Raw genomic sequence first — 57671 nt, 5'->3', positions numbered from 1 at the left:
GCTCATCCCACTGTTTGTCGCTGATCGTCGGCCGATCCAGCGTGTAGTAGTTGTGATTGTGCTCCGCAATGAGGTCTATCAGCTCGCGCATTCTCGCAAGCTTCATCGGCTCGATATTAGATCCCGGTTCCATCGCAGTCGTCATAGACGTTCTCCCTCTCTCGTTCAAATTACTTATACCTTCGTAATCGGTGCAAAGCTTGCAAGCAGCTTCTTCAGTCCGACCGGAGCCGGGAATGCGATTTGAAGCTCCTTGTCATTGCCGGTACCCCGGACGGAAACAATCGTGCCGATGCCCCACTTACCGTGCGATACTTTATCGCCGGCCACAAACTCGCCGCCTGCTCCCGCCCCTGCCGCTGCGCCTGATGCCGCGCGCGCCGCATCCATGGGCGAGGTAACCCGAACGCCGCTGCTGTTACTGCCCGTTCCGGACAGCGATCCCGAGCGCGCTGCCGGGGATGGCGCACCGCTGCGGAATCCAAAGCCAGTTGAACCCGAAGCTCCGGCGCCGCTTGCGCCAAAACCACCGGTACCTCGGCTTCCCGAGCCAAACCCGATGCCGCCGCCTGCCGGACGGCCGCGTCCGGTTGCCGACGCATCCGTCTTCAGTTCATCCGGAACCTCCCTAAGGAATCGCGAAGGCATATTCGCATTCGTCCGACCAAACAGCGTGCGCATCCGCGCGCTTGTCAGATAAAGCTGCTTCTCCGCACGCGTGATCCCAACGTAGGCAAGCCTGCGCTCCTCTTCCAGCTCTTCGTTATCATTCATTGCCCGACTGTGAGGAAATACACCTTCCTCCATGCCGATAATGAATACGATCGGGAATTCAAGTCCCTTGGCGCTATGCATCGTCATCAGCACGACAGCATCCTTCACGCCGCCTTCCGGCTCGTCTTTATCCATGGAGTCGATATCTGCTATAAGGGCAAGATCCGTTAGGAAGGACACCAATGATTTGTCTTCATTACGCTTCTCAAAGTCCTGCGTCACAGAGAGAAACTCGTCGATATTCTCCAGGCGCGCTTTCGACTCCAGTGTATTCTCACGATGCAGCTCCTCACGGTAGCCGCTAAGTTCCAACACCTTCTCCGTCAACTCTGTCACGGACAAGTATTCGACCATACGCGTTAAGTTATCAATAATATCGCGGAATTCCGCAAGCGCCGTTCGAGCACGCCCTGTCAGGTCAAGCCAGTCCAACTGCTCCAGCAGCGCAAAGACCGAGATCCCGCGCAGGCCCGCTTCGTCGAACAGCTTCGCCACTGTCGTATCGCCGATTCCCCGCTTTGGAACATTCACAATCCGTTGGAAGCAGATATCGTCATCCGGGTTCGAAACAAGCCGCAAGTACGCGAGCAGGTCTTTGATCTCTTTGCGATCATAGAACTTTACGCCGCCGACGATTTGATACGGAATATCGGATTTAATGAGCGTTTCCTCGATTACCCGCGATTGCGCGTTCGTCCGGTAAAGAATCGCATGATCGCCAAACTTCCGACCGCCGCCCACATGTTTGCGAATGGCTCCTGTCACGAAATATCCTTCATCATGCTCCGTATCTGCTTGGTAAACGGTAATCGCTTCACCCTCGCCTTGATCCGTCCACAGCTTCTTCGGCTTCCGGCTGCTGTTAAGCTTAATAACGGCATTGGCTGCGTTCAAGATATTCGCGGTGGAACGATAGTTCTGCTCCAGCATGATCGTTTGCGCTTCCGGATAGTCTTCCTCGAAGTTCAAAATATTCGTAATATCCGCGCCGCGCCACCGGTAGATCGATTGATCGCTATCCCCTACGACGCAAATATTGTGATGTTTGTCGGCCAGCATTTTGCACAGCATGTATTGCGCTCTGTTCGTATCCTGATACTCATCGACATGAATGTAGCGGAATTTGTTCTGGTAGAACGCAAGAACATCCGGCTCGTCCTTGAACAATTGGATGGTCTTCATGATGAGATCGTCGAAGTCCAGCGAGTTGTTGCTCTTCAGACGCTTCTGATAAGCGGTATACACCTTAGAGACGATGCCGTCAAAATAATCCCCGATCTTCAGCTCGAACTGCTCCGGAGAAATCAGCTCATTCTTCGCCCCGCCAAGTGCAGCCTGCACACTCTTCGGCTCGACTTTCTTCGTATCGATATTAAGGTCCTTCATACAGTTGCGGATGACCGACAGCTGGTCGGCGGAATCCAAGATAGAGAAGCTGTTCGTAAAACCGATTCGGTTAATGTCTCTGCGCAAAATACGCACACACATCGAGTGGAAGGTCGATACCCAAATATCTTGACCGGCATTACCGACCAGCGCACTTACGCGCTGCTGCATTTCTCGTGATGCTTTATTGGTAAAGGTAATCGCCAGGATGCTCCATGGCGCTACTCGCTTCTTCTCGATTAAATAAGCAATACGGTGCGTAAGCACGCGCGTCTTGCCGCTTCCCGCTCCTGCCATGATGAGCAGCGGCCCGTCTGTTGCTTGCACAGCTGCACGCTGAGGCGCGTTCAGTTTCTGAACAGCCTGGTCGATGCTGAATTCGTTTAACATAGAGAAAATAAACCCCTTTGTTCGCATTTGTTCGCCTTACTTCAGTCTAGACAACCGCCATGACGGTGTCAATTACAACCGGGCAGATTGCAATCATTTTCCTGCAAATAAAAACGGCCTCCGAAATGACGATCCGCGTGTTCATTCATCAGCCGATTCGTTTCGAAGCCGTTCTTGTTCACTTTCGCTATCCTTTGCATTACTTGGGCAGTTCCACAGCTAACACGGCCTCCACCGTTGAGAGCGCCGCCTCCAGATCATCGTAGATGACATTGCCGACGATAACCGTATGCGCTGCCGCTGCCGCCTGTCTTGCTTTTGCCGCATCATCAATGCCGCCGCCATAGAACAGCCTTGCTCCCGTCACGAGCCGAAGGGCCCGCTTCACAAGCTCCATGTCGCCGAACTTGCCGCTGTACTCCATATAAATCACCGGCAAATGCATCAGACGATCTGCCATATAAATGTGAGCAGCCACCGTCTCGGAGTCAAGCGCTGCCCGAGCCCCTGTAAGCTTCGCCGCTTGAGCTTCCTCGTTCAAGATCAGATACCCCTCTGCCGAGGTGTTCTCCCAGGGGATGAAAGCCCCGAATTTACGCAACGCCTGTATTTGTCTGCCTGCGAGCCACTCCGCCTTATCGGTATTCAGCACAAGCGGAATGAAATAATGGTCAAATCCCGGCACGGCTGCCTCTTCATTCGACACCTCAAGCGCACAGGGCACCTCATACCGGCGAATCCGCGACATCAGATCAACTGTATTGTCAAACGTAACACCGCTTGATCCGCCCACGATGATAGCGTCGGTTCCGGACATGCAGATGGCATCGAGCCGCTCATCGCTGATTTCACGTTCCGGATCCAGCTTAAATACATGCCGCCATTCGTTATAAATTGCCGATTGCAGTTCCATGTTGCCCTCCGCCTAATCTAGATATCCTGCCATCCTTAAGCCAGACTACAGCTCAAGCGCCTCAATTCGCTGCATAACGGCAAATTCATTGGGATAAATCATCATAAACTCCGTTAATCCTACCATGCGGAACAGCTTCTCGTAATGGGGCGTAATGCCCCATGCGAAAGTATGCACGCCGGCTTTGCTGCCCATCCGGGCGAGCCGGATCAGTACAGCCATCCCGCCGCTGTTAATATAATCGACTTTCGTCAGATCCAGCGCCAGAAAACGGATGCTTCGGCCGAGCTCCGACTCTTGTTCGAAACCCGCGATCAGCCTCCCCTCGGCCGCCTTGCTCAAATCGCCTTCCAACTTCAGTACCATCCCGCTTGGGAATTTCCGCGTTTCAATTTGCAATGGTTGTTCGCTCATCTTCTCAAGCCTCCTCGTCCAGGTCATCCGTTATCCGCTAGAAGCCGTTTGTAATTTTCTCATAAAATAAAGCTCTGTATAAAATCCACGCTCATCCCGGCCTGTCGTCCAATAATCAGCCAACGAATCAATCATAACCAGTCCCCAGCCTCTTGGGTCCTCCGATTCCAGCTTCTTGCGCATCTCCGCTTCATCCCGGGAGAGCCTTGGATAATAGCCGCCGCCTTCATCATAAATACGGCAAACGGACAGCATGCCGCCGATTTGGGCGATGACGGTAACGTATGTATTCGGCTGCAGCTTGTTGCCATGTTCAATCGCATTGATCATCGCTTCGCACACGGCGCTCTGGACATCCTCTTTAATCCCGCATTCCGGCCATCTCTCTTGAATCCAATCTCCCAGCTTCAAGGCGATAATCCGCTCCTCGCCAAGCTTGCTGCGCAAGGACCACTCGCGCGTCATAAACGGATTGTCAAACGCAGCCGCCACGTCACCGTAATCGCCCCGCGGAAGATCCAATTTATCCAGCGCGCTGCGATATTCGCCCGCAAGCTCCAGAACGACGACGGTGCGATCGTCTTGACCCGGTCCGCATGCCTGATCGACACGCGAAAGCCACTCATCCACGACGGCAGACAAATCGCCATCCGATTCCCAAGTGGCAATCTCCGCTTCCAGTCCTTCGAAGCTGTACATTTTGCCGGTTCGGTCGATCGCCTCAATTAATCCATCCGTATAAAGCAGGAATCGATCCCCGTCCTTCAGCTGTAACTCTTTCTCCTCGTAGACCGCCTCAGGGTCAATCCCGATCGGAAGCGAACTGCACTCAATCGCGGTGAACTGCCCGTCCTTGGCAATGATGTATGGAGACAGATGTCCCGCGCTGGCATATTGCACCTTATTATTAGTTAAATCGATAACGCCTACACCGATGGAAACACAGCCTTCTTCCCCCATCGCTTCACATAGCTGCCGATTCATGCGGGCAAGCACTTCCGAAGGGCTGCCGTTTCTCCGAATTTCAGAGCGGAACACGAGCAGCTGCGCCGACATAATAAGTGCCGCGGGCAAGCCTTTGCCTGACACATCGCCGATCATGACTGCAAACCGGCTCGGGCCAAGCGACACCACATCGAAGAAATCCCCGCCAACCTCGCGATACGATTGGCAGCGTGCTGTAATATGATAAGCGCCTATCGTTAGATTTCCGGGCGGAAGGAGCTTCTGTTGCACATTGTAAGCCATTTTCAATTCCCGCTCCAGTGATTCATATTCCCGATTAATCCGATTCTGCAGCTCGCTGTATGCCACCGCAAGCTCTCCGGCCTCATCATGAACAACAGGCGCTGTATGGGCATGCCGGATATCCGTTCCGCCGACAAGCCCCCGAATATCCCGTATCAGGCCTCTCAGCTCCTGCCTAAATTGCATCGTCACATAACTGAACAAACTTAAGCCGATTAGGAAATAAAACAAGGCAATCAGTCCGAATTTGTAGGGCTCCATCGATTCATGCGGCCTTGCTGTCACTATGGCCAGCTGAAACAGACTCAGAATCGTCACCAGAAACGTGCAAGTGTACGTAATAACAAGCGGCTGCGAAACCGACGCCCGTCCGTCAAAGCTGCCGGAAAGCGGCTGGAGCTTCATCATATAAGGGCGAAACAGCCGACGCACGGAAGTGAAGAGCAGGAGCGCCACCGTCATGATGAGACTTTGCTCCCCCGCCATAATGCCGGTCAATTGCAGCCAATCGATGTATTCGTCTTTGTCTTCATCATTCCACACCTGGATAATATCTGCCAAATGAAAGCTTGCCGAGATCAACAATCCGAGCAGCAGCACACTGACCAAAAGCTCATACGGCATCCGGTACAAACGAATGAGAGCCGTACTCGTCAAACCGTTGTCCCGTTGTATCCCCCTCACCGTGGAAGATGACGCATCTTCCCGGAGCTCCCTTATGACCGGCTGCAGCCGCCATGCCGACGCACAAACAAGAAGGACCGCAAGCATAACCGCCCCAATCACGTTCACGATAAACGGAAAAGGGAACATCGCTTCGAAGTGAGAGACCAACATGGTTTCCGCACGCAAAATCATTAAACTGAGCACAAGCGCGATGACATAAATGAGCAGCAGCCGATTAAGCAGCGAGCGTCCCGCATAGGAAGGCCGATTCTTATTCTTTGTCGTCGTCAATTCCATAGCAGGCTCCTAACCTCTTCAAGCGGTTCACTGCCCAGTTCCTCTTTGCAAACGCGCTCTAAGCGGCGGTACCAGCCGATCGCTTCGATTCTCCGATCTCCGCGCAAGCAAAGCCGAATCATGGCCTCGTACGCTTCTTCCTGTTCGGGCCGCAGCGCAATCCATTCGGCTAAGCACTGCTCCACTCTTGCCTCGTCATGCAATTCACCGTAATAGCCGGCTATTCGCTTAATCATATTCGTCTGCCGATCCAAGAGCTGCTCCCTGACTCGCTCAAGCCATTCGGCATAGGGAAGCTCCGTTCCAAGCAGGCCGTAGAGAGGCAATGCTTTGTCATATAAGCGGCAAGCCTCTTCGCGGTCATCCATCCAGAGCTGGTCGCCGACACGAGAGAGCGTCAGATAGCTTTCCACATCGATGGCTTCAAAGGTTAACTCCGTGATGCCTACGACGCCGCGTTTGGCATACACAAGATCTTCCGGCATGCCGAGCTCTTTCAAGGAGGAGCGTAAGTCGTGAAGGGTGACATAAAGCTGATTGGAGCGTTTAGCGGGATCGCCTTCACCGAAAACCCGTTCAATGACCTGCTCTCTATTCGCCTTGTAACCCGGTTGAAGCAATAAATAGACGAATAATTCTCCGGCTTTGCGCCGCTTCCATATCGGTTCAGCCAGTTTGCCTTCCGGCGTGCTGAAGCTGATCCCGTCAATGAGCTGCACCCGCCACTTTGCCGTTGCCGTTTCAGCGGCATGCTCCTTATCGTTGACATGATCGTTGTCGCTTGCAGGCAGTGGCTCTGCGCTCTGCTGCATGTCGTCTTTTATAAGCAGCCCGGCCCCCAACTGCTGATCCAACTCGGTTAGCTGCTGTTGTTGAATTTGTTCTTGCGCGAAGAACGTGATCGTGTGCGCTTCCACATTCGCCTGTTCTTGCATGGACTGCTTAAGCTCTGCTGCCAATCGGTCAATCGCAGGCGTGGAGACTAGTTTACGCAGCCGATCCAGCTTCGGATAGAATTGTTCCGCTTGAGCAAGCTGTCCCTCTTGAAGCAGCCGTCTCAATCGGGCTCCGCTGGCGAAGATCGTGTTTTCGATATCCTCCGTCAAATCTGCAGGCAGGTTCTCGTCCGGCTGCTGCATCAGAATGGCTTTGCTCAAATAAGCGAAACGTTCCGGAAGCATCGCACACAGCTCCGCGGCCGGCTCCTTGCTCGTCAGCAAATGTACCAGCACCGCACCCGACGTGTTGTTCGCCATATGGCGCTTGAGCCAATGCAGCCATAGCTGCCAATCGGGATGCTCCTTCTCGAGCGGATCAAACAACAGCCGATCGAGCAGCACAAACCCCATCCATATCGGCTTGCCTTCTTCTCTGAAGCGCTCGGCGGACATAATAAACAGACGCTGCGCCATTTCATAATTCGCAGAGCCGTTGGCTGCCGCATGGGCCAGTGCCCACGGTACAAACCCGCTGCAATTCTCCGGGTTCCGTTCCCACTCCTGTGCCAGCAATGCCATTACGGGCTTGGACTCCTGCTTATCGCCTACCTGCTCATACAATAGACCCAGCATCGCCATCATCGTCAGCATCGAGGAATCATCCGCTTGCGCGGCAAAACCCCGAAGCGCCGCTTCCAGTCTTTGCTTGGTTTCGATTAGTCGTCCCCGAAGCAAACCGTCCTCGCATTCAGCGCGAAGCAGCAGCGGCGATTTCATTCTTATATCAGCCGGAATAGCCAACAATTGCGTAATAGCGGGCATTTGGCCATCCAGAATCGTCTGTTCCGCCTTCAATACTTCCATGAGCCAACCGTCCTGGTTGCTCTTCACCTTGTTAGGTTGTTTCATTGGTTATCCTCACCAAGCCCATCTTATTCTCGAGTTCCGACAGGTACAAATGACATATCGGCACGAAATATACACAACATGAATTAATGCTACTATTCGCCCCCCAATCCCGAAAACCTCCCTGACTGTCGAAATATGAAAGAAATTTGTAAGGGAAGAGTAGGAAATAAAGACTATATAAGAAAAGAGAGGCCGCCATATAGCTGCCCCTCTGCGTATTTATTTGACCAGCTGACCTCTTGTAACGCCGAGCTGATTAATGGCTTTCAAGCTGCGCCATACTTGCGTACCGCCAATTCGTCCTGCGATGGCGTCGCTGTACAGCTCAATAACCTCATCCACTTTGTCAGCGGTCTCTTCCAGAAACTCGATCCGGAAAGAGGCTACGCCAAGATCACCAAATTGTTTGATGTATTCCGCGCCTGACTGCTCGATGGCGTTATAGACCGTATTCCGGCAGCCTTCATCGACGCGAACCGGATGAGACATCCCGATTCGATCTTGCAGCGACACGCGGCGATCTTCGCACGGTCTGCCGCAGTTGGTGAAATCCGTGCCTTCGCTGAGGAACGTACAGTACACGCAATGCTCCGTATGGAACATCGGCAGATGCTGATGGATCACGACTTCCATGCGCGACGTATCGCTGTTGCGAAGCAAATCGAACATTTGCTGTACGTTCAAGTCATAGGACGGAGTTACCAAGCTGCAGCCGGCATCGAAGAACAGATCCGCTGCTTTATGATTCGCGATATTCAGCGAGAAGTCCCCGATCAACGTCGGGAACGGCTCATTCGGCTTGGAAGCGCGTGCCCGCAAATAGTAATACAGCGCACCCGTATTCCGTACCAGCACGGCATCCGGCTTCAGCTTCAAAATATTCGCATGGTAGCCGTTCTCGTTCGGCATATGAATCCGCGGCGTCACCAGCCCGATCGGCTTGCCCGCGCTCCGCGCAAGTTCCATCGCAGCCGGAAGCTGCTTGATGAACTCGAAATCGGCATAAACCATGCCGACTTTCTCGGAGCGAACCGCAGCTTCAAGCTGCGGCAAGCTGCGGCAGAGCACCGTCAGCTTTGCCCCGGCGCCGCGGCCTGCGGCCGCAAGCTCGCCACCGGCGCCGGCGCTGCCTGCGCTCGCGCCGCGGCTGCGCACGTCGTCGTAAACCTCGACGGCGCGCTTCACATACACGGGCGGCTTCGGCCGCTCGCCCGCCAAAGCCTCGGCCGCTTCGCGGCGCATCCGGTTCAGCTCGCGCATCGGCACGATGAGGTCGCCTTGCAGGTCGACCTCCAGCGCCTCGAGCTGATAAACCGTGCCGCCAAGGCGGCCCAATTGCTCTTCGAGCAGCGCTTGGTCCATCGGACGTTTCTCCGCGTGCTCAAGCAGAAGCTCGGAGGCAATTTCAACCGTATTGCCCTTCTCGACATCCGTCCACCACGTGCGAAGCGGCTGTCCGAGCTCGCCGGTCACTTTCACATGCAGCGGGAATACGCGGTAAGGCTTCTCGGTTTCATACGAAGCACGAAGACGTTTGTCCAGCGCGGGATCGTTTGTTTTCCAAACCCGATCGCCTACATGAACCTTGCGCAGGTCGATATCATTACGCCCCGGCACCAGTTCAATCACTGTGCCTTCTTGTGCTTCGCCTTCGAACTTCGTGCCTTGTCTGCGCAAATCGTAGACACGGCCGCCCTCTTCCTTCTTCGTCGGATCCCCGGCGTCGAATACAATCCCGTCGCCGCGTTTAAGCGGCGCTTCGATCCGGCAGACAACCGCATCGCGAAGCACCCGCTCCACGCGTCCCAGATAGACCCCGCGGCTCTTCGGGAATGTGCCTTCCACGAGCTTCTTGTTGTTGGTGCCGGTCAAGAAGCCATGCGTAAACCCGCGCGAGAAGCTCTGCTGCAGCTCGCGCAGATCTTCCTTCGAAGGAGCAGAACGATCCCCATCGAAATATTTATCAATCGCCTTGCGGTATTTGCTTACCACGTTGGCTACATATTCAGGGCTTTTGAGACGACCTTCGATTTTGAAAGACGCGACTCCCGCTTCGATCAGTTCCGGTACAAGCTCAACAGCTGCAAGATCTTTCGGAGAAAGCAGATAAGTAACATCGCCCATCAGCTTCTGCTCGCCGTCTACCATCAGATCGTACGGAAGCCGGCAAGCTTGCGCGCATTCACCGCGGTTGGCCGAACGGCCGCCCCACATCTCCGAGGTCAAACATTGACCGGAGTACGATACACATAGAGCACCATGAACAAACACTTCCATTGGAAGTTTCGCTTGTTCGCCGATCGTCTTGATTTGCTTTAAATTATTCTCGCGGCCAAGCACGACGCGTTCGATATCGAACGGTTTCGTGAACTCTACCGCTTCCGGAGACGTAATCGTCATCTGCGTCGAGCCGTGAATCGGGAAATCCGGCGACAGCTCGCGAATGAGCTTCACCAGTCCGAGATCCTGCACGATAACCGCATCCACGCCCGCATCGATACAAGCTTCAATCAACTGCTTCGCGCTGTTAAGCTCTTCTTCAAACACCAATATATTAAAGGTCAGAAATCCTTTAACGCCATAGCTATGCAGGAAGGCCATAATCTCCGGAAGCTCGTCCGTATGAAAATTGTTCGCCCGCGCGCGCGCATTGAATTTCTCTACGCCAAAAAAAACAGCGTCGGCTCCATTTGCCACAGCTGCCCTCATACAATCCCAATCGCCGGCCGGTGCCAGCAGTTCGACATCTTGCCGCTTGATCATTACCATCTTGACTTCCGCCATCCTTATCTATCAATCACTTATTTGTTTTAAGTGTACCAGAGCTTTGGCCTAAACAAAAGCGACCCCCCGACGCAAAAGCCGCTCCCCTCCGAAATATTTCCGGTTGGAAGCGGTGCGCGGCGTGTACGATTCTTTAATTTTTGAATGCGAAGGAGTTAATAACTTCCTCAAGTTTACTGCGATTGATCTCGGTGTCACTTGCTTGCATGATGACATAAGACAGGACATAGGTGAAGCCGTCTTTCTCTATCACATAGTAAACACCTGTTTGAGGCGAATCCGATTTCGTGAAATCCACAACAATTTTCTTGGCAGACAGCCCATTGCCGAGTGTCGCCGTCGTGTTGGTGCGCAGTTGGGCACCAAGTTTCACCATATCGGCATCTGTAGAGTAAAACTGCTGCGCAGATGAGGCATAATCGGAAGCAGAGAAATCCGTTAGGATATTAATTTCGAATATGCCGTATGGAATGGAATAGAGAATATCTTCTTTCTCAAAATCCTTCTGATCGCTTTTCCAGCTCTGCGGCAGCTTGATGGAATAACCGTACTTCTTGCTTGTTTTCTGAACCGTCAGTTTCTCCAGCTCTTCGGAATCCTCTAATTCGCTGAAGTTCTTCTCGATATAATTGGTATCGATATTAATGGAGCCCACGATTTTACGATATAACGCATCCCCTGCTGAGGCATCTTCATTCCAGGAATAATAATTGATCTCATATTTATGGGAACCCGCAACCAAGAGAACATCATGAACTTTTTTCCAATTTTTCTTGTCGAGGGTGTACTCAAAGCTCAACACTTGTGCAATCCCATCGGCCAATACAATGGTTGATTCATTGATGTTCCGCAGATACTCGGGCTGGAATTCCTCTTGCAGATCCTCATGAATTCGTTTCAGCCACGCCTGAGCCGTGTCTCCTGCACTCAAAGAACTAACCTCGAAACTCAAAAATCCTTCTTCGCTTTGGAACGTAGGTGTCGCAGCTTCCGTATCGCGATGCCAGTCTACCGGCAGTGCGACCGACAACCCGTAATCCTTATCGATGGCCGTCATATAACCGTCTTTTACCTTGGTAATGTCTTTCAGGCTAACGTCATTTGCTGCGAAAGAGGGTTTGAAACTGTTCAAGAGATCTTGATAGGCATCCAGCTTATCACGGGAATCGGCTTTAACGCCTACCGCAAAAAAGTAAATGCGATTTCCAACTTGAACCGCGCGGTTATCAAAGTACCACCCGTTGCGTTCTTTACTGATGATTCGTTCGACGCTTAAATCCCCAAGCGTGAGCGTTTTCTTCTCAACGGCAAACTCATCCTCAGCGAAGTATCCAATAATATGATCGCGAAGTTCTTCGCGGGTATAGGCCTGATCCACGTCATCCACAAATACGCTGACGCGACGGTCATCCTGTGCGGAAGCCCACTGTGTTGCGCTGCCGTTATCGGATTGATAACTAAGCACCAAATCCGAAGGATAGTTCATCGTCCAGCCATAATAGCTGTCGCCTACCTTCGTTTTGCCTGCATCCGAGTTAATACCGCCGGTGTTTGAGCCCGTTGATGTGCCGGAAGCGTTGGCTTTAACGCCGTTAATCGTGATTTGGTTGCCGCTCAGCGTCAGCTTGGCGCCAAATGCAGATACGATGACGCGAAGCGGAACCATCGTAACGCCGTTCACGATTTTCGGCTCTGCCGTCAAGGTTACCGGTGCACCGTTAACCTTGACGATTTTGCTGCCGATGGTCAGGACAACCTTTGTAGAATTATAAGAGAGCGTAATGATTTTATTGTTCTCCAGCTTTAAGCCGGCTCCGAAAGCTTTAGTAATGACACTTAGCGGAACCATCGTCGTACCGTTCAGCTTGAACGGCTTCTGAATGGCAGACGTGCTGCCGTTAACGGATAATGTCGGGCTTCCGATCGCCAGCTTGATGACCAGCGCCTCTGCTGCCGCTCCTGCGGTGATCGGCATAAGTGCGAATAACATACAAGCCGTAATGAGGATTGCCAGCAATTTCTTCTTCATAGTAAGTGAAGTCTCCCTTATAAGGTGGTAGGTATTATTTGGCTTCAGTCAGCGTTATTTTCTTCGTAATAAGGTCGCCTTCCGACTGGATCATGATTTCGATCTGCTGTCCCGGCAAATAACCTTTGAGCAGTTCGTTAACCTCAACTATTGAAGCCACTTGCTTGCCGCCCACGGAATAGATCTGATCGCCGGGGTGAAGATTTCCCTTCTTGGCACCCTCGCTCCAGACCGATTCGATTTCAAGCGGTTCGGTTGTCGGCAAGCCGACAATGGCCGACCAGCTTTCCTGAAGCTCAACGCCAAGCGATGGCCGCTTCACTTTACCGTATTTAAAGAACTGATTGACTACATAACGCACGGTATCCGTCGGAATGGAGAAGCCCAGGCTTTCGACGCCATCGCTGACAAATTTAAGCGAATTAATGCCGATTACCTCGCCCTTCGCGTTTACAAGCGGTCCGCCGCTATTGCCGGGATTGATCGCCGCGTCGGTTTGAAGCAGCTTGTAGTAGGACGCAATGGAACGATTCATTCCACTCAGAATGCCGGTTGTTGCGGTATTTCGAAGCGAGAACGATACAGGCGTGCCGATCGCGATTACAGGCTCCCCTACTTCGAGTTGAAGAGGCACCGAAGCGAAGGTCGCCGGTTTCAGCTTCGTGGCATTGATTTTGACAAGAGCCAAGTCGCTCGTCTCATCGATGTTGACCCGCTTGCCCGCATACTGCTTGCCATCTGCAGTAACGACGACGATATTCTTCATATCCTTCACGACATGGGCATTCGTCACAATCCAGCCATCCGCCTTCCAGATGACGCCTGTTCCATGCGCTAATGCAAATCGATTAGAATCGCCAATTTCCGTCGGCTTCCCGATGATGCCAACAACGGACGGGGAAACTTTCTTGATGACATCGGGTATCTGCGATTTAGGCGTGTACGCATAGCTGTGTGTCTTCGAATCATAGACTCCGGTACCGCCGAGCGCTTGTGTCATCGCACTCGCCTTAACATAAACCTCTCCATTAATGATCTTCGCATCTAGTGCGGTGGTCGTGGAGCCTCCTGCTGCAATTGCGGTACCGGTCGTTAACAATGCTCCTGCCGTTATCACGGCAAATGCCAATCGCCACCCTCTTCGTCCCATCTGATTCCTCCTACTTTCTCGCTGCTAGTACTTTAGTATGAACTCTAGTAACACTAGCATGATTCTACTATATTTAACCAAAACTAACAATTAGGGGAATATGCTTTGCAAGAAGTCAGTTTTTGTCCACTTACTATGCTTTTTTGGCATTGCAGACGTTGAATCTTAACCTTGCCTTCTGCCCATGCTATAATAAGTAATGCCATTCGCAATACATATCCATTTGGGAGGTAACTATACACGTATGAAACTCGGCGTATTCTCTGTCCTATTCGCACAGAAATCATTTGAAGATGCTTTGGACTACATCGCATCGAAGGGCTTGGATGCTATTGAAATCGGCACCGGCGGCTACCCAGGCAACGCACACTGCGATCCTGACACTCTGCTTGCTGACGAAAGCAAACTCAAAGCATTCAAAGATGCGATTGCTTCCCGCGGCTTGACGATCAGCGCACTGAGCTGCCATGCAAACCCGCTTCACCCGCAAAAAGCGATCGCAAGCGAGCATGATGCTGTCATCCGCAAAACGATCGTACTTGCTAACAAGCTTGGCGTTTCTGTTGTAAACACATTCTCCGGCTGCCCTGGCGACCATGAGGATGCAAAATATCCGAACTGGCCGGTTGCACCATGGCCAAACGATTTCCAAGACATCTTGAAATGGCAGTGGGAAGAGAAAGTCATCCCTTACTGGAGCGAGATCGCGAAGCTAGCTACAGAAAACAACGTCAAAATCGGTTTGGAGCTGCACGGCGGCTTCTCCGTTCACAGTCCTGCAACGCTGCTTCGCCTGCGTGAAGCTTGCGGCGATGCAATCGGCGCTAACCTTGACCCGAGCCACATGTGGTGGCAAGGAATCGATCCGGTACAAGCGATCCATATTCTTGGACGTGCCGGCGCGATCCACCACTTCCATGCGAAGGATACGACGATCGACACGAACAACGTGAACAAGCACGGCGTAACGGACATGCAGTCTTATGCACTGATGCTTGACCGCGCTTGGCAGTTCCGCACAGTGGGTTACGGTCATGATATGAAAGTATGGGCTGATATCATCAGCGCACTACGTCTTGTTGGCTACGACTACGTTGTCAGCATCGAGCACGAAGACGGCCTGATGTCCGTTGACGAAGGCTTCACGAAAGCTGTTCAAAACCTGCAATCCATCCTCATCAAAGAGCCGCTTGGCGAGATGTGGTGGGTTTAATCCATACCGAAGAAACGCCGGCCTTTATGGCCGGCGTTTTTTTGGTTTTACGAGTTAAGTGTTGAATTTGAGCACAAAAAAAGCCGCTCGGCCTTCTTGCACACGGTGCGCAAGAGCCGAAGCGGCTTATATCGGTACGGCTGCCATCCATTACTGCAGCCAGACTTTGAAAATCATAACGTAGTTCGCGAACAGGAATACGAGCAACGATACGGTTGTAAATCCGATTGCGAATACATTTTTCTTCGGGCGAGCCATGAGCAAACGAACCCAGCCGATGAAAATAACGATTGTAAATAACAGCATCATAATATCCATTGGATCGAACTTTGAGATTGTCGCTGTAGCGTTCTCAGCAAGAAACATTGGTGAAGACCTCCTTATTTTCGCACGTAGCCTATATTACTTATGTTAGCCTCATCACGAACTCGATGCAAGCCACAAACGAGAATCGTAACAAGTTTGTCACCATTCATAGAAGTAAAGTATCATGAACGGAAATACTTTCTTATATTTTGCCGATGGTGCATTCATTATAATCAGAGCCTTTGTTACTTATAAATAATCCTTATAGTTGTCCTTTTGCTTCTCATTGTCGCATGGTTTGAATTATGTTACCATTCATAATAGTAATTTCATACGGAAATCGTCGGATTTTCGGACCCTTTAGAGCAGATCAAACCGAGCATAACATTCCTAGGAGGAACGAAGCAATGGCATATGAAGCCGTATGGATGAATGACCCTTCCAAATTAAATAAATTTGAGTTTATTAAAATGGAAAAAGACGGTCTGGATGTAATTCGTACCATCATCGACAAGTATTCGAAGGAAGGATATGCTTCCATTCCCGAAGACGATATGAACCGTTTCAAATGGGCCGGCGTTTATGAGCAGAAGCCCCGTGAAGGCTATTTCATGATGCGTATCCGGATCAATACCGGTATTATTACATCCGCACAAGCACGTGCAATTGCTTCCATCGGCCGCGATTACGGTCGTGATCTCATCGACGTCACTACACGCCAAGCGATTCAATATCACTGGCTTAAAGTCGAAGATCTGCCTGATATCTTTAACCGCCTTGAAGCAGTGGGCTTGTACTCCTACGAAGCGTGCGGCGACTGCCCGCGTACAATCGTTGGAAACCCGCTTGCCGGAATCGATCCGGATGAGCTGATGGATACTCGTGAGCTTGTTGAGCAAGTGAATGATTTCTACCTCATGAACCGTGATTTTTCCAATTTGCCTCGCAAATATAAAATGTCCATTTCTTCTAACATCTATAACAATGCCCATGCAGAGATTAATGACATCGCATTCACGCCTGCAACTAAGGTCATTGATGGAGAAGAAGTTATCGGCTTCCATGTATATGTGGGCGGCGGTTTATCCGCGAAGCCTCATCTTGCGAAAGAACTGGACATGTTCGTTCGTCCTGAGGAAGTGCTTAAGGTTTCGATCGGTGTTACTACGATCTTCCGTGACTTCGGCTACCGCGAGAAGCGTCACCAAGCTCGCTTGAAGTTCCTGATGGCGGACTGGGGTCCTGAGAAATTCCAAGAGAAGCTCATCGAAATTATCGGGGAAATGCCAACTGCAGGCGAAAGCAAGATCGTTGGCTGGAACGCGGTATATTACGATGGCGTATTCCCGCAGAAGCAGCAAGGACTGAACTTCATCGGTCTTAACGTACCGGTAGGTCGGACGAATTCCGATGAGCTGGAACAGCTTGCCGATGCTGCAGACGAGTTCGGTGACGGAACAATCCGTACAACGATGTCGCAAAACATTATGTTAGCCGGCGTTCCGGACGATAAAGTGGAAGCTGCGCTTCAACTGCCTGTTCTGAAACGTCTCTCCCCTAGCGCGAAGCCGTTCATGAGCCGTACCGTTTCTTGCACGGGTAACGAGTTCTGTAACCTGGCAGTCGTAGAAACCAAAGAACGCGCACGCCGCGTTGCAGAGTACCTTGATGAGAGAGTGGAACTGGATGAGAAAATCCGCATTCACTTCATCGGCTGCCCGAACGCTTGCGGCCAGAAGCATATTGCCGACATCGGTCTGCAAGGTGCTCTCGTGAAAACACCTGAAGGCATGGTCGATGCATTTGATATCGCGGTTGGCGGTATTCTTGGACCTGGCGCTAAGTTTAACGAATCGCTGAAAGGCCGCGTCAAAGGCGACGACCTTGGCGGCGTGCTTGCACAGCTGCTGCTGTTCTACAAAGAAGACCGCGAATCCGGCGAATCGTTCCACAACTTCGTGAAACGTGTAGGCGTGCCGGCGTTCCAAGAGAAACTCACTGCTATTTTGGCAAGCTAATGGTTAACGGCCCGAAGGATTATCCTTCGGGCCGTTATTTTATGTTCGGAGTATGAAAGAAAGCCCCTAAGGCTACACCGATGACCTACCGAAATCTATCCATTCGGCAGATCGCCTCTGTAGCGCCAAGGGGCTTATTGTTTGTCACTTATTCTTCAATGCCTGCAGCAACGCTTTGTACTTCTCGCTGTTGTGCAATCGTCCGCTCACGGTCGCGCTCCAGAATCGGCTTCAAGTAACGGCCTGTATAAGAGCCCGCAACTTTCACCACTTCTTCCGGTGTACCGGTTGCTACGATGGCACCACCGCCATTGCCGCCTTCCGGACCTAGATCCAGCAGGTAGTCGGCTGTCTTGATGACGTCGAGATTGTGCTCGATAACGAGTACCGATTCGCCCGAATCCACCAGTCGGTGCAGGACGACCAGCAAACGATCGATATCATCGACGTGCAGTCCCGTTGTCGGCTCATCGAGGATGTACAGCATCTTGCCTGTACTGCGGCGATATAGCTCTGCGGCGAGCTTCACACGCTGTGCTTCGCCTCCGGAGAGCGTCGTTGCCGGTTGACCCAGGTTCATGTAGCCAAGGCCAACATCAAGCAGCGTCTGCAGCTTCCGGTGGATACGCGGCACATTGCGGAAAAACTCCGTAGCGTTCTCAATCGTCATTTCCAGCAACTCCGCAATGCTCTTGCCTTTATATTTCACATCGAGCGTTTCCCGATTGTACCGTTTGCCTTTGCAAATCTCGCAAGGCACGTAGACGTCCGGAAGGAAGTGCATCTCGATCTTGATGATGCCATCTCCGCGGCAGGATTCGCAGCGGCCGCCTTTCACGTTAAAGCTGAAACGGCCTTTCTTATAGCCGCGCACCTTGGCTTCATTCGTCGAGGCATACAGATCGCGAATATCATCGAACACGCCGGTATACGTAGCCGGGTTCGATCGCGGCGTACGGCCGATCGGCGATTGATCGATATCGATAACCTTCTCGATATGCTCAAGTCCCCGGATTTCCTTATGCTCGCCTGGACGGACCTTCGCTTTGTTCAGATCGCGGGCGAGCGTTTTATAGAGAATTTCATTCACAAGCGTAGACTTACCGGAACCGGAAACGCCTGTTACTGCGGTAAACACGCCAAGCGGGAACTTCGCATTCACGCCGCGAAGATTGTTTTCCTTCGCGCCTCTCACTTCCAGCCACTTGTCGCTTGTGGAACGGCGAGTCAACGGAACCGGAATGAACTTGCGGCCGCTCAGATAAGCGCCTGTCAGCGATTGCTCGTCCGCCATCACCTCTGCCGGTGTTCCCATCGAAACCACTTGGCCACCATGGATACCTGCGCCCGGCCCGATATCAATGATGTAGTCGGATGCCAGCATCGTATCCTCATCATGTTCTACGACGATTAGCGTGTTGCCCAAATCGCGCATATGCTCCAGCGTCTGGATCAGCTTATCGTTATCGCGCTGATGCAGTCCGATACTTGGCTCATCCAGGATATAGAGGACGCCCATCAGACTCGAACCGATTTGCGTAGCTAATCGAATACGCTGCGCCTCACCGCCGGAGAGTGTACCGGCCGCACGGTTAAGTGATAAATACTCCAGTCCGACATTAACCAGGAAGCCAAGGCGGCTGTTGATTTCCTTCAAGATGAGGTTCGCAATCAGCTTCTCCTTCTCGGTGAGTTCCAGAGCGTTAAAGAAACGGTCCGCATCCCCGATGGACAGTGAAGTCACATGCGAGATATTCTGGCTGCCAATCGTTACGGCAAGGCTTTCTTTACGCAGACGATGTCCTTTGCAGCCTGCGCATGGCTTAGCGCTCATGTATTGTTCGATATGTTCACGGATGCCGTCAGATCCCGTATCCCGATAACGGCGCTCCAAGTTGTTGATAATCCCTTCGAAGGGCACGAGCGCTTCCTTGGAATGACCGAAGTCATTCTCATAACGGAACCGCACACGCTCCCCGCCTGTACCGTTCAATAGTTTCTTCATATGATCCGCAGTCAGTTCGCTTACAGGTACATCCCGCGGAATGCCGTAGTGAACACATACAGCTTCAAGGAACTGCGGGTAATAGTTCGACGTGCTTCCTGCCCATGCTTCGAAGGCACCTTCTTCGATCGATTTGCTTGCATCCGGTACGAGGAGGTCCGGATCTACGATCATTTTGGCACCTAGTCCGTCACAATCCGGGCAAGCGCCGTATGGGCTGTTAAACGAGAACATCCGCGGTGCAAGCTCGTCAATACTGAATCCGCAGGCCGGGCATGCAAGGTTAGAGCTGAACAACAGCTCTTCCTTCTCCATGACATCAACGAGCACTTGGCCGCCCGACAGCTTCGTCGCTGTCTCGAGCGAGTCGGCAAGACGGCTGTGAATGTCGCTCTTCACGACAATACGGTCGACCACGACTTCGATATTATGCTTCTTGTTCTTCTCAAGCTCGATCTTATCGCTAAGCTCGCGCAGTTCGCCATTCACGCGCACACGAACAAAACCTTGCTTCTGCACGTCAGCCAGCAGCTTGGAATGCTCGCCTTTCCGCCCCGAGACGATAGGCGCCAGAATCTGCAGCTTCGTCCGCTCCGGATATTCCATAATCCGGTCTACCATTTGCTCCACGGTTTGGGAAGTAATTTCGATCCCATGCTCCGGGCAATGCGGTTTCCCTACACGCGCAAATAAGAGACGCAAATAATCATAGATCTCCGTTACCGTTCCGACTGTCGAACGCGGGTTGCGGCTCGTTGTCTTCTGGTCGATAGAGATTGCGGGAGAAAGACCGTCGATGGAATCCACGTCCGGCTTCTCCATCTGTCCGAGGAACTGACGCGCATAAGCAGACAACGATTCGACGTATCGGCGCTGACCTTCGGCGTAAATCGTATCAAACGCCAACGAGGATTTACCGGAGCCGCTGAGCCCGGTCAACACAACAAATTTATCGCGTGGAATCGTTACGTCGATATTCTTCAAATTGTGGGCTCTCGCCCCTTTTATTACGATGGAATCACTGGCCACTGTTTAATCCTCCTAAGAATATAGCACGAACTATATTCGACTTCGTAAGCTATCTATAGCTCCAAACCGCCCTACATGCCCAGTTCTGCTTTAAGTTCAAGCAGCGCATCGCGAAGCTCTGCCGCACGCTCGAACTGCAAGCTCTTGGCTGCTTCCTTCATCTCGGCCTCCAAACGCTGCAGCAGCGACTGGCGCTCTTTCTTGGACATCTTCTCGACACCGACGCCCGACAAGAAATCGTTCTTCTGCTCCGCGGACTTCGTCGCTTCAATAATGTCATGCACTTTCTTGCGGATCGTCGTAGGCGTAACGCCATGCTGCTCGTTATAAGCAATTTGGATCGTGCGGCGGCGATTCGTCTCATCGATTGCCTTCGTCATAGAGTCAGTCATCTTATCTGCATACATAATAACGCGGCCATCGGAGTTACGAGCTGCGCGGCCGATCGTTTGAATAAGCGACCGCTCCGAACGGAGGAAGCCTTCCTTGTCCGCATCCAATATGGATACAAGCGAGACCTCCGGCAAATCCAAGCCTTCCCGAAGCAGGTTAATCCCGACCAGAACATGAAAGACGCCGATACGCAAATCGCGCAATATCGCGAGCCGCTCCAATGTCTTAATGTCGGAGTGCAAGTAGCGAACCTTAATGCCGACATCCTTCATGTAGTCGGTCAAATCCTCTGACATCTTCTTCGTCAGCGTTGTGACCAGAACACGTTCGTCCTTGGCAATGCGATCACGAATCTCAACAAGCAGATCATCGATCTGGCCTTTCGTCTTGCGCACTTCGATTATCGGGTCCAGCAGACCGGTAGGACGAATAATCTGCTCCACCATTGTAGGGCATTTCTCCAGCTCATAAGGTCCCGGCGTTGCGGATACATAGATCACTTGCTTTACTTTATCTTCGAACTCTTCGAAACGAAGCGGACGGTTATCCATGGCAGAAGGAAGCCGGAAGCCATGATCGACCAGTACTTCTTTACGCGCACGGTCACCGTTATACATCGCTCGGATCTGCGGAATGCTTACGTGGGACTCGTCAATGACGACGAGCATATCATCCGGGAAGTAATCCATCAGCGTATAAGGCGTTGCTCCCCGCTCGCGGAACGTTAGCGGACCGGAATAGTTCTCGATCCCGCTGCAGAAGCCCATCTCCTGCATCATCTCCAGATCGTAACGCGTCCGCTGCTCCAGCCGCTGCAGCTCCAGCAGCTTCCCTTGCTCGCGAAGCTCGGCTAGCCGTTCTTCAAGCTCCGCCTCGATGTTCTTAATGGCCACCTTCATCGTATCCTCGTGGGTAACGAAGTGAGAAGCCGGGAAGATCGCGACATGATCGCGTTCACCGACAATTTCGCCGGTCAATACGTCAATCTCCGTAATGCGTTCTATCTCATCGCCGAACAACTCGACCCGCATCGCCCGTTCATTATTGGCTACAGGGAAGATCTCGATAATGTCTCCGCGCACGCGGAAGGTGCCTCGAATGAAGTTAATATCATTGCGTTGGTATTGAATATCGACGAGTTTATGAAGAATGGCATCGCGGGACTTCTCCATCCCTACCCGCAAACTAAGCACGAGCTTCCCGTACTCCATCGGAGAACCGAGACCGTAAATGCACGATACGCTCGCTACGATAATGACGTCGCGACGTTCGAACAAGGAGCTCGTAGCGGAGTGGCGCAGTTTATCGATCTCATCGTTTATGCTGGAATCCTTCTCGATAAAGGTATCCGAGGACGGGATGTAGGCTTCAGGCTGATAGTAATCATAATAGCTGACGAAATAAGAGACCGCGTTATCCGGAAAAAACTCCTTAAACTCACTGCAAAGCTGAGCGGCAAGCGTCTTATTATGCGCGATAACCAGCGTCGGACGGTTCAGCTTGGCGATGGTATTCGCAATCGTATACGTCTTCCCTGTGCCCGTCGCACCAAGCAGCGTCTGATGATGCGCTCCCGCTTCAATCCCATTCGTCAGCTGCATAATCGCGTTGGGCTGATCGCCTTGCGGCGTATAATCCGATTTCAGCTGAAAAAGCTTCTCTTGTCCTTGCTTCTCAAACATTTCTCCTACACCCCAATCCTACGTCTTCTATGAAAATGCCTATTAATTTGTATGCCCAATATACAGGAAAAAAATAGATTGTCCGCTAAAATCATTCTGTTAACAATCGCATAAGAATATGTGTTCCCATATGATGTTTATTATACCGATTAACGGAGGCAGTTGCAACGAAAGCTTACTACTTCCTGTCCGGGTTGGAAGGACTTACCGCACTATGAAAAATGCCCCGGCGACCGCCCATTAAGGGACAGCGCCGAGGCACAGCTTCTCCTGCTATAGTGTCGCTGATGTTGAAGATGAAGCCGCCGCACGCTGCCTCGACTTCGCCGTCCGTTTACGCCAGAGCAGATCAAGCAAGGAAGCAGGCGCCGCCGCCGCGTAATAGTCCGCCTTGTCATCCGGTGCGAGCACAACGCCAAGCTGATGATGCTCGCCGGCGTAACGGGCACGCTGCGCAAACTTGATTTGACCTTCATGATTAAGCACTTCCAGCTTACAAAAAGCCGAGTTCACGTGAAGAGCGCCATACAGCTCTTCCTTCGTCTTCACACGAATGCCGTTCACCTTATGAATGATCTCTCCGACCAGAATGCCCATCGATTCGGCCGGTGTGCCCGGTATAACTGCCAGTACACGCAAGCCCTGATCGTTATGCACATAGAGCGGAGCGCTTGCCGCCTCTTTGAAATAACTGACCGCCACGAGCGCCTCGTGCAGCAGTAATGCGCAAAGCGCAGCTGCAAGCGTCAGCGGACTCCAGAAGGAAGCTGCGACAGCCGCGATTCCGGTAACTATTCCATAGAATAGCAGTCCTCTCGAGGAATTGCGCGCCTTCGCGGCCGGCAGCAGCGATCGTGTCAGCTCCGAGAACCCAATCACCATCGGGAAAGCGATCATCGTAAACCCGCTGCTCCACTGGCTGCTATCTCCGAGCAGCAGCGTCCATGGCAAAGCTACATCCCCGCTCCCGCCGGATACAGCCGGCACAAGCAGCAGTATCGGCACCGGCCAGTAGCCCTGCAGGGCTTGGCCTCCAACAAGCTTGCCCCTCTTCCCTTCAAGGAAGAGCGGGCTTGCAAAACGCGCTCCCTGCCAGCGCACGAGCAGCGCTTCCGCCACATGCATAAGCGCAACCAGCACGAGCAGGCCCGGAATATCCAAGCCGGCAAGCGAGCCTGCCGCTGAACCTATCCAGTCGCTTCGATCTCCGAGCTCGGTCCAGCCCAGCGCCCATTGCAAGACACCCAGCAACCCTGCACTATAAGCAAAACATAAGTATCTGACACGGATCATGACAAGCACGGCGGCCGTTCCCCACATCCAAAACACCGCATCCGCGGTGACCGAGACACCCAGAAACAGACTAATGCAAGAAATCAATACACCAACGAGCAGTCCCGCTATGATCGTTCTTCCAAGCTGAATCGGCCAAGCTTGAAGACGGACATGAAACATCTTCCGCTCCATTCTTGTCTGCCGCATATATTGAAGCATGATCAGAAGCACCGCTACATAATAAAACGGAGATAGCAGCAGTCCGATGGCCGCCGATCCCGCCTGCCGAAGCAATTCCATTGCCGCTTCCAAAAACGTTCACTCCCTCTCGCAAACCATTGCCGCATCGTAATCATAAAAAAAAGAAGGTCCCTCCGCAGTAGTGCACGGAGACAACCTTCTCTCTATTCGACATCGTCCAAGCAATTTCCTGCCTGCTCGGCGTTATTGTCCGCTGGCAAGCTTCTGCTGCAGCACGCCAACTGCCTTCAACAGTTGGGTATCGTTCTTCTCATCGCGAATCTTCGCAACGAGCGCCTCCTCTACCTTCTCCGCAGTCGCTTTATCGGCACTGCCTGTAACCGGCAGCTCCGCTTTCTTCTGAAAGGCTTTAACACTTAAGACGGTTTGCTGGCTGTAATACCCGTCTTTGCGATCAATCGTATAGCCCAGCCCGGCGAGCATAATTTGGAGGCTGCGCGTATTCTCATTAATCGTGTCCGGCTGCAAGGTCGCTTCTTTGGACATGCGGGCTACCGTGTAATAATCCGGCGGCAGCACTTCGACGTCCGGCTTCAGCCCTTTCTCGTGAACCCAGTTGCCAAGCGGCGTCAGCCACTTCGCAATCGTCATTTTGACTAGGCTTCCATCGGACATCGCTTTATCGTAACTGACCTGCACAGTCCCTTTGCCAAAAGAAGTCTCGCCTACCAAAGTAGCATGCGCCTCTTCCTTCAACGCCCCTGCCAGCACCTCGGATGCGCTCGCGCTGCCTTTATTCATCAGCACGGCGATCGGGTACTTCTTGCCGCTTCCGGCAGACACCGTTTTCTCCCGATGCCCGTCCTTATCCTCGACCTGCACGATCGGCTCGCCCTTCGGCACGAAAGGCTGCGCAACCGATACAACAACAGGCAGCACGCCGCCGGGATTGCCCCGCACATCAATGATGAGCGCCTTCATCCCTTGTTTCTCCAGCTTCGTTAGTTCCTCTTCGAACCGTTCGCCGGTATTAAGAGAGAACTGGCGAATCTCGATTACGCCAATGCCGCCGTCACGCATGCGCGCGTACACCGTTTCATAATCGATATCGTCCCGCACGATGGTCAGCTGCAGCGGCTGCGTCATTCCGGCCCGCTGAATGACCAATTTCACCTTCGAGCCTTTGGGTCCTCGGATTTTGGCTACCGCATCATTCAAGGAAAGGCCGTCCAATTTCTCGCCGTTAACCGATAATAAGATATCGTTCGGGAGAACACCTGCCCGCTCTGCCGGTGAATCCTTGATCGCGGACTCGACGGTGATTTTGCCATCCTTCATCTGAACGCCTGCGCCAATGCCCGTAAACGATCCTTCGATGGACTCAGAGAAATGCTTCGCTACTTCCTTCTTCATATACACCGAATAAGGATCGCCCAGCGCCTCCATCATCCCGTTAACTGCCCCGTCAAGCACCTTCGTCCGATCTACTTCGCGAAAATATTTGTTCTCAATCAAACCGAGTACCGTGTTTAATTTCTGAAGCTCCTTCTCGCTCAGCTCATCATGTCCGGACGATTCCGATGACGCCGCTCTAGCTGTCGTTCCATCGCTCTCAATGGCAATGAAGCGGTCTGCAACCGTCAAGGTTACAAGCGTAGATGCCGCCATTGTGAGCAAGATGAACGCTGCCACTGTTCGTCCTTTGAACTGCACGTCAACACCCCTTCGTGAGCATACCCTGCCTATGGTGAGATTTTTTTCCCCTTACTTCTGACATCTCCCCTAGTATATGACAAGCCGCACCCAATTATTTGCATCTGGGTACGGCATCGTCATGTCAGCATACGAGCCTGCTAGGCTCTGCCCGTTATTTATTTCAGATAAGGTGCAGGATTAACCGCCTCTTGATTCTTGCGTACTTCAAAATGCAAATGGTTCCCCGTGGACATGCCCGTGCTTCCGACTTCCGCGATTTTCTGGCCGCGTTTCACGGTTTGCCCTTTCTCCACCTTGATGCCGCCATTGCGAATATGTCCATATACCGTCCATAGTCCGCCGCCATGGTCAATGATGACGCAGTTGCCATACTCACTCCACCACTGCGCGACAATGACCAGACCCGACTCCGCCGCATAGATCGACGTTCCGGCCGGAGCTGCCATGTCCATACCGGCATGAAGTTTCTTTCTTCCGGTTACGGGATGGGTCCGATAACCAAACGGCGAGGATAGACGCCATTCGGAATGAAGCGGCATGCCAAGCTTGCCGCCGGTGTAGTACACTTTAATTTTTTTCTTCTTCGACTCCAGATCGGATACTTTCTTCGCCAGTTTAATCAGTAGCTCCGCTTGCTCTTCGCTGATCTCTTCCAGCTCTTCCGCCTGGCTCTTATACTTCAGGACCATCACTTCTTTTTCTTTCTCTTTATCCTTGAGCAGGTCTGCGAAACCTTCAAGCTTCGCGTACATCTTCTTGACATCGCCAAGCGACTTCTCCACTTCGACCTTCTTCTGCGCGATGAGTGCTTTGTCTTTCTTATGGTCGGCGAGAATGTCACGGTCTTGGCTTAGAATCGATTTCAGCGAGTCCATCCGGTCGATAAAATCGCCAAAGCTTGTTGCGCTCAGCATGACGTCGATATAGGATACGAATCCATTCGTATACATCAACCGAATGCGCGACTGCAGCAGCTTGTCCCGCGTCTTCAGACGTTTCTCCGCCGCATCGAGGTCTTCTCCGGCTTGCTGCAGCTTCTCTTCCGTCGTTTCCACTTGAGCCTGCACGTTGCTCAGCTGCGTGCTGACTTCACTGATTTGCTGCATGATTTCGTTGACGGACTTCGCTGTCTTCTCTTTCATGGCCAGCACATATTCCTTGTCTTTGTCCGCTTGATTGCGGTTATGAGAAGCGGCGCTCATTTCTTTGCGCACTTTAGCGAGCTCACTGTTGATCTTGTCCAGCTGCGAGGAAGCTTCGCCTTGATAGGGTTGAAATACAAATCCGGCAAATACGATAATGGCTAGAACGGCGAGTCCTTTCTTCACGTTCACGTTTCCATTCACCTACACTTTCAAGTACTTTCGCACCGACAGGGTGCTTCCCCAAATACCGATCAAAATGCCAAGCCCCATAATCAGAACCGACACATTAAAGCCCGCTTCCTTCAAGGTCACAAGTTTAATCATCATGAGACCCAGCTCAACCTGAGACACCTCAACCAGTCGGGAGTATCCGAGCATCAGCAGCGTGACCGTGACAACCGAGCCCACAATACCGATCAAGGCACCTTCGATAAAGAACGGCCAGCGGATAAAATTATTCGTGGCTCCCACCAGCTTCATAATGCCAATCTCGCGGCGACGCGCCAGAATGGTCATCTTGATCGTGTTGGAGATGAGGAACATCGCGGTTAAGCCAAGTCCCGCTACAATAACGAGTCCGATGTTGCGGACGGCGTTCATTATTTTGAACAGCGTTTCTACGGTGCCTTTCCCGTATTTCACGCTTGTAATCGGCAATGTTTCGTCTGCTTTGCCAATCGCTTCGATCTGTTTCGCGGCAAAAGCGATCTTCTGCGGCTCGAACACCTCTACCGTAAAGGAGTCCGGCAGCGGGTTGTTCGTCTTGTCATAGCCTTCAAGCAGTTCGGCGCCGTCTGCGCCGATGCTCTCGCGAAGGGACTCAAGCCCCTTCTCCTTGGATATGAATTCGATCTTGCTAACCTCCGGAATGTTGCCGATGGCATTCTTAAGTTCGTTAATCTTGGCATCATCGGTATTCAGCTGCAAGTAAACCCGAATCTGTACCTGGCTCTCGATCTGGTCCGCCAAATTGTTGACGTTCAATGCCAGCAATAGAAAAGCGCCCAGTATAAAGAGGGAAATGACGATGGAGCTGACGGAGGCAAAAGTCATCCAGCCGTTGCGCACCACGTTCTTCACCCCTTCGCGAAGGTGGCGGATAATGGTGCTAACTTTCATAGCCATACTCTCCTCTCACTTCATCACGCACAATCGTTCCGTTCTCGATGGCGATGACGCGTTTGCGGAGCGTATTCACGATCTCTTTGTTGTGCGTTGCCATGATGATCGTAGTGCCGCGGAAGTTAATCTCTTCGAGCAAATTCATAATGCCCCATGAGGTTTCGGGGTCAAGGTTACCGGTAGGCTCGTCCGCCACGATGACGGCCGGATTGTTGACGATCGCGCGCGCGATGGCGACCCGCTGCTGCTCGCCGCCGGACAGCTGCTGCGGCAAGCTTGCATGCTTGCCGCGAAGTCCGACGAGCTCCAGCACTTCCATCGTCCGTTTCTTGATGACTCGGCGCGGCGCTTCGATGACTTCCATCGCAAAAGCGATGTTCTCATACACGGTCAGCTTCGGCAGCAAGCGATAATCTTGGAAAATAACGCCGATGTTCCGCCGCACATAGGGAATCTTACGGGGCTTTAGTTTACCGATGTTAAAGCCGTTCACGGATATTTGTCCTTTGGATGGAATTTCCTCGCGATAGATCAATTTCATGAAGGTGGATTTTCCAGCTCCGGAAGGTCCAACCAAGTAAACGAATTCATTACGGTCTATACGAACAGAAACGCCGCGGAGAGCGTGAGTGCCGTCTGCGTACGTCTTCCAAATATCTTGCAATTCGATCACAATATCACATCCTGTAGGTAGTCAGCTTTTAACTATTCGACATGATCACGGTAAATCCTCTACCAAAGTCCTGTTTTCTGCATTTTTCATATTTCTCATGAACCGAATAGCGGGAATCTAGTGCTTCTTACCGTATATTTTTCGACAAACGTCCTGTTCGAGGCTGTAGCGGCTCGGTTCATCGCAGAGAATTGTACAAACAGTGGCAGAAATGAAGCCCTCGGCGCATATACATGTACGAATACTGGCCCCGAGGTGATAGGAAGCTATGAACACGAAACGGCTGCAGCTAATCTGGATTCTGGCGGGGGCATGCCTGCTGCTCGCGTCTGCCGGATGGGGCGGGTTATGGATGTATGCGTCCCAGCAAACGATTCCGAAACAAGTACATGTTGTCTTCAAGAAACCAACAGAGGCGAACGGACAGCGGCTTCAGAGCGACGCCGTCATTCCTATCGGTACACTCCGGATCGAGGATGCCAAGCAGCTCCTCGCTAGGGGAAAGCAGACGCTCAAACAGCTGGCGATCACGATAAAAGGCGGTACGGGCGAAGGGAAGAAGAAAACGTGGACGCTCGAGCAGCTCGGCATTGAAGTGGACACGAAGGAAGCCGAGGCGGCCATTGACCGCTTGAGCAGCGGCAATTTGTGGACGAGAACCAAGTATCGGTGGGGATTTCAGCAGGAGCTGGCCATTGGCGTGAGCTTCGATAAAGAGGTGTTCGCGGGGAAAATACGCAGCGCCTGGGGCTGGATGGACGCCGGCGAGCCGGTGAATGCAACGCGCAAAATCACGAGTGACGACAAGGTCGTCTATACCCCGCACAAGGATGCATATCGACTCGATACGGATAAGATGTATGCCCATGCTGCAGCTGCGATTGTGAAGGCCGTCGGGAACAATTGGGGCAAGAAGCTCTCTCCCATGACCTGGCCGGTTGAACTCCGCGTTATCCATCCGTCCATAACCTTGCAGCGCTTGAAGGCTGAAGGGGTCGAACGGCTTATATCTTCCTTTACCACGGAGTTTAGGACGAGCGGCGCGGGCCGCGCTTACAATGTGACGATGACGGCTAAGACGCTGAGCGGCATGGAGCTCGCTCCCGGAGAAATTTTCGATTACAGCAAAATCATTGCCCTGACCAGCAAAAAATACGGCTATCGCCAAGCGCCCGTCATTCTTAACGGCGAGTTCGTTCCGGGCGTCGGCGGCGGGATCTGCCAAGTGTCCAGCACGCTGTACAATGCCGTCCTGTTCGCGGGCCTTGATATGGTGGAGCGGCGCAATCACTCCCTCCCCGTTGCTTATTTGCCGCTGGGCCGGGATGCCACCTACGCCGATGATGCGATCAATTTCAAGTTCAAGAACACGACCGGCAAGCATCTCGTCATCGTGACGGAAGTGAAGAATCGCCAGGTGACGGTAAAGATCTTCGGGACCTTACCGAAAAATGTGCAGTACAAAATTGAATCCAAAACCGTGGCCACTGTCGTGCCGCCGGTGAAAGAAGTGCCTTCTGCTTCCATGCATCCCGGTGAGCGCCGCAAGCTTGCATCCGGCAAACCCGGCTACATTGTCGAGACGTACCGCACGAAGCTGGAGAACGGTGTGCAAGTGTCGCGCAAACGCATCTCGCGAGATACGTACCGGGCACAGCCGGTCGTCTATGCGGTCGCGCCGGAGCAGTCTCACCCGGATAACGGCAAGGATGAAGCGCCGTTGCTTGAGGACGGCGTGTCGCAGTAGTGGCTTAGAGGCGGCTGCCTCCGAAACGCGCGTTAGATAGAGAATCCGGTTTAATGTTGCGTGAATGGCAGCATTTCACTTTCCCGTAGGGTGATTCTGACTAAATGCTGCATGGGATGCAACATTTCCATGCGATTTGAGGCTAAGCGAAGAAATGAGCAGCAATTGTTGCATATATAGCATCACTTCCTCTGTGAGAGCTTATTTTCTGCCGAAATGTTGCATATATGGCAGCATCTCATGGGGATGCTATTTGGCCGCCCTTTGCTCATAAGCAATCGGATGTTTGTGGCACTCGCTGTGCCCCGCCGCCTCTTCTCCCTGCTGCACAAAAAAAGGCCGTAACGCCAAGTAGTATACGCTACTTGGCATTACGGCCCTGTTGCTATTTAGCGGCTGCGCTCCGCGTATTCGGTAATCCAATCTGCAGTTGCGGCTAATTCTTGCTCCGCGCGGGAGATAGCTTCGACTACTTGCGTCTTAGCAGTACCGCCGTAGACGTTGCGGGCATTAACCACATTCTCCGGCTGAAGCACCTCGTAGATGCGATCGTCGAACAGCGAAGAGAACTGCTTGAACTCATCCAGAGTGAGATCCAGCAAGTACTTGCCCTGCTGGATGCAGTACAAGACAGTCTTGCCGATGACTTCATGCGCTTGACGGAACGGCAGGCCTTTGCCAACCAGGAAGTCGGCGATATCGGTCGCGTTCGAGAAGTCTTGATTGACGGCTTGACGCATGCGATCCTTGTTCACCTTCATTGTCGCCACCATCGGGGCAAACAATTGCAGCGCGCCTTGCAGCGTGCGGACCGTATCGAACATGCCTTCTTTGTCTTCCTGCATGTCTTTGTTATAAGCGAGCGGCAGTGACTTAAGCACTGTCAGCAGGCCGACGAGGTTGCCATAGACACGTCCTGTTTTCCCGCGGACAAGCTCCGGCACGTCCGGATTTTTCTTCTGCGGCATAATGCTGCTGCCCGTGCAGAACGCATCGTCGAGTTCAACGAAGTGAAACTCGGTGCTCGACCACAGGATGAACTCTTCGCTCAGGCGCGACAAATGCATCATGATGATGGACGCATGCGACAGGAATTCCAGAATGAAGTCGCGGTCGCTTACCGCATCCAGGCTGTTCTCGTAAACGCGGTCAAACTTCAGCTGACTCGCTACGAAATGGCGATCGATCGGGAACGTCGTCCCTGCCAATGCACCCGCTCCTAGCGGCAGCGTGTTAATCCGCTTGTAACTGTCCTGCAAACGCTCGATATCGCGGCCGAACATGGATACATAAGCCATCATATGGTGCGCGAACAAGATGGGCTGTGCGCGCTGAAGATGCGTATAACCCGGCAAAATCGTATCGATGTTCGCCGTAGCCTGCTGCACAAGAGCAGTTTGCAGCTTCTGCAGCAGATCAACGAACTCCACAACCCGCTTGCGCAGGTACAAATGCATATCCGTCGCAACCTGATCGTTACGGCTGCGGCCCGTATGCAGCTTGCCGCCAACAGGACCCACATCGTCGATCAGCGTCTTCTCGATGTTCATGTGAATATCTTCATCGGCGATGGAGAATTCAATGTCGCCGCGCTTGATGCGCTGCAGGACGCGGTGCAAGCCGTCCTTGATTTTCTCCACGTCGTCAGCAGGCAGAATGCCCTGCTTGCCCAGCATGGTGACATGGGCCAGACTGCCTTGAATATCTTCTTCCGCCAGCTCTTTATCAAATAAAATGGATGCCGTATATTCCTCTACCAGTTGGTCGGTTTTCTTCGTAAACCGGCCGCCCCATAATTTACTCACACAGGTGCACTCCTTTATCGTTTCGCTTGCCTTACTGCTTCTTGTTCTGCTCCACGCCGGAGGACACTTTCAGACGCAGCGCGTTCAGGCGGATAAAGCCGGTTGCATCGCCTTGGTCATACGCTTTGGACGGATCCGCTTCCATCGTTGCGATATCCGGATTGTACAGGCTGACCGGGCTCTTCACGCCGGCGCCGATTACATTGCCTTTGTACAGCTTCAGACGAACAACGCCTGTGACGTTCTTCTGGCTTTCGAGTACGAGCGCTTGCAGCGCCAGACGCTCCGGTGCGAACCAGAAGCCGTTATATACGAGTGATGCGTATTTGGAAATAAGGGAATCACGCAAATGCATGACGTCGCGGTCCATCGTGAGCGACTCCATTTTGCGATGCGCAGTGAATAGGATCGTACCGCCCGGTGTCTCATATACGCCGCGGCTCTTCATGCCGACGAAACGGTTTTCTACCATATCCACACGGCCGATACCGTGCTTGCCGCCAAGCTCATTCAGCTTCTCCATGGCTTGCAGCGGGCTCAGGTTCTCGCCATTAACGGCGACACAATTGCCGGCTTCGAATGTAAGCTCCACGTATTCCGCTTGATCCGGCGCGTCCTCAGGGGACACGGACAAGACGAACATGCCTTTGTTCTCGTCGCTGCTCGGATCAAACCATGGATCCTCCAGCATGCCGCTCTCAAAGCTGATGTGCAGCAGGTTGCGGTCCATCGAGTACGGCTTAGCCGCAGACGCTTGAACCGGAATGTTGTGTTTCTCTGCGTAGGCGATCATTTCTGCGCGGCCCGGGAACTGCTCGCGGAACGCTTCAATGCGCCATGGCGCGATTACGGCGATGTCCGGAGCAAGCGCGGCAGCTGTCAGCTCGAAGCGCACTTGGTCGTTGCCTTTGCCAGTTGCGCCGTGCGCAATAGCAGTCGCGCCTTCTGCGCGAGCGATGTCGACCATACGTTTGGCGATCAGCGGACGAGCGATGGAAGTACCAAGCAGGTACTGACCTTCATAAAGAGCGCCCGATTGGAACATCGGATAGATGAAGTCTTCCGCGAACTCGTCGCGCAGATCATCGATGTACACTTTGGAAGCGCCCGTAGCCAACGCTTTTGCTTCCAGACCGTCCAGCTCATCCTTTTGTCCGATATCGGCCGTGAACGCGATAATTTCAGCGTCATAGGTTTCTTTGAGCCATTTTAGAATAACGGACGTATCCAGACCGCCCGAGTAAGCCAGCACGATTTTTTCCTTCGCCATGATTCAGTCAACACTCCCTATAGTAAATTAATCTTGTAAAAGTCCGTTTCCGTACGTTCCGTACTACATGATTGCGGCCATGATTGCCTTCTGCGCGTGCAGACGGTTCTCCGCTTGATCGAAAATAATCGATTGTTTGCCATCAATGACGCCTTCGCTTACTTCTTCGCCGCGATGCGCAGGCAGGCAGTGCATGAACAGGTAGTCGTTCTTCGCATAGCGAACCAGATCCTCGTTCACTTGATACGCGGCAAAAGCAAGCTCGCGCTCCTTCTGCTCCGCCTCAAAGCCCATGCTCGCCCACACGTCCGTGTAGATGACGTCTGCGTCCGCAATCGCTTCTTTCGGATCACGGCATACATGAATGCGCGAACCGGTTTCGGTTGCGCTCGCTTTCGTCATCGCTACCACGTCAGCGTCCGGCTCGTAGCCTTCCGGCGTCGCCACCGAAATATGCATGCCGAGCTTCGCCGCGCCCATCATCAAGGAGTGCACCATGTTGTTGCCATCGCCGATGTACGCCACTTTAAGTCCTTCGAGGCGGCCCTTATGCTCAAGCACCGTTTGATAATCGCACAACGCTTGGCACGGATGGGACAGGTCTGTAAGGCCGTTAATGACCGGCACGGTAGCTGCACGAGCCAGTTCAATGACCGTACGGTGCGCAAAGGTACGGATCATCATGCCGTCCAGGTAACGCGACAGCGTCTGCGCCGTATCGGAGATCGTCTCGCCGCGGCCGATCTGCAGATCGTTACGGCTAAGGAACAAGGCATGCCCGCCGAGCTGGTACATCCCGACTTCAAAGGAAACGCGCGTACGCGTGGATGATTTTTCGAAAATCATGCCGAGGGTTTTGCCCTTCAGCGGGTGATAAATTTCGCCGGCTTTCTGCTTGCCCTTCAGTTCGATCGCCAGATCGATCAGGTAACGCACTTCCGCGGGCGTATAGTCAGCCAAGCCGATAAAGTCGCGGCCTTTAAGGCCGATTGCTATTTCTTCCGTCAACAATTGAGACATGTGGGTGGTTCTCCCTTCTTTCTACAGCTGCGCCGGAGCCGTTTGATCCGCGAATATCGAGGTCAGAATGCTCACCGCTTGATCTATTTCTTCACGCGAAACGAGTAGGCTAGGCAGCAAACGGACAACATCCGGACCTGCCGTAACAACGAGCAAACCGCGCTTCTGGCCTTCGGCGATGATGTTCGCAACCGGACCGCTGCATACGATGCCGATCATGAGTCCCTTGCCGCGAATGTCCTTCACGAAAGGATTGCCCGCAAGCTTCTCGCGCAGCTGCCCCATAAGGTACTCGCCGCTCTCAGCCGCGCGCTGCGGCGCTTTCTCGCCGATGATCGTCTCTACCGTCGCCTTCACGACAGCCGTAGCAATCGGAGTACCGCCGAACGTCGAGCCATGGCTGCCGGCGGTGAAGGCTTCGATCAGCTCGCCTTTGGCCAGCGTAGCGCCGACAGGAAAACCGCTCCCCAGTCCTTTGGCCAATGTAAAGATATCAGGCTCGATCCCGTAGTGTTCAAATGCAAACAGCTTACCGGTACGACCCATACCTGTTTGAATCTCATCTATGATCAGGAGCAAACCGCGCTCCTTGCAAAGCTTAGCCAGATGCTGCACGAACGCAGGCTCTACCGGAATGACGCCGCCCTCCGCTTGAATCATTTCGATCATGATGGCAGCCGTCTTATCCGTAATTGCCGCTTCAAGCGCTTCGATATCGTGCAGCGGGATATAACGGAACCCTTCCGGAAGTGGGCCGAAGCCTTCTTTCACTTTCTCTTGGCCCGTTGCCGTCAACGTCGCAAGCGTTCTGCCGTGGAAGGATTGGGCGAACGTAATGATTTCGTAGCGACCGTTGCCCTTCACCTTCTGATGGTAACGGCGGGCAAGCTTAATTGCCGCTTCGTTGGCTTCCGCGCCGGAGTTGCAGAAGAACACCGCTTCCGCATGGCTGTTATCCGTCAGCAGCTTCGCTGCCGCTTCTTGATTCGGAATGTGAAACAGATTGGATACATGCCACAGCTCATCGAGCTGCTTCACAAGCGCATCCTTCACTTGCTTCGGTGCATGACCCAGATTCGTTACGGCCAGGCCGCACATGAAATCCAAGTATTTGTTCCCTTTGTCATCCCAGAGCCAGCTGCCTTCACCCTTCACAAGTGAAATCGGATATCTTGCATACGTCGGAAAAAGCGAGCTGCCGGCTGCTTCAGTACCTTTGTTCATATCGCTCATCATTCGTTCACCCCACTAATAATTAAGATTGTATAATTCTTGTTCCGATGCCGCCTTCGAGAACGGCCTTGCTGAGTACGCCCGGTACGTCGCCATTCACGATGACGACTTCCTTCACGCGTCCTTGAATGCACGCGATCGCTGCGCGAACCTTCGGAATCATGCCTCCGTAAATTTCGCCGCTCGCAATCATCGCTTCGATTTCTTCCACTGTTGCAGTAGGGAGAACTTGCTTCTCTCCGTCTACCGTTTTCAATATACCGGGTACATCCGTGACCACGATCATCTGCTCTACGCCCAGATGCGACGCAACCGCGCCTGCCGCCGTATCTGCATTGATGTTGTAGCGTTGCCCTGCCGCGTCGATCCCGATCGGCGCGATTACGGGAATGTAGCCCATGCCCATGACGCCTTCGATGATCGCCGCATTCACATCCGTTACATCGCCGACGAAGCCGATCTCGTCGGCGTTCGCCACAGGCTGAGCCGTGATGAGCTCGCCGTCCACGCCGGAGAGGCCAAGTGCTTTCGCGCCGCTTTGACCGATGCGGCGAACGATCTCTTTGTTGATCCGTCCTGCCAGCACCATTTCCACCACGTCGAGCACTTCGTCGCTTGTTTTGCGCAAGCCGTTCACGAACTCGCTCGCGATTCCCAGCTTGCCGAGCGTTTCCGAGATAGCGGGTCCGCCGCCATGAACGATGACCGCTTTAACGCCGCGCTCCTGCAAACTCCTCAAATCTTCGAAAAAAGAAGCCGGAAGCGCCGCAAGCGTGCTGCCCCCGCATTTCATCACAAACCGCTGTTCCATAGGTTTCGTCCGTTCCCTTCGTTCCCGAAATCCTGTTACTATGTGCGATATGCCGCGTTGATACGGACATAATCATAAGTGAGGTCACAGCCCCAAGCCGTTGCCACGCCTTCACCCATATGCAAATCCACATGAATGACGACCGTATCGCCCTTCAAATAAACAAGTGCCGCTTCTTCGTCAAAAGCAATCGGCCGCGACTGCGTAAGCGTCACGATATCGCCCAGCGCGATGTCGACGGTCTCCGGATTCACAGGCACGCCTGCGCGTCCGACAGCCGCAATAATACGGCCCCAGTTGGCATCTGCGCCGAATACGGCGGACTTCACGAGTGAAGAGCCTATAACGGTCTTGGCGATCGCTTGCGCCGCATCGTTCGATTCCGCTCCGCGCACTTGCACCTCGACGAGCTTCGTTGCGCCTTCGCCGTCACGCGCGATCGCTTTGGCAAGCACCTCGCATACATAACGCAGTCCATCCGCGAACGCCGCATAATCAGGGTGACCCGCATGAAGCTCTTCGTTGCCCGCAAAACCGCTTGCCATCGCAACCAGCATGTCGTTCGTGCTGGTGTCGCCGTCGACCGTAATCATGTTAAACGTTACGTCTGTTACTTGGCGCAGCAGCGTTTGCAACGCTTCGCTTCCGATCTCCGCATCCGTTGTCACGAAACCAAGCATCGTCGCCATGTTAGGATGAATCATCCCGCTTCCCTTCGATGCGCCGGCGATATGTACAACCTTGCCGTCAACGGTTACGGAAACGCAGACTTCCTTCTTCACGAGATCCGTCGTAAGGATCGCTTGGCAGAAATCATCTGCTGCTTCATAGGAAGCTGCCAGTCGCGCAGGCAGCTCCGCAATTCCGCCGCGTACGCGGTCCATCTTCAGCAGCTCGCCGATGACGCCGGTAGAAGCTACCGCAACCTGCTCGGCAGGTACGCCGATCGCTTCAGCGAATGCGCTGCGCATTTCATAGGCATCCGCATCGCCCTGCTTCCCTGTGCACGCATTCGCGTTGCCGCTGTTCACGATGACCGCGCGCAGCTTGCCGCCGGCGCCGATACTCTCGCGCGTCACCTGAATCGGCGCCGCCTGAAACACGTTCGTCGTGTACACGCCCGCCGCCGCCGCAGGCACTTCGCATACGATAGCGCCAAGGTCATGGCGCGTCGTCTTCTTCAAGCCGCAATGCAAACCGCCGGCTTTAAAGCCTTTAGGTGTCGTAACGGAGCCTTCCGGCACGACGATATAGGTTGGTGATGTGTTCCCCTGTCCCATTGTTCAATCGCGTCTCCTTTATTGAATGATTGCGGAGTCGACCAGCGGCCGCCTCACTTATTACGGGTACATCGGAACGAAGTTAAGGCCCAGCGTCTCGTCCCAGCCCATCATTAAATTCAAGTTTTGAATGGCCTGCCCGGCAGCGCCCTTCACGAGATTATCAATAACCGACACAATCGTTATGCGCCCTGTGCGCTCATCAACGGAGAAGCCGATATCGCAGTAGTTGGAGCCGGATACTTCTTTGGTTGCCGGCCAAGTGCCGTTCTTGCGAATACGAACAAACTTGCGACCTTCATAATAATTGCTGTATAACGAGATGAAGTCCTCTACGGTGTGACCGTCCTTAACGGTCGCATAGATCGTGCTCATAATACCGCGCGTCATCGGTACCAAGTGGGTCGTGAACGTCGTCAATACTTTCTCGCCTGCAATATCCGAAAGCACTTGCTCTATCTCCGGAATATGCTGATGTTTATTGATCTTGTAAGCTCTGAAGTTCTCATTGATCTCCGGGTAGTGGTTGCCTACACTGGTACCGCGGCCTGCGCCGGAAACGCCGGATTTCGCATCTATAATAATGGTGGAATGATCGATATAGCCTTCTTGTACTGCCGGAATCAATCCAAGCAGCGCAGAGGTTGGGAAACAGCCCGGATTGGAAATAAGATCGACGCCGTGAACGGCTTCGCCATACACTTCACATAGACCATAAACCGCTTGATCCAAGTACTGCTGCTCCGCAGGCTCCTTCTTATACCAAGTCTCGTACTCACTGCGAGATTTAAGCCGGTGGTCGCCGGAAATATCAATAACCTTCAGCCCTTCCGCCAGAAGCGAAGGGATTAGTCGGGCTGCAATGCCCGGTGGAGTTGCTATAAATACAACCTCAGCTTTGCTTCGTATCAAAGCCGGATCAACGTCATCCAGAATATCGGTGCAAATTTCGGTCAAATGCGGGAACCCTTCCGCAATCGGCGCACCTGCGCTCGACGATGAAATGACAGAAGTCACTTCTACTTGCGGATGGTGGGCCAGAAGCCTGATAAGCTCAACGCCGCCGTACCCTGTTGATCCGATAATCGCTGCTTTCACTGCTTTACTCATGTCCGTTCTCTCCCATCCATATCCTTCCTAGCTATCCATTGTACACGAACAGGGGGATAGAGGAAATAGCTAACACTTTGTATTATTATACATACGTATTCATAATAATTCAACGTAAAAAAAGCGCCTTTTTGCGGCAAATTTAAGGCAGTTGGAAGCCTTCCCCCAGCACCTCGGCCGTATCGCTAATAATAACAAACGCATAGGGGTCTGCCGTCCTTACGAGCCCCTTCAGCTTCGACACTTCGCCTTGACCGACAACGACCATCAGCACGGTTCGCGCTTCGCCCGTGTAACCGCCATGCCCGTCCAGCTTGGTCAATCCGCGATCCAGATCATGAAGCACCACCTGCGAAATCTCCTCCGGCTTGTCCGAAATAATGAAGGCAACCTTCGAAGTAGCAAGGCCCGTCTGTACAAAATCGATCGTTTTGCTTGTTACGAATAAGCCCACCAGCGCATAAAGCGCATTCTCCGGCGCAATGATTATGCCCGCTGCGGCAATAACGAGACCGTCGAAGCACGCCACAGCCAGTCCCAGCCGTACCCCTGTGAATTTATGCAGCAGCTGCGCCGCCAGATCGAGACCGCCTGTCGAAGCTCGTCCGCGGAAAACAAGGCCCAGCCCCGCCCCAACGCCGATCCCGCCATAAATCGAGGCAAGCATCGCATTATCGGTTGGCGGGTGCCAGTCCGAGGTGAACAGGACAAGCAGCGGCAGCAAGAAGGAGCCAAGTGCCGTCTTCAGCGCGAAGCGTTTGCCAAGCAGCCAGAGTCCCAGCAGGAACAGCGGTACGTTAAGCGCCCACTGCGTGTAAGCAGGCGGAATATCCCATACGCGATTAACCAAGATGGAAATACCCGAAACACCGCCGGACGCAATGCCGAGCGGTACCAGAAACATGTTAAAGCTGATGGCGATCAGAAAAGAACCGACAAGCAGCAATGCCACGCTGAGCGCGGCTTCGCTCTTCGGCCCCATCGGCTTTCTTAATCTTCGATTTTCTCTATGTAGCTTCTTCATCCCTTGTTCTTGCTGCAAACTCATTGCTGACCCCATCCTTCTATAAGTGACTCCTTAATCCACAAAAAAGAGTTCCGACACTTAGTAGTGTAGGAACTCTTACTCCAGGCTATGCACGCATGCATATTTGCCCCTTGCTTACTGCTCTTCATGACGGATTTTGCTCCGCAAATAACCGTCGATAAAGATATTCAGATCGCCATCCATCACGGCGCCGACATTGCCTGTTTCCACCGACGTGCGATGGTCTTTGACCATGCTGTACGGATGGAACACATAGGAGCGGATTTGGCTGCCCCATGCAATATCGGATTGCTCGCCGCGAATTTCCGCGAGATGCTTCTGCTGCTCTTCAATCTTACGTTCGTAAAGCTTGGAGCGCAGCATCTGCATCGCACGCTCGCGGTTCTGAATCTGCGAACGCTGCGTCTGGCAGGAAACGACGATACCCGAAGGGATATGCGTGATCCGAATGGCCGATTCCGTCTTATTGATATGCTGACCGCCCGCGCCGCTGGCCCGGTACGTATCAACCTTGAGATCCTCCGAACGGATCTCAATCTCGATGTCATCGTCAATCTCCGGCATAATGTCGCAGGAAACGAAGGATGTATGTCTCCGCCCAGAAGCATCGAAAGGCGAAATTCGCACGAGACGATGAACGCCTTTCTCCGCCTTCAAATACCCGTATGCATTATGGCCTTTGACGGATATCGTAACGCTCTTGATGCCCGCCTCGTCCCCGGCCAGGTAATCCAGAAGTTCCACCTTAAAGCCGGATTTCTCCGCCCAGCGCGTGTACATCCGGTACAGCATCTGGCACCAGTCCTGCGACTCCGTGCCGCCTGCACCGGGATGCAGCTCGAGAATGGCATTCAGCTTGTCATAAGGCTCGCTTAGCAGCAGTTGAAGCTCAAACTCGCTTACTTTGCTTACGAGTTCCGCCACGCTGCGCTTAAGCTCCGCCTCAAGACCTTCGTCCTCGCCTTCCTCTTCCGCCAGCTCCAGCATCGTTTGCAGATCTTCATGCTCACTTTGCATCCGTTCGAATTGATCGACGACGGATTTGACGGCGTTCATCTCGGAGATGGTGCCCTGCGCGCGCTCATTGTCATCCCAAAAGCCCGGAGCGCTCATTTTCTCCTCAAAATTGAGAATCATCTCTTGCTTAATATCTAAGTCAAAGAGACCCCCTGAGTTCTTGGAGACGCTTCGCCATTTCACGCAGATCTTGCTTCATCGTAATATCTATCATGACGGTCGCTTCACCTCAAAATTAACTTCGTTGCCCTACCTTATGCAATAGGCAGGCTTATTGTCCATGGCATTGCTTGTATTTCTTGCCGCTGCCGCATGGGCACGGATCGTTACGACGCACGCGCTCTTCCTTGCGAACCGGACGCTTCTGCTGCATTTCGCTGCTTCCGCCGGATTCCGTTTGACCTTTCGCTACCTCTTGGCGCTCCAGGTTGTTCTCCACGTGTGCTTTCATGATATATTTCGTCACTTCTTCTTGAATATGCTCGATCATTTCCTTGAACATCTCGAAGCCCTCGAATTGATATTCACGAAGCGGATCTGTACCGCCATATGCACGAAGGTGGATACCTTGGCGAAGCTGATCCATGGCATCGATGTGATCCATCCATTTGCTGTCTACTGCACGCAGCACGACAACCTTCTCGAATTCACGCATCGTCTCCGGACCGATTCCTTCTTCACGCTGATCGTAGAGCTCGATTACTTTGCCGTACAAGAAATCATTGATTTCTTCCGGCTCTTTGCCCCATAGATCATCTTTCGTGATGCTGCCCTCGTTCAGGAAGTTGCCTTCCGCGTAATCCACGATTTCTTGCAGCTCCCAGTTCTCCGGTACGTCATCGGACGGACAGTGAGCTTCTACGATCTTCGCAATGACAGGCTTGATCATCTCAAGCACGATTTCGCGGATGTTCTCGGAGAAGAGCACTTCGCGGCGCTGCTTGTAGATAATTTCACGTTGTTGGTTCATGACGTCATCGTATTGCAAGACGATTTTACGTTGATCGAAGTTGTTGCCCTCTACGCGTTTCTGCGCGGATTCGATCGCACGGGTGATCAGGCGGCTCTCGATCGGTTGATCTTCTTCGAAGCCAAGACGCTCCATCATGCCCATGATGTTCTCAGAGCCGAAACGGCGCATAAGCTCATCCTCGAGCGACAGGTAGAACTGCGAGGAACCCGGGTCCCCTTGACGACCGGCACGACCGCGCAGCTGGTTATCGATACGACGGCTCTCATGGCGCTCCGTACCGATAATATGCAAGCCGCCGATACCGTCAACCGCATCCCCAAGCAAAATATCGGTACCGCGACCCGCCATGTTCGTTGCAATCGTAACGGACTCGGATTGACCCGCGCGAGAAATAATTTCAGCTTCCTCGGCATGGTACTTCGCGTTCAATACTTTATGCGTAATGCCGCGTTTCTTCAGCATCTCGGAGAGCTTCTCGGAGTTCTCGATGGAAACGGTACCTACGAGCACAGGCTGTTTGTTCTTGTGGCGTTTCACGATTTCTTCAACGACCGCTTTGAACTTGCCGTTCTCCGTTTTATAAACCACATCCGCAATGTCTTCACGGATATTCTTCCGGTTGGTCGGCACTTGAATAACTTCAAGACCGTAAATTTTCTTGAACTCTTCTTCCTCCGTCTTTGCTGTACCTGTCATACCGGACAGCTTGCGGTACATCCGGAAGTAGTTCTGGAATGTAATCGTCGCGAGCGTCATGCTCTCGTTCTGTACTTTAATTTGCTCTTTCGCTTCGATCGCTTGGTGCAATCCGTCGCTGTAACGGCGGCCGGCCATTAGACGGCCCGTAAACTCATCGACAATGATAACTTCTTCATCTTGTACAACGTAGTCTACGTCGCGTTTCATAATGACATGCGCTTTGAGCGCTTGCTGGATGTGATGGTTGAGCGTTACATTGGCATGATCGAATAAGTTCTCGATGCCGAATGCTTTCTCCGCTTTCTCCACGCCTGCATCCGTCAACGTGACCGAACGCACTTTCACATCAACCGTATAATCTTCTTCTACCTTCAAACGTGTCGCAAACCGATCCGCCGCAAAATACAGCTCCGTCGATTTGGCCGCCTGACCGGAAATAATAAGCGGTGTACGAGCTTCATCGACAAGGATGGAGTCGACTTCGTCAATAATGGCATAATAAAGCGGACGCTGTACCATTTGTTCTTTGTACAGGACCATGTTGTCACGCAAGTAGTCGAATCCAAACTCATTGTTCGTTCCGTATGTGATATCGCATGCGTAAGCTGCTTGCTTCTCATCATGATTGAGGCCATGCAGGTTAACACCGACAGTTAAGCCTAAGAATTTATAGAGCTGACCCATTTGCTCGCTGTCACGCGTAGCCAAGTAGTCATTGACCGTAACGACATGAACGCCTTTGCCCAGAAGCGCGTTCAAATAAACGGCAAGGGTAGCGACGAGCGTTTTACCTTCACCGGTCTTCATCTCCGCAATTTGGCCTTCGTGAAGCACCATACCGCCGATCAGCTGTACGTCGTAATGGCGCTTGTCCAGAACGCGTTTGGAAGCTTCTCGCACAACAGCAAACGCCTCTGGAAGCAGGGTATCAATATCCTCACCCTTTTCGAGACGTGCTTTAAATTCCTCCGTCTTCTCACGAAGTCCATCATCTGACAACTTGGAAACTTGCGGCTCAAGGCCGTTAATTTCCTCCACCGTACGCATTAGACGCTTAATCTCACGTTCGTTGGCGTCTCCGAATAATTTCTTTACAAGTCCGAGCATGGTCTTCCCCTTTCGTCTGTTACGCCTGTTTGCATAAATTGTATCAGTTTGCGGCAGTTCCCGCAATGTTGGCCCCCTGAGGGAGAAGCTGGATTGTGCACGCAAACCCGCTCGGATCCTGTATTTCTTGCCGGTTGCCCCGAGCGGCGTCTCCATTATATGCCGATTGAGAGAGCCTTATGACGATCCTTAAGCAAAAAGAGCCCCGGTTTCCCAGGGCCCGATGAATTCCATATTAGTCCGCTTCAATTAATCCATATCGACCGTCGCTGCGTTTATAAACAACATTCACTTCTTTGGTTGTCGCATTCGCGAACATGAAGAAGCTGTGTCCCACCATGTTCATTTGCAAAATCGCTTCTTCTACATCCATCGGCTTTAATAGGAAGCGTTTCGTTCGAACAAGCTCGTAGTCTTCTTCCTCCTCCAGTACCCGAACGGCTGCGCCGTCGTCTTTGAACATCGTGCGAATGCCGCTTTCTTTGCGATATCGGCTGTTGATTTTAGTTTTATGTTTGCGAATCTGACGATCCAGTTTGTCCACTACCAAGTCAATGGAGGCGTACATATCCTCGCTCTTCTCCTCTGCTCTTAGCATCGCGTTCGAGAGTGGAATCATGACTTCAATAACATGCTTGCCTTTCGTAACTGACATTGTAACGTTTGTCTCGGAGGTAAACGGCTCTTCAAAATACTTTTCTAGGCGGCTTAGCTTCTTCTCGACATATTCGCGCAAGGCGTCTGTCACCAGGATGTGTTGACCTCGAATGTTGTATTTCATGTGGCATTCCTCCTTTTACATAGTCTTATTATAACACCCTATGTGGGCGATCTCAAAGATATTTTCAGTATTTTGTGAATTATTTAATAATTTAATAGTTGGAAGTTTCTAGTAGTAGAACCGCGGGTAAAAATAAGAAAAAGCCCTGGTTGCCCAGGGCTTCTGCCGATCATTCGGTTAAGCGCGTACCATTTATTATGTGGCCGCTTAACAGCGGTATGATTACAGTTTAGTAACGTTTGCAGCTTGAGGACCACGCGCGCCTTCGACGATGTCGAACTCTACGGATTGGCCTTCTTCAAGTGTTTTGAAACCTTCGGATTGGATTGCGGAGAAATGTACGAATACGTCGCCGCCTTGTTCTGTCTCGATGAAACCGTAACCTTTTTCTGCGTTAAACCATTTAACTTTACCTTGCATTGAGAACATTCCCTTCATCTTCAAATAGCTGCGAGATCACTAGGCGTGGCCCACAAATCGAATATAACACCCACTTCACAATATTGTCAATAAGTTTTTGTAAGCGAATACATTATTGATTTCATTGGTTTAATTTTTTCGCCATCCACAAAAAAAGCACCCACGCGGGTGCATTTCATTATTGTTCAACGATATTTTATTGTAAGAAGCCTAGTTCCTCTCGTCGAAGAACATACTGTTGTCTGCACCGTATGCCCCTCCGCCGCCGTAGGCGTCCCGCTGAACGCGGGCACGGTTGAATTTATCCATGCCTTGGGTTGCTTCGTGCTTAAGCTCTTCCATACGCCCCAGAATGCGCGAGTCGAAGCTAAGAATCCGATTCACCTGCTCCTGATTGGCGCTGTCAGCCGGACGGAGCGCAAACTGAGCTTGAATCGTCTCTATGATGTTCCCTCTCCGGTCCAGGAAGTCTTCGATCTGTTCAACAGTCGCTCCATGGATGTCGGCTACAAGCTGCAACGTCAACTGCTCTAATTCTTTTATGGCTTCCATTCCGATTACGAGCTCCTCTGAACGCTCGCCACCGGTTTGGCTGCAGCTATCCAGGTTTCGCGAAGTTCGGTTAAATAACCGAGCACTTCTTCGACAGGAACTACGTCTTTCTTCAGGTTCGCTTCTCTCAGACGGGTTTTGAAATATTCGTACAGCTTCAGTAGCCCTTCAGCCACTTCAGAATTACGATCCAACGTAATTTCGAACTCCGCAACGATATCTTGAACCTTTACAAGATTACGATGAGCGTCCTCATTCTTACCTTCTTTGATTGCCAGAATGGCCGCCTTCGAGAAGCGAATTGCGCCATCGTAAAGCATAATCAGCAATTGTGCAGGTGAAGCAGTTTGGACGGAGTTGTCGAGATATCTATTCTTCTGTGCTTGCAGCATCAACGGTTCCTCCTATTATTAGCCCCCAATAGAGCTCATCAGACTCGACGACTGGGAATTCAACTTACTGATCGCTGTCTCCATTGCGGTAAATTTCTTGTAGTAATTGTCCTCCATGTCCACTAAACGGCGGTTCCACGCTGCAATTTGCTCGTTTAGCTTAGAGAGTTGCTTACCCATGATACTGTCCGACTTCAAGACCTCGTCAGAGAATAAGGATGTACCTGCTTTGCTGGAGAGATTCTCAAGCGTGCCTTTCAGGTTACCATACATCTTCTGAACAATCCCGACATCCGATTGATCCGCATCCCCATTGCCGGCAGCCGAGAATAGCGCCAATACCGCATCCGGATCCTTCTCAATGGCTGTCTTGAGCTTCTCTTCATCTAATATGGACAGCTTACCGTTATCCAGATAATTGGTTGATCCAATTCCGATGGAACTCAGGGTAGTGTAGTTAGCATTTCCGGTGTTTACAACCGTTGACGTGACCGTCCGCAAAGAAGCAATCGTCGTAGTGAATATACTGTCATTATGCAACAGCCCTGTCTTGGCTTTCGTCTCCCAGAGCTTAATATCGTCTTCTTTCATATCCGCTCTCTGCTCTTCAGTGAGGGGCTGGAAGTCGCGATTCTTCTTCTCACCGACTTTGTCCTGCAAGGTCTTCAGTACATCATTATAATCGGCAATGAAGGTTTTAATGGAATCTACTATCTTGGTCGTATCAGTGGATACCCCGATGGAAGTGGCCACATATTTGGTAGGATCAGCTTCTTGCCCTGCTACACCTGTAAATACGCTCTTCTGCTTAAGGACGATATCCATGTTGTTGACGGTGAACGAGTTGCTTTCGCGTTCAGTGGCGATTCCGTTAATCTCGAGTAGTGCGTTTTGACCTGTTCCACTCACCGCAGGCATTTTTAGAATATTGGCAGCAAAACCACCAGTATCATCCGTGATTTTAATATCTGCTTTTGTTCCTGTCGCCTTCGTCGTAAAACCAATTTGGCCTGTGAAGGAATCATAAAAAGCGTTCACATTCGTCGTCTTGTTAATACGAGAGATCACATCATTAAGAGAATCCACACTTGTATCTACATCGATTTGAGTCCCGTTTATTTTGAAGGAATAGTCCGTTCCAGCGCCTACATTAGGAGTTACTTTCAGTAATGCCTTCTGATCTTCAAGCGTTTTGGATGCGTCGAACGCAGGATCAGTTGGAACTGCGGGTGCTTGACGGATATCGGTGCCAGTCATCTTCGCCGAAGTCGCAAGTGACATGACCTTAATCGATGTTGTACCAATCGGCGCATCTGCCCTAGCGGTGGCCGTAAACACTTGATTATCTCCACTGATCGTTGTCAGCTTAGCGCCAAGTGTTCGATCTGCTTTGAAATTGAAGACTTTATTATTGCGGAAATCAAGCAATTTCTTATTTAAATCCTTGTAAGCATCACGTTGCCATTCCACGGTTTGCTTCTGCTGCTTTAGTTTATCTGCCGGCACCTTACCTGCTGTCATTAGTTGCTTGACGATAGTGTCGATATCCATGCCCGATGCCATTCCATTTAGCCTCATTACCATTTCGTTACAGTCCTCCTTCTAACGCTGCTATCTCCGCTCATCGATCCAAATTCCGGCGTTCTCACACATTGCGGCAACCATATTTAATATTTTTTCCGGCGGTACTTCTCGAATGAGTCTGCCCGTATCCTTCTCGACGACTTTCACCATAATCTGCTTGGTCTTCTCGTGGATAGAAAATTCACAAGAAGTCGCCACACCCATGACTGCTTTGTTCGCTTTCTCGATCGCTTTAATCAACATTTCTTCGCCAAGCGGCACCTTTACACCCGTGTTCTCCGCTTGCTTTAATTCCCTTGCATTCTGAAGCGCAGGTGCAGCACTCGGCTGCTGATCTGACACGACTTGCCGATCACTGGCAGTATTAGTTATAGGACTGCTTATGGGCACAGAATTGCTGATTGGCAAATTCGTATTCATAACGCTTTCCCCCCGATGGTATATTATTTCTTATATCGGTGTCTGAAGAGCAATCCTGTATAGCCTAGTGAAAAAATGTATCTGTTTAGCAAAAAGGGCTTCTCCAAAAGAGAAGCCTTTTTTGACGAACAGATACAAAACAAAAGAGATCCTAGATAATCTAGGATCTCTTGGTTGTTCGTTAAGATTAACGAAGCAATTGAAGAACGCCTTGTGGTTGTTGGTTAGCTTGTGCAAGCATAGCTTGTGCAGCTTGAGCAAGGATGTTGTTTTTCGTTTGCTCCATCATTTCTTTCGCCATATCAACGTCACGGATACGGGATTCAGCTGCAGTCAGGTTCTCTGAAGCTGTTCCCAAGTTGTTGATCGTGTGCTCAAGACGGTTTTGAACTGCTCCTAGTTTAGAACGCTCGCTGGAAACAGACGCAGTTGCTTTATCAAGAATTGCAATTGCTTTAGCAGCATCGTCTTTAGTAGAGATGTTCAAAGCAGCCTCGCCTTTAACGTCGTTAGTTCCGTTTGTTACGGAGTTAGCAGTAGTGAAACCAGCAGTACCAGCAGTTGCTGTGATTCCCAGTGCTTTAGAGCGCATGTCGTTGATTGTCAAGCTCATGGATTGGCCAGTGTTAGCACCGATTTGGAAGCTAGTTTCGAATTCTTTTTGAACTCCGCCGTTTTGTACAGTAATTCCGTTACCATCTGCACCTTTAGCAGTTGTAGCAGTAACATTCAGTACGCCTGCCGCTGCAGTCAATGTTACGCCATCTAGTTTAGATCCAAGAGTATCTACGATAGCTTTGACAACATCAGTAGCATTTGCTGCTCCAGCAATGTCTACGCCATTTGCTTTGCCTGTGTATGCACCTTTTGTTGCATCATAGAACTCGATTTGTTGACCGTTAATTGTCAGACCAGTTCCAACAAGCTTAGCAGCTGCTGCAGCATTGGCTACAGTAAATGTTACCCCTGCTGTCGCTTGCGTATCAACCGAAGTCCCAACGCTTGCAGTACCGGAAGCCGCACCAGTAACTGTACCAGCGGAAGCAGCGATGTTACCTTGTGCACCAAAGCTTTGACCACCGTTTGCTTTGGAGACTGCGGCAATCGTAATTACGCCAGCTACATTACTAACTTTAAAGTTACCTTTAAGTGATTCATTTGCATCAATCATTTTGTTCATGGCAGCCGTAACAGCATCTGCTGCAGTTGTAGCAGTATTATTCGCTGGAGTTGCATCAATTGCTACGTTTGCAGAATTACTCGTTACACCGTATACAACGTTATCGTTTGCAGCTCCGCCATTGGAACCAGAAGCATTAAAGTTTAAAGTCAGTTCTTGACCGTTAAGTGTGAGTTTTACATTTTGACCTGCTGTTGCCCCTGCAGTCAATGTCACTGTTTGTGTAGCTTGAGTATGCGTAGTTACGCCACCCGCCAGCAAAGCATCAGTAAATGCACCGTTAGTACCTTGGAGACTAGTTTTACCGTCGCCTTGAAGCAACTTTTGAGTATTGAACTCAGTAGTGTTACCTACGCGGTTGATCTCGGAAGTCAGTTGGTTCATTTCATCTTGAAGCGCGCCGCGGTCAGCGTCAGTGTTAGTTCCGTTAGCCGATTGGTTAGCAAGTTCGCGCATACGTTGAAGGATGCTGTGAGTTTCGTTCAAAGCGCCTTCAGCTGTTTGGATAAGGGAGATACCATCTTGGGAGTTCTTAGCAGCCATGTCCAAACCACGGATTTGACCACGCATTTTTTCGGAGATTGCTAGACCAGCTGCATCGTCACCTGCACGGTTGATGCGAAGACCGGAAGACAATTTCTCGATGTTTTTAGCTGTTGCTTGGCTGTTTGCACCCAGTTGACGGTGTGTGTTCAAAGCTGTGATGTTGTGATTAATTCTCATTTTTTTCTTCCTCCTTGAAGTTGGGTAGTTCTCCACATCCTTGTGGAGACCTTATGTCTGTTTCGCAATCAGGTCGGCCGCCATGCTGCGAAACAGCGACTAATGAATATATCGACGTTCACTTTCCGTTTCTTTATAGCAAAATCCGCAAAAACCAAAAAAACGACAAAAAATACCGTAAAACCTCGCTTAGACTTGCGGTTAATTCAACAAAAAAACCAATGCCGTCTAGGCGTTGGTTTTTTTGTCTGCATGATTTGGCATTTGAAAGCTCTTCAGATCCGCTAAATTCAGTTGCTTCTGCAGCGCTTGTTTATTGCTCTCTTGCACGGCATCATACACTTCTTTGCGAAGGATGTTCACGTCGCTTGGCGCTTTAATCCCCACTTTAACCTGGTCCCCATCGATCGATGATATGACGATTTCAATATCATTATTTAAGAGGATCGACTGTCCTTTTTTTCGGCTCAATATTAGCATGATAATTCACCGCTTTCCAATTGAACGACTTTGAAGAGAGGTTCCTTGGTGCTGTATCTGCTAGACGGGGGGAGAACGGTTTGCTTGCCTTGTCCGTTCTTCATATTCAATAGAATTGGCGCGATTAAATTAATGGTCGAATCCGTGAATGGATCTGTAGTCGTTACGATCGTTAGCACACACACATCTTCAGGAGCTTCGATTTCAAGGAGCTTCTTATCCTTCTCCTCGATCTCAAACGAGTAATCTTGATCGGCAGTGAATGGTGAGATCACTAAAAATGAAATATAATCATGCTCCAGGCTTTGCAAGTATGCAAAATGCGAGTTCTCTTCCACTACTTTAATCGAGAACTCGTTACATTCCTCGAAGCCTAGAATGCTTCCGTTTAATTGAAACGTTTTGCCTTGTAAGAAATCGAGCATGATAATTACCCTCCTCTAACAGATAATGCTATAGCTTGCGCTATAGCATTTCAAATTATTATATATATTTGTCGTATTCACCCACGCTGAATTCAACCGAGTTTCTTTGCCTTAAGTATACTTCTACCGAACCGGGATGGTACTGAGTCTCCGGTTTACGCGGCGTGTACTCAATAATCGGCTTCTGAGCTTCAATGTTGATGATTGGCGCATGGGGCGTATAACGTACTCTTACATTATCGATGGAAGCCTCTCCGGTGTAAACAATCCGATTCTGATGATGAAATGCCTCGCGCGCAAGCTCAGCGAAAGCATTGTTCGGATTCGAGATTTGCGCCATCCGATTACCGTCTTCTACGATCTTCGCAATGGCTTGGAGTGCGACGTTCTTGTACTGGCTGTAGATCGAATTCATCCAATCCAAATGAGGTCCTGTACCCAAGGCCGTAAAGGCCGCGGTAGAATCCACTTCCAGCTCACCTCGCGGTGATTGAATGTCTACTATAGCCGGTGGCTGTTCGATAGACAAGTCTCCGGGCGGAGATTGCATTTCTAAGCTGGCATTGTTCGTTTGAATACCGATCTGAGCATAGGTTTGATGAATCGATAAGCGCGGAAATTGAAATTCCATTACAATCCCCCAATCGGATTATCTTATATAATCCAATAAACTAGGCTGGATGATTTTCGCTCCGATGGACAAGGAAGCTTGATACACGTTCTGATCTTCCTGCAGCTTCGTAATAATCTCGGCCATATCCGCATCTTCGATTTTGGAATCCAGCTCTGTCAGGTTCACGTCGAGATCCTTAATACGTGCATCCATCAAATCAATCCGGTTCGATCTTGCGCCAACCTCTGCACGGACATTCAAAATTTTGTCCATTCGGCTGCCTAATTGTCCTAATAAGTTCTGCACTTGCTTCTGATCCCCGGCAGAGAATGCTGTTTGGAGACCGCCTAGTACCGTGAATAGATTATCCGGCGTAGTAGGATCCGCCGGCGGTTCCGGATTAGCTGCACCAAACACCGCATCGCCCGTCACATTAATCGGGATCGTAACACCGGCCGCGAATTGATACATAATGGCTTGTGTATCCGCTTGCTCCGTTTGAGCCCCGGCTACTGTATAAGGATCCTTGTCCGTAAATTGTCCATTGAAAATAGCTTTGCCGTTCAGCCTGTCATTGCCAAGAGAAACCGCTTGTTGGTAGAGCTGGCCCATCTCTTCCGCAATTGCGTCCAACGCAGATTGAGGGTTAGCACCATTTGCCCCTTGAACAGTCAATTCATTGGCGCGCTGCATAATATCGGTCAGTTGGGACAGGACCGTATCCGTATGATCCACGAAGGACTTGGCCGAATCTATGTTCTTCTGATACTGTTCATTCGCCGAAAGCTCGCTGCGATATCGGAGGGCATAGGTAATACCGACCGGATCATCGGATGGAGCATTTATCTTACGACCTGTGGAAAGCATATTCTGATGCTTGTCCATACGGTTTAAGTTATTATTCACGTTTCTAAGCAACTGCGAATGCATCATGCTTTGCGTAATTCTTAAAGACACCTTCATCCCCACCTATCTTAGATATTACCGTCCTACCGTACCCGTACCGTTAATGAGCTTCTCTAAAATCTCATCATAGGCCGTCATGAACCGAGCCGCCGCGCCATAGGCATGTTGAAACTTAATCATATTAGACATTTCTTCATCGATCGAAACGCCGCTGACCGCTTGCCGGCTGGAGTCTACTTGCTCAGCAAGCACTTGCTGATTGTTAAGCTGCCGCTGCGCCTCTTGTCCTTGAACCCCAAGCTGCCCGACAATGGCTCTGAAATAATCATCGATGCTTCCGGTTGTTACGCCGCCGTCTGTTGTCGTAAATGAAAACTTAGAATCTTTGATATTCGATAAGAGTACGGCAAGTGTGTTGTTACCTTTAACTGCAATCTCACTACCTCCGGTTCCGGTAGTCCGCAGCGATGTTGCGATTAAGCTGGCATCAGCAGCAATCGTAGGATTCAAGCGGATACTATCAGCCGTAATGTCGCCTGATGCAGAGGTAAAGAAATCATCACCTGTCTTGGCAGGGGTGTCAAAGGTGTACCCTAATTTATGAAGACCGTTAAGTCCATTAACGATTACCGTAGTATCCTGTGTCAGCAAGCGATTCGAGCCCGCGAATGTCAAACTGTTTCCATCCGGCGTCTTCAATGTCGTTCCGTCAGGAAGCATCGAGCCCGCCGGAATGGTAATGGTAATCTCACCGTTTGCAATACTGTTCGCCAGTACGTTCAGTTGATTCTGATAATCCGCCACATACTTATTTTTCGCCACGAACATCCCGAATACTTCGCCGCTATTCAAGTCGCCGGATCCATCGCCTGTGCCAAAAGCTGCCGTGAGCGCATCCACTGAGGTCGGTGTAGCGGTTCCGCCTGTTGTCAGGTTCATGCCGCCGATCGAGATATCATAGCCAGCACCTGTATTCACCACGTTAATATTTACGATTTTGGACAAGTTGTCGGTTAGCAGATCCCGCTGATCTCTTAGATCGTTAGCGTCGTTGCCTAATCCTTCAACCCGTGAAATCTCTGTATTCAAATTCGAAATCGTAGTTATGATAGAGTTGATTTCATTGACTTTTACCCCAATGTTATTGGATAAATCCGTACTTAAATCTCGCAGCTGTTTGCTCGTTTGATTGAAGGCATCCGTTAATGCGATCGCACTCTCGCGCACAATCTTCCGACCCGTCACATTCTCCGGATCTTTGCTTAGATCGGACCACGACTTCCAGAAGTTGTCGAGCACGGTACGAATACCGGAATCTGAAGGCTCGTTTACAATACTCTGCAGCTTGTTGAGCGTGTCAGCTTGGATCTCCCAGTTGCCCAATGACTTGTTCTCGTTCCGGAATTGATCATCCAGGAAGGACTGACGAACACGAGTAATGGACGAGAATTCTACGCCTGTTCCCAATTGTCCGGGTACGTTGGATCTGCTAATGCCCGGGTATTCCATAGGTCTGGAAGCTTGCATATTCACTACTTGCCTGGAGTACCCTGCCGTATTGGCATTCGAGATATTATGACCGGTTGTATTTAATGCAGCCGTCTGCGTGAACAAACTCCGCTTGGCTGTTTCAATGCCATGGAATGTAGAACTCATTACAGGGTTGCCTCCCTATCCTCTTGTATCAAATAAGCCGTTGCGGGGATTGCCGTATCCGGGACTAAGCGGATGCTGGTACGTAACATCGCCGTTCGGATCCTCGACCAACAAATCTATGGAATAATCAATGAACTTCAGCGACTGTTCGATGAGCTGCTGGTTCAGCTGGCTGACCTTCTGCAGCTCATCAAGCAGCGCGGTAAGTTCCTCATGAAGTTCAGTTAGTTTCTTCTTATCTTGAGATGCTGTGACCGTCCGTATCATCTCGCTGATTTTGCCGCCTTTGTAACGAAGCATTCCAATACCCGAGAAGTATTGTCCGGAAAACCTCATCCGCTGCTGCTCCAATTCCTCAGCCATCTTCAGCAGCTTCCGTTCTTTCTGAAGAATAGCGTTCAGCTTCTCCACTTGATTGTGGACAAGATACGGCGTCTTCTCATTGGCCAAGGCCAGCAGCTCTCGGTATACGCCTGCCTGCTGCTCAAGCGTTGCGATAATTGTCTCCACGATCACAAGGATTCACCTGTCTTGTTGTTAGTTTTTAAGAAAAGGAAGCAGCTTCTCTGCGATTTTGCCCGATTCCACATGATAGCTTCCGGTGCTTACGGATTGTTTAAGATCATCAATCAGCTTAGCGCGGTCCGTGTCATTAACTCGGCTGGATGAGAGCATCTCCTGTGCTTCGGCGGATATTTGCACTTTATCCGTTTTCCGTTTACGATCAAGCGCATTTGCCTGCTGCTCGTTTTGCTTCTGGTACGGATTTACTGCATTGATCCGGTGCGATTGATTTATCTTCATCATAATCCCTCCAACAATTAAAAAAGCCGATGACTCTGTATAAGAGTATTATCGGCAAATGGGTATAAATATTTAGAGATTATAAAAACTCGGCTAAATTACCAGTCTCAGCCACGCTCTAAGTTGCGATAAGCTGAGGCTGCGGAGGTTGGCGCTTTCACGACCTCTTCTTCGGATCTGCTGGCAATTTCATGTTTGGCTTTGCTGACTTCCTTCAGCAGCTTAGCTCTACAGCTGTCGCATTTGTTATTCTCTCGAATGAGTATGCCGCACATCTCGCACGGATACATCAAATTCGGAGCACCCACCAGCGAAATTCTGCCCTCGCGAATAAACTTCGTGATTTGTTTTATGGATACACTCGTCGCGTCTGAAAGTTCGTTGATGGTCGTGCCTTTATTCTTACGCAGATAATCTGAGCAAACCGTATATTCATTATCTATCTGCTTGATGCAATTCGGACAAACATCGCGGAAGTTCTTAGCATACAGTTTCCCGCAGCGAGGACAATTTCCAAGATCCATCTTTCACTGCTCCCTTCGAGTCTAGCCACTTGTGACTCCATATTAACTCAAAAGCAGACAAAATTCATCAAATATTTGATAGGCAAAACATAGAGGCGAATCTGCTAGGAACGAGCCAGTGTGAGAATGAATATTTGAGCATTTATTTGAGGTGCGAGCTGCCCTATCCCTTCTGTTAACGCCAGTGCGCAGGAGTTCGCCGTACTGCCGGTGGTGTAAATGTCATCTATTACCAGCAGCTTGATTAGAGGTTGGTGTAGAGAGTTGAGATTTAGTGTATCAAGCATCTCCGCAGTAGCATCTAGGTCCGCGGCAAAAAGCTGTTTGGTATCTCGCAGTCTCGCAAGTCTAGTTTTGAAGCTTTGCTTATCGCTGTGCCTGGTACGCTGCAAAATATCATATACCGTTAGATGTTCATGTTCTGCAAGGTAGGAAGCAAGTCGTTCAGCTTGATTAAAGCCCCGCTCCTGCAGCCGTTCGTCGCTTACCGGGACCGGGATAACGGCATCGAAACGGAATGCGGTTTGGCTGCCGGCAGACTGTTGTGCGATCATGCCGCGATAGGCAGGAATCAACATTTTTCCAAGTATGGGAGCAAGCCCTTCATGACCGCGGTATTTGTAGAGAGCTAGCCACTGCCGAATGACAGGATCGTAATGTACCGCTGAACGATTGCAAATGAACCCTGCTTCTTGGCGGCGGGTGCAATCCGGGCACCCTTCCGGCCTGCCGCAAACTGCACAATAAATACGTGTAATCCAAGGGATTTGACCAAAACAATGCCTGCACAGCTCCGGGAATTCGGCATGTCTCGGCGACCGATCGCTTAGCATCCCGCAAATAACGCAAGCCGGGGATTTAGGTGAGAGCATTGTCGTGGTTGTCTGGGATGTATTTTGGAAAAGGTGATGAAACTTACGCCAGATCGTTGAAAGAGGAGTTGTGAGTATGGTGTGTCACGCCTTTCTGGGATGAACGTCGCAGGTAAGGGATGGCCAATTATAAAAGATATCCGCTTCGGCGGGCGATTCGATTCATGCTTTTGATTTGACGAATGGCGGATTGCTGTGCGCGCGTACGGGATGAGCCGTAGAAATAAACCCGTCCGGCCGGGTCATCCTTGGATCGTCCGGCTCTGCCCGCCATCTGAATGAGAGACGCATCGTCAAAGAGCTTACCGTCCGCATCGAGGATAAATACATCGCTCTTGGGAACCGTAACTCCTCTCTCGAGAATCGTAGTAGTTACGAGCAGGCGGATGCTGCGATCGCGGAATCGGGTTACTTTGTCGGCGCGAGCCGGATCCTTGGAGGATGTCCCCTCCACGACAATCGAGGGAAAAGCGTTTCGGAGACGCTCAACCAGCGGTTCAACATCTCGAATTTGCTGGGCAAATACGAAGAGTTGAGCGCCCCGGTCGATGGACTGCCCGAGCGTCTTTAGAAGATGACGTGGTAGGAAGCGCTTGTCCAGGATGTTGCGTACGGTCGGGATTTGGCATTGAATCGGCACAGGAAGCGGATGCCGGTGGAATCGAACCGGTACGCGCACATGCTCGAGTCTGCCCAGCCTCGCTGCCCTTCTGAGCTCTGCCGGAGGCGTAGCGGACAGCAGGATGTTTACGCCATTCTGCTTGCAAACATTGTCCGCGGCGTAGTGCAGCATAGCGTCATTGTGAAAAGGAAAAGCATCGATCTCATCGATAACAACGAAATCGAACCCTTGGTAAAAACGGAATAATTGATGCGTTGTAGCCAGCGTGATCTCACCTTGCTCCCATCGCTGTTCACTGCCTCCGTATAGCGTTACTACCGTTGCTGCCGGAAACGCCTTGCGGATACGCGGGTCCAGCTCCAGCACGACGTCTCTTCGCGGCGTCGCTAAGAGTGCGCGGCCCTGGCGCTGCAGACAGGAATCGATAAGCGGGAAGATCATCTCCGTTTTGCCCGCTCCGGTGACTGCCCATAGCAGAAATCTGCGCGGCGCGGATTGGCGGGGATGGCTGGCCGCCATGAAGTTCAGGGCAGCTTCGGCGGCCGCCTTTTGTGCGGGGCTGAGGCCCCAGGATGGGGCGACGGTGGCGGGTGCGGCCGTGGGTGCGCTAGACGCGGGTGCGGCCGCGGTGGCGCAAACGCTTGGCGCAGGTGGAGCGTTGGACGCTGCCGATGCCGCGTTGGCGCTTGGCGCGGGTGAGAAGCTGGATGCCGCGGATGCCGCAGTGGCGCTTGGCGCGGGGGAAGCAGCATGCGCGCTCGGCGCGGGTGGGGCGTTGGACGCTGCCGATGCTGCGGTGGCGCTTGGCGCGGGTGGAGCGCCAGTCGTGAGCGCGCACGCTGCTGTGGTACTGGGCGTGCCCTGGATGAGCTGGTCACAGTCTCAGCTACTACCTTTCGTGTGGCATGCCTCGCAGTTCCT

At 51.6% G+C, this 57671-nt stretch carries 47 protein-coding genes and 1 pseudogene (1 of these 48 running past the window's edge); 4 read left to right on the top strand and 44 right to left on the bottom strand.

Annotated elements, in window-relative coordinates; genetic code table 11:
* The 9 genes from ligA to I8J30_RS29365 form a co-directional block, all read right to left on the bottom strand.
* A protein-coding gene (gene ligA / locus I8J30_RS29405) for an NAD-dependent DNA ligase LigA (RefSeq protein ID WP_240548470.1) crosses the window boundary here: on the bottom strand, positions 1-145 show its beginning. Its footprint begins 1898 nt before the window's first position; only the first 145 of its 2043 coding nucleotides appear in the window; it begins with the start codon at positions 143-145; its stop codon lies beyond the left edge, outside the window.
* 29 nt (positions 146-174) lie between these two features.
* Positions 175-2550 (bottom strand): DNA helicase PcrA, encoded by a 2376-nt coding sequence (gene pcrA, locus I8J30_RS29400; RefSeq protein WP_210664004.1) that lies wholly within the window; start codon positions 2548-2550, stop codon positions 175-177.
* 199 nt (positions 2551-2749) lie between these two features.
* Positions 2750-3463, bottom strand: coding sequence for a heptaprenylglyceryl phosphate synthase (gene pcrB / locus I8J30_RS29395; RefSeq protein ID WP_210664003.1), 714 nt, complete (start codon positions 3461-3463; stop codon positions 2750-2752).
* A 45-nt stretch (positions 3464-3508) separates the two neighbouring features.
* Entirely contained in the window at positions 3509-3877 is a 369-nt protein-coding gene (locus I8J30_RS29390; protein ID WP_210664002.1) for an STAS domain-containing protein, read from the bottom strand.
* A gap of 30 nt (positions 3878-3907) precedes the next feature.
* A complete protein-coding gene (locus tag I8J30_RS29385) occupies positions 3908-6082 on the bottom strand; it encodes an ATP-binding SpoIIE family protein phosphatase (protein ID WP_210664001.1) in 2175 nt (724 codons plus the stop codon).
* The gene (locus tag I8J30_RS29380; protein WP_210664000.1) at positions 6079-7935 is read right to left on the bottom strand and encodes an AfsR/SARP family transcriptional regulator; all 1857 of its coding nucleotides are present in this window, start codon (positions 7933-7935) and stop codon (positions 6079-6081) included. The genes I8J30_RS29385 and I8J30_RS29380 overlap by 4 nt, the downstream gene beginning before the upstream one ends.
* A gap of 219 nt (positions 7936-8154) precedes the next feature.
* Positions 8155-10704, bottom strand: a complete 2550-nt coding sequence (locus I8J30_RS29375) for a U32 family peptidase (protein ID WP_210663999.1) — start codon at positions 10702-10704, stop codon at positions 8155-8157.
* 148 nt (positions 10705-10852) lie between these two features.
* Positions 10853-12748, bottom strand: a complete 1896-nt coding sequence (locus I8J30_RS29370) for a stalk domain-containing protein (protein ID WP_210663998.1) — start codon at positions 12746-12748, stop codon at positions 10853-10855.
* A gap of 34 nt (positions 12749-12782) precedes the next feature.
* On the bottom strand, positions 12783-13898 hold the full coding sequence (locus I8J30_RS29365) for a S1C family serine protease (protein ID WP_210663997.1): 1116 nt from the start codon (positions 13896-13898) through the stop codon (positions 12783-12785).
* A 244-nt stretch (positions 13899-14142) separates the two neighbouring features.
* On the opposite strand from I8J30_RS29365, the gene I8J30_RS29360 reads away from it, so the two are divergent.
* Positions 14143-15111, top strand: coding sequence for a sugar phosphate isomerase/epimerase family protein (locus I8J30_RS29360; protein WP_091225049.1), 969 nt, complete (start codon positions 14143-14145; stop codon positions 15109-15111).
* A 150-nt stretch (positions 15112-15261) separates the two neighbouring features.
* Here I8J30_RS29360 and I8J30_RS29355 read toward each other — a convergent pair whose 3' ends face one another.
* Positions 15262-15477, bottom strand: coding sequence for a hypothetical protein (locus I8J30_RS29355; RefSeq protein ID WP_210663996.1), 216 nt, complete (start codon positions 15475-15477; stop codon positions 15262-15264).
* A 347-nt stretch (positions 15478-15824) separates the two neighbouring features.
* Here I8J30_RS29355 and I8J30_RS29350 point away from each other — a divergent pair, with 347 nt between their 5' ends.
* Entirely contained in the window at positions 15825-17435 is a 1611-nt protein-coding gene (locus tag I8J30_RS29350) for a nitrite/sulfite reductase (RefSeq protein ID WP_210663995.1), read from the top strand.
* A 148-nt stretch (positions 17436-17583) separates the two neighbouring features.
* On the opposite strand, the gene uvrA is transcribed toward I8J30_RS29350, so the two are convergent.
* The 7 genes from uvrA to ftsE all read right to left on the bottom strand — a co-directional run bounded on the left by uvrA (position 17584) and on the right by ftsE (position 28676).
* The gene (gene uvrA / locus I8J30_RS29345; protein ID WP_091225046.1) at positions 17584-20469 is read right to left on the bottom strand and encodes an excinuclease ABC subunit UvrA; all 2886 of its coding nucleotides are present in this window, start codon (positions 20467-20469) and stop codon (positions 17584-17586) included.
* A gap of 71 nt (positions 20470-20540) precedes the next feature.
* Positions 20541-22544: an excinuclease ABC subunit UvrB gene (gene uvrB / locus I8J30_RS29340; RefSeq protein ID WP_210663994.1), complete on the bottom strand. Its 2004-nt coding sequence runs from the start codon at positions 22542-22544 to the stop codon at positions 20541-20543.
* Between the two features lie 273 nt (positions 22545-22817).
* Positions 22818-24131: a PDZ domain-containing protein gene (locus I8J30_RS29335; protein ID WP_240548469.1), complete on the bottom strand. Its 1314-nt coding sequence runs from the start codon at positions 24129-24131 to the stop codon at positions 22818-22820.
* Between the two features lie 132 nt (positions 24132-24263).
* The gene (locus I8J30_RS29330; protein ID WP_210663993.1) at positions 24264-25733 is read right to left on the bottom strand and encodes a S41 family peptidase; all 1470 of its coding nucleotides are present in this window, start codon (positions 25731-25733) and stop codon (positions 24264-24266) included.
* 158 nt (positions 25734-25891) lie between these two features.
* Complete coding sequence (locus tag I8J30_RS29325) at positions 25892-27070, bottom strand: murein hydrolase activator EnvC family protein (protein ID WP_338044976.1); 1179 nt, start codon at positions 27068-27070, stop codon at positions 25892-25894.
* Between the two features lie 12 nt (positions 27071-27082).
* On the bottom strand, positions 27083-28000 hold the full coding sequence (gene ftsX, locus I8J30_RS29320; protein ID WP_210663992.1) for a permease-like cell division protein FtsX: 918 nt from the start codon (positions 27998-28000) through the stop codon (positions 27083-27085).
* Entirely contained in the window at positions 27990-28676 is a 687-nt protein-coding gene (gene ftsE, locus I8J30_RS29315) for a cell division ATP-binding protein FtsE (RefSeq protein ID WP_090982409.1), read from the bottom strand. The genes ftsX and ftsE overlap by 11 nt, the downstream gene beginning before the upstream one ends.
* Positions 28677-28944: 268 nt before the next feature.
* On the opposite strand from ftsE, the gene I8J30_RS29310 reads away from it, so the two are divergent.
* The gene (locus tag I8J30_RS29310; RefSeq protein ID WP_210663991.1) at positions 28945-30423 is read left to right on the top strand and encodes a VanW family protein; all 1479 of its coding nucleotides are present in this window, start codon (positions 28945-28947) and stop codon (positions 30421-30423) included.
* 389 nt (positions 30424-30812) lie between these two features.
* Here the strand turns inward: I8J30_RS29310 and argH are convergent, their stop codons facing one another.
* The 27 genes and pseudogenes from argH to I8J30_RS29175 all read right to left on the bottom strand — a co-directional run.
* Complete coding sequence (argH, locus tag I8J30_RS29305) at positions 30813-32228, bottom strand: argininosuccinate lyase (RefSeq protein ID WP_210663990.1); 1416 nt, start codon at positions 32226-32228, stop codon at positions 30813-30815.
* 31 nt (positions 32229-32259) lie between these two features.
* Positions 32260-33498, bottom strand: a complete 1239-nt coding sequence (locus I8J30_RS29300) for an argininosuccinate synthase (protein WP_210663989.1) — start codon at positions 33496-33498, stop codon at positions 32260-32262.
* Between the two features lie 63 nt (positions 33499-33561).
* Positions 33562-34518: an ornithine carbamoyltransferase gene (argF, locus tag I8J30_RS29295; RefSeq protein ID WP_210663988.1), complete on the bottom strand. Its 957-nt coding sequence runs from the start codon at positions 34516-34518 to the stop codon at positions 33562-33564.
* 21 nt (positions 34519-34539) lie between these two features.
* Positions 34540-35754 (bottom strand): acetylornithine transaminase, encoded by a 1215-nt coding sequence (locus I8J30_RS29290; RefSeq protein WP_240548468.1) that lies wholly within the window; start codon positions 35752-35754, stop codon positions 34540-34542.
* 19 nt (positions 35755-35773) lie between these two features.
* Positions 35774-36562, bottom strand: a complete 789-nt coding sequence (gene argB, locus I8J30_RS29285) for an acetylglutamate kinase (RefSeq protein WP_210663987.1) — start codon at positions 36560-36562, stop codon at positions 35774-35776.
* A gap of 38 nt (positions 36563-36600) precedes the next feature.
* On the bottom strand, positions 36601-37842 hold the full coding sequence (gene argJ / locus I8J30_RS29280) for a bifunctional ornithine acetyltransferase/N-acetylglutamate synthase (RefSeq protein WP_210663986.1): 1242 nt from the start codon (positions 37840-37842) through the stop codon (positions 36601-36603).
* 60 nt (positions 37843-37902) lie between these two features.
* Positions 37903-38952 carry an N-acetyl-gamma-glutamyl-phosphate reductase gene (gene argC, locus I8J30_RS29275; RefSeq protein WP_210663985.1) on the bottom strand — a complete coding sequence of 350 codons (1050 nt, stop codon included), beginning with the start codon at positions 38950-38952 and terminating at the stop codon, positions 37903-37905.
* Positions 38953-39094: 142 nt separating this feature from the next.
* Positions 39095-40000 carry a YitT family protein gene (locus I8J30_RS29270; protein WP_420831262.1) on the bottom strand — a complete coding sequence of 302 codons (906 nt, stop codon included), beginning with the start codon at positions 39998-40000 and terminating at the stop codon, positions 39095-39097.
* A gap of 114 nt (positions 40001-40114) precedes the next feature.
* Positions 40115-41231 (bottom strand): peptide chain release factor 2 gene (prfB, locus tag I8J30_RS29265; protein ID WP_210663984.1). Its coding sequence is split into 2 segments (ribosomal slippage): positions 40115-41158 and positions 41160-41231, totalling 1116 coding nucleotides; the frame shifts between segments, so codons are not numbered across the junction.
* Between the two features lie 57 nt (positions 41232-41288).
* Positions 41289-43796, bottom strand: a complete 2508-nt coding sequence (gene secA, locus I8J30_RS29260) for a preprotein translocase subunit SecA (protein ID WP_210663983.1) — start codon at positions 43794-43796, stop codon at positions 41289-41291.
* Positions 43797-44031: 235 nt separating this feature from the next.
* Entirely contained in the window at positions 44032-44577 is a 546-nt protein-coding gene (gene hpf / locus I8J30_RS29255) for a ribosome hibernation-promoting factor, HPF/YfiA family (protein ID WP_091225031.1), read from the bottom strand.
* A gap of 222 nt (positions 44578-44799) precedes the next feature.
* Positions 44800-44997 (bottom strand): cold shock domain-containing protein, encoded by a 198-nt coding sequence (locus tag I8J30_RS29250; protein ID WP_090575545.1) that lies wholly within the window; start codon positions 44995-44997, stop codon positions 44800-44802.
* A gap of 210 nt (positions 44998-45207) precedes the next feature.
* Positions 45208-45549: a flagellar protein FliT gene (fliT, locus tag I8J30_RS29245; RefSeq protein WP_210663982.1), complete on the bottom strand. Its 342-nt coding sequence runs from the start codon at positions 45547-45549 to the stop codon at positions 45208-45210.
* A gap of 5 nt (positions 45550-45554) precedes the next feature.
* Positions 45555-45941 carry a flagellar export chaperone FliS gene (gene fliS, locus I8J30_RS29240; protein ID WP_210663981.1) on the bottom strand — a complete coding sequence of 129 codons (387 nt, stop codon included), beginning with the start codon at positions 45939-45941 and terminating at the stop codon, positions 45555-45557.
* Between the two features lie 18 nt (positions 45942-45959).
* A complete protein-coding gene (fliD, locus tag I8J30_RS29235) occupies positions 45960-47525 on the bottom strand; it encodes a flagellar filament capping protein FliD (RefSeq protein ID WP_210663980.1) in 1566 nt (521 codons plus the stop codon).
* A 27-nt stretch (positions 47526-47552) separates the two neighbouring features.
* Complete coding sequence (locus I8J30_RS29230; protein WP_210663979.1) at positions 47553-47945, bottom strand: flagellar protein FlaG; 393 nt, start codon at positions 47943-47945, stop codon at positions 47553-47555.
* Between the two features lie 187 nt (positions 47946-48132).
* Entirely contained in the window at positions 48133-49848 is a 1716-nt protein-coding gene (locus I8J30_RS29225) for a flagellin N-terminal helical domain-containing protein (protein WP_210663978.1), read from the bottom strand.
* A 228-nt stretch (positions 49849-50076) separates the two neighbouring features.
* Positions 50077-50328 (bottom strand): carbon storage regulator CsrA, encoded by a 252-nt coding sequence (gene csrA, locus I8J30_RS29220; protein WP_210663977.1) that lies wholly within the window; start codon positions 50326-50328, stop codon positions 50077-50079.
* Positions 50322-50753 carry a flagellar assembly protein FliW gene (gene fliW / locus I8J30_RS29215; protein WP_210663976.1) on the bottom strand — a complete coding sequence of 144 codons (432 nt, stop codon included), beginning with the start codon at positions 50751-50753 and terminating at the stop codon, positions 50322-50324. Before fliW ends, csrA begins: the two co-directional genes overlap by 7 nt.
* A 58-nt stretch (positions 50754-50811) precedes the next feature.
* The gene (locus I8J30_RS29210) at positions 50812-51384 is read right to left on the bottom strand and encodes a DUF6470 family protein (RefSeq protein WP_210663975.1); all 573 of its coding nucleotides are present in this window, start codon (positions 51382-51384) and stop codon (positions 50812-50814) included.
* A gap of 18 nt (positions 51385-51402) precedes the next feature.
* Positions 51403-52323, bottom strand: a complete 921-nt coding sequence (flgL, locus tag I8J30_RS29205) for a flagellar hook-associated protein FlgL (RefSeq protein WP_210663974.1) — start codon at positions 52321-52323, stop codon at positions 51403-51405.
* Positions 52324-52347: 24 nt separating this feature from the next.
* On the bottom strand, positions 52348-53928 hold the full coding sequence (flgK, locus tag I8J30_RS29200; protein WP_210663973.1) for a flagellar hook-associated protein FlgK: 1581 nt from the start codon (positions 53926-53928) through the stop codon (positions 52348-52350).
* A 15-nt stretch (positions 53929-53943) separates the two neighbouring features.
* Positions 53944-54444 carry a flagellar protein FlgN gene (locus tag I8J30_RS29195; RefSeq protein ID WP_210663972.1) on the bottom strand — a complete coding sequence of 167 codons (501 nt, stop codon included), beginning with the start codon at positions 54442-54444 and terminating at the stop codon, positions 53944-53946.
* 21 nt (positions 54445-54465) lie between these two features.
* Entirely contained in the window at positions 54466-54732 is a 267-nt protein-coding gene (gene flgM / locus I8J30_RS29190; RefSeq protein WP_210664006.1) for a flagellar biosynthesis anti-sigma factor FlgM, read from the bottom strand.
* 107 nt (positions 54733-54839) lie between these two features.
* Positions 54840-55256 carry a TIGR03826 family flagellar region protein gene (locus tag I8J30_RS29185; protein WP_091225018.1) on the bottom strand — a complete coding sequence of 139 codons (417 nt, stop codon included), beginning with the start codon at positions 55254-55256 and terminating at the stop codon, positions 54840-54842.
* 104 nt (positions 55257-55360) lie between these two features.
* A complete protein-coding gene (locus tag I8J30_RS29180; RefSeq protein ID WP_210663971.1) occupies positions 55361-56089 on the bottom strand; it encodes a ComF family protein in 729 nt (242 codons plus the stop codon).
* 166 nt (positions 56090-56255) lie between these two features.
* A pseudogene (locus I8J30_RS29175) lies at positions 56256-57377 on the bottom strand (helicase-related protein); the annotation flags it as partial.
* A gap of 31 nt (positions 57378-57408) precedes the next feature.
* Between I8J30_RS29175 and I8J30_RS33365 the strand changes: the two are divergent.
* On the top strand, positions 57409-57671 hold a 263-nt coding region (locus I8J30_RS33365), incomplete at its 3' end, for a hypothetical protein (protein WP_240548466.1).

The sequence above is a fragment of the Paenibacillus lignilyticus genome, assembly GCF_017942085.1.
In the GTDB taxonomy this organism is placed as follows: domain Bacteria; phylum Bacillota; class Bacilli; order Paenibacillales; family Paenibacillaceae; genus Paenibacillus_Z; species Paenibacillus_Z lignilyticus.
The sequence above is the reverse complement of the archived record's forward strand: the minus strand, read 5'-3'. Positions and strand labels throughout refer to the sequence as shown.

What these genes read in the sequence shown, in the direction of transcription:
- csrA (WP_210663977.1), bottom strand. Translation starts at nt 50,328, where the DNA reads ATGCTAATATTGAGCCGAAAAAAAGGACAGTCGATCCTCTTAAATAAT.
- I8J30_RS29355 (WP_210663996.1), bottom strand. Translation starts at nt 15,477, where the DNA reads ATGTTTCTTGCTGAGAACGCTACAGCGACAATCTCAAAGTTCGATCCA.
- uvrB (WP_210663994.1), bottom strand. Translation starts at nt 22,544, where the DNA reads ATGTTTGAGAAGCAAGGACAAGAGAAGCTTTTTCAGCTGAAATCGGAT.
- I8J30_RS29300 (WP_210663989.1), bottom strand. Translation starts at nt 33,498, where the DNA reads ATGGCGAAGGAAAAAATCGTGCTGGCTTACTCGGGCGGTCTGGATACG.
- pcrA (WP_210664004.1), bottom strand. Translation starts at nt 2,550, where the DNA reads ATGTTAAACGAATTCAGCATCGACCAGGCTGTTCAGAAACTGAACGCG.
- I8J30_RS29230 (WP_210663979.1), bottom strand. Translation starts at nt 47,945, where the DNA reads ATGAATACGAATTTGCCAATCAGCAATTCTGTGCCCATAAGCAGTCCT.
- hpf (WP_091225031.1), bottom strand. Translation starts at nt 44,577, where the DNA reads ATGAAATACAACATTCGAGGTCAACACATCCTGGTGACAGACGCCTTG.
- fliS (WP_210663981.1), bottom strand. Translation starts at nt 45,941, where the DNA reads ATGCTGCAAGCACAGAAGAATAGATATCTCGACAACTCCGTCCAAACT.
- fliW (WP_210663976.1), bottom strand. Translation starts at nt 50,753, where the DNA reads ATGCTCGATTTCTTACAAGGCAAAACGTTTCAATTAAACGGAAGCATT.
- I8J30_RS29380 (WP_210664000.1), bottom strand. Translation starts at nt 7,935, where the DNA reads ATGAAACAACCTAACAAGGTGAAGAGCAACCAGGACGGTTGGCTCATG.
- I8J30_RS29250 (WP_090575545.1), bottom strand. Translation starts at nt 44,997, where the DNA reads ATGCAAGGTAAAGTTAAATGGTTTAACGCAGAAAAAGGTTACGGTTTC.
- I8J30_RS29350 (WP_210663995.1), top strand. Translation starts at nt 15,825, where the DNA reads ATGGCATATGAAGCCGTATGGATGAATGACCCTTCCAAATTAAATAAA.
- flgM (WP_210664006.1), bottom strand. Translation starts at nt 54,732, where the DNA reads ATGAAGATAAATCAATCGCACCGGATCAATGCAGTAAATCCGTACCAG.
- I8J30_RS29310 (WP_210663991.1), top strand. Translation starts at nt 28,945, where the DNA reads ATGAACACGAAACGGCTGCAGCTAATCTGGATTCTGGCGGGGGCATGC.
- fliD (WP_210663980.1), bottom strand. Translation starts at nt 47,525, where the DNA reads ATGGTAATGAGGCTAAATGGAATGGCATCGGGCATGGATATCGACACT.
- argJ (WP_210663986.1), bottom strand. Translation starts at nt 37,842, where the DNA reads ATGGGACAGGGGAACACATCACCAACCTATATCGTCGTGCCGGAAGGC.
- flgK (WP_210663973.1), bottom strand. Translation starts at nt 53,928, where the DNA reads ATGAGTTCTACATTCCATGGCATTGAAACAGCCAAGCGGAGTTTGTTC.
- I8J30_RS29180 (WP_210663971.1), bottom strand. Translation starts at nt 56,089, where the DNA reads ATGCTAAGCGATCGGTCGCCGAGACATGCCGAATTCCCGGAGCTGTGC.
- argC (WP_210663985.1), bottom strand. Translation starts at nt 38,952, where the DNA reads ATGAGTAAAGCAGTGAAAGCAGCGATTATCGGATCAACAGGGTACGGC.
- I8J30_RS29225 (WP_210663978.1), bottom strand. Translation starts at nt 49,848, where the DNA reads ATGAGAATTAATCACAACATCACAGCTTTGAACACACACCGTCAACTG.
- I8J30_RS29390 (WP_210664002.1), bottom strand. Translation starts at nt 3,877, where the DNA reads ATGAGCGAACAACCATTGCAAATTGAAACGCGGAAATTCCCAAGCGGG.
- ftsX (WP_210663992.1), bottom strand. Translation starts at nt 28,000, where the DNA reads ATGAAAGTTAGCACCATTATCCGCCACCTTCGCGAAGGGGTGAAGAAC.
- secA (WP_210663983.1), bottom strand. Translation starts at nt 43,796, where the DNA reads ATGCTCGGACTTGTAAAGAAATTATTCGGAGACGCCAACGAACGTGAG.
- I8J30_RS29270 (WP_420831262.1), bottom strand. Translation starts at nt 40,000, where the DNA reads ATGAGTTTGCAGCAAGAACAAGGGATGAAGAAGCTACATAGAGAAAAT.
- I8J30_RS29365 (WP_210663997.1), bottom strand. Translation starts at nt 13,898, where the DNA reads ATGGGACGAAGAGGGTGGCGATTGGCATTTGCCGTGATAACGGCAGGA.
- I8J30_RS29290 (WP_240548468.1), bottom strand. Translation starts at nt 35,754, where the DNA reads ATGATGAGCGATATGAACAAAGGTACTGAAGCAGCCGGCAGCTCGCTT.
- I8J30_RS29375 (WP_210663999.1), bottom strand. Translation starts at nt 10,704, where the DNA reads ATGGTAATGATCAAGCGGCAAGATGTCGAACTGCTGGCACCGGCCGGC.
- argF (WP_210663988.1), bottom strand. Translation starts at nt 34,518, where the DNA reads ATGTCTCAATTGTTGACGGAAGAAATAGCAATCGGCCTTAAAGGCCGC.
- fliT (WP_210663982.1), bottom strand. Translation starts at nt 45,549, where the DNA reads ATGGAAGCCATAAAAGAATTAGAGCAGTTGACGTTGCAGCTTGTAGCC.
- argB (WP_210663987.1), bottom strand. Translation starts at nt 36,562, where the DNA reads ATGGAACAGCGGTTTGTGATGAAATGCGGGGGCAGCACGCTTGCGGCG.
- pcrB (WP_210664003.1), bottom strand. Translation starts at nt 3,463, where the DNA reads ATGGAACTGCAATCGGCAATTTATAACGAATGGCGGCATGTATTTAAG.
- I8J30_RS29360 (WP_091225049.1), top strand. Translation starts at nt 14,143, where the DNA reads ATGAAACTCGGCGTATTCTCTGTCCTATTCGCACAGAAATCATTTGAA.
- I8J30_RS29185 (WP_091225018.1), bottom strand. Translation starts at nt 55,256, where the DNA reads ATGGATCTTGGAAATTGTCCTCGCTGCGGGAAACTGTATGCTAAGAAC.
- I8J30_RS29370 (WP_210663998.1), bottom strand. Translation starts at nt 12,748, where the DNA reads ATGAAGAAGAAATTGCTGGCAATCCTCATTACGGCTTGTATGTTATTC.
- I8J30_RS29210 (WP_210663975.1), bottom strand. Translation starts at nt 51,384, where the DNA reads ATGGAATTTCAATTTCCGCGCTTATCGATTCATCAAACCTATGCTCAG.